Here is a 57,671-nt window from a genome sequence, read left to right on the forward strand (position 1 = left end):
AACCTGTACTAATTACCCGTGAGGCTTAACCATACAACGCCAAACGCGTTTTATGACAGCGTAACGAACAGAAGTTAAGTTACTAAAGTAGATTTTACTTGATATCAGAATTCCGAATTTTAGTTAATTGCCAAGGCGATTAACAAACCAAATTTGCTTGGTGACAATAGCGTTTTGGACCCACCTGACCCCATGCCGAACTCAGTAGTGAAACGAAACAGCGCTGATGATAGTGTAGCAGCTGCTATGTGAAAGTAGGTCATCGCCAGGCTCCAAATAAGAGAAAGCCCGATTCGAAAGAGTCGGGCTTTTTTGCGTCTGGAGCTTTCAGCTTTCAGCCATCAGACGTCAGTTGAAACACAGAGATATCAGAGGTTAGATATTAGATGTCAGAGTTAGCGAGTTGCTAGTTAGCAAGAGTAAAGTTGAACTGTGCGGTTGTTTAGTACAGTGTCATAATAAGCTCACCCTGCTCATCCTCCAGGTAGGTTGGGTAGAGCGGAGCGAAACCCAACATGAGTTAGCGAGTTACAAGTTAGCAAGGGTAAAGTTGAACTGTGTGGTTGTTTAGTACAGAGTCACCCTCAGCAACAAAAGCCCGTAGGAGGCACTTCAGTGCCGAATTCAGATCTTAACAAACACATTCACGGCTAAAGCCATTCCTACGTGATAAGAATCTCAAACGTCAGATATTAGATGTCAGTTGAACTGCGGGGTTGCTTAGTTCAGAGACTCCCTCAGCAACAAACCCCTGTAGGAGGCACTTCAGTCCCGAATCTAGACCATAACAAACAAATTCATGGCTAAAGCCATCCCTACGTAATACGTATCTCAAACGTCAGATATTAGATGTCAGTTGAAGTGCGGGGTTGTTTAGTTCAGAGACTCCCTCAGCAACAACCCCCTGTAGGAGGCACTTCAGTGCCGAATCTAGACCATAACAAACACATTCACGGCTAAAGCCATTCCTACAAGGACACTTTGCCTAGAGCCTAGAGCCTAGAGCCTAATTGCATAGGAAGACGCAGCACCAAAAACCCACACCGCGCGGCTGATCGCTGACGGCTGAAAGCTGATAGCTCTGTGTTGGGTTTCGCTGCGCTCTACCCAACCTACGCCAGGCCTTTCGACTTTCCCCTCACTAACTTTACTCTTTCTAACTCGCTAACTAGCGACTAAAAAAGCCCATACTCTTCGGTTTCTTCTGCTTCGTGGCGCATGAGGTGCTCTGGGCGGAAGATGGCACTTGGGTCTAATAATAAGCTGTGTTTATGCTTCATTTTGATTAGTCCGCGCATCATGTTTTTAGTTTGCGGATCAACATCAAAACCAACCGAGGTAAGTTGGTCTAACGGTTTGATGTCTTCTTTTTTTACGTTGATGTTGTCTTCTACTTTGTCGACTAGAAGGCCTATATGAGGTGTTACACCGTCTTTTGTGGTGAAGATGATGATTGGCTTGTAATCAAGAATGATCTGCTCACGTGCCGATTCAAACAATCTAATAAGCTGGTTGAATGTTTGGCGCTTTTTCTCTGCAAATAGGCTAATCACCTTGTCGTGAGGTTGGCTTTTTTGCAATTCTAATAACTCACCGGCCATGGCATGTAATTCACGGTGAGGCTTATCAAACTTAGCTAAGATACTTTGTAAATCTTCGTTATCGGTTTCGAAGTTGTTATACCAACGACCAAAGGCACATTTGTCTGGATCTGTGGCTTTTGTAAAAGGTGTACCTGTTACTAGGCTATTTTCGAGAGCATCTAGCCAATCTAAATGGTCTTTCTCTCTTTCGACTAAAAGATCGGATAATTCGGCATTGGTTTCTTTGGTTGAGTGGTTGTTTAATACAATTCCTAAATCAAAGATAGGCGTTGGAGTTTCCATATAATCTTTAACTCCAATGAAGCTTTTATTTTCATTTGGCAACGACGTTAAGTTTCCTTCGTAACGCTCAGTTAGAAGAATATCGAGAATTTTTAGTGAAATGGTCTTTTGGCCAACTCGAAAATTAATCAGATCCATATTTCCCTCAAAGCCTTGTTAAGTCTCTATAGCATAGAACATTATTGTAATTTAGTCGTAGTTTAACCTAATTACTTTTAAAATATGAGCGGTAGATTTTTTTGTTATTTCCAGAAGTGTGAGTGTTAAATAGATCAGCGAAATCTGATGTATCAGTAAAGAGGCGATTTAGCTCGGTCAGTAGGCATTGATTGTTTAATGGCGTTGGGCATTTTTGGGCAGCACTAACGAGTGCAACAGCATTCAAATAACCTTCAAATATAATTCTATTTGCACTAGTGTGATAAGGCTCTATATCTTCAATAAATTGCTTACACCAAGGGTTTTTACAGTTATTAGGGTCAGGTACCACTTCTGTGACCATAATGTTGGCGGGCTTTTTAACCCGTTGGTATAAATCATGACTCGATACAAAAGACACCGAAGTATAGTCTGGGTTGAAGTTTTGTTTGTTAGCTGCATTAACAAATTCAGCGAGAGGCTTGTAGGTGCCGACTAAACAAATTGCGGTTGCCTTACTTTCTTTTAGAAGCGCTAAAGCTTTTGAAATATCATCACTATTGCGCTTAAACCGTGCGACTTCTACAGGTTTAATACCATGTATTTTTAGGGCGTTAACGAGATTGCTCTCTACCATGTAACCAAACTCATCGGCTTGGATCATCAAGCCAATTTTTTCATGCTTACGCTCTTTAACTAGGTAGTTAATTTGCTCTATGGCTTCATCTTGGTAGCTCGCACGAAGATTAAATACATTCGGCATTGAGCTGTTATGTAAAAAATCAGCGCCTGTAAATGGCATTAGAAATGGAATACGGTGTCTATCTAGCAGGGGCTTAATTGCATGGGCTGTTGGTGTGCCCATAGAGCCAAAAATCGCATGGATCTTTTGGTCAAATAAAAACTCGCGGGTATTCACTACGGTATTTTTTGGCTCGTAGCCATCATCAGCTAATATCAGGTCGATACTTTGCCCGTTAACACCGTTTTCTTTGTTGATTTTATTAAAGTAAATATTACTGCCAAGCGCCAGTTGTTCGCCTATTTGCTTTGCAGGTCCTGTGAGCGCAGTGGACATCCCGAGTTTAATGGTAGGCTGTGCGTGTTCAGCTAAAGCTATCTGAGATAGCAGCAAGGTACAAATACTTAAACACTTAATAGCTGTTATTTTGAAGTGATTTATAGTGAGCATACCAACCTTGCACTGCGGTTTTGAACTGTGAGTCTAAGTCTTTTTTACCTGTAAAACCGGCTTCTTCGATCAAGCTATTTACAGAGGTTTGCTGTAATACTAGTCGAATAAGGATGAATTTTGTATGTTCATCTAATAAATTTAGACTAATTGGTGTGCTCCAAATCATTTTCCATAGCAAAGGCTGTACTTGGAAGAGGCTAATGTCACCGGTTAACAGTCGCTCAGCTCTTGTATTTAAGGCAGAAGGTAAGTCACTTTTTGGTAAGCCTTTGAATAGTTCTGCAATAAGCTGCCAAGGAAGTGAGCTAAAGTGACCAAGGAGTTGCAAAGACAGGTCTTGTTTAAATTCCTCTATTAAGAGTGCTGCGCTATCTGTGCTTTGCTTATCTAACGCTTTAATCACTAAAGCAGAATGTTCAGCCGTTGCTTTGTCATGACTAAATCCAAGCTTAACAATATTAAAGCCATTACTTTGCCAAAACTTAACTAACGCTGCATTTGCGCCAAAACTGGCACCAAAATAACTGCAATTATTTAATTGGCTTTCGCAGTAGTTTAACAGGGCTGAGCCAATACCTTGTTGATGACATTCAGGTGCAACAGCTATTCTCACAACTCTCGCTGAGCGTTTACACAAGTCTTCTGTATTTCGGCTCAATTGAGTCAGAGTTTGCGCCATTAAATGACCATGAGGCCTGCGCTTTCCTTTTATTACTTGCTCTGCGATTTCTGGTGCTAAGCCACCCTCAATAGCGATTAAGCAAACGGCTTTTAATGCATTTTCTTGTTTGCAGATCGATAGCTGTAACTCTGGGGCATCAAGCAATTGGCGTAAGTCGTTTACCGTGGTTTGGTAATGAGCCAGCGCCAGTAGCGCCATAATTTGGCTAAGTAGCTGCTCATCTTCAACGAGTTGATCCTTGCTTATGTTTTCAAATTGGTAAGACTTACCACTCTGCGTATCTAGGTACTTTGCATCGAGTAGTAATAGTTCGCGTAGGCTATTTTCGAGGGGGTCATGTTTAGCAAAACGAATTGGCTCATCCAAAGTAATAGTCTTTAGAGATTTATATTGGCTACGTAAGTAATGTAAAAAACGTAACGTGTAACCACGCCCATTCCCTTCGTAACCAACCATAGTGCTAGCAAATACGATTCGTGGATAACTTTTTAGTATCTCTAATAGCATAGGAACCGGAATCGCCGCTGCTTCGTCGACAAATAACAGATCGCAATCAGGTTTTTCGTTTAGCAGTGTATCTGGCGCAATATAGCTTAGGTTAGCTAGTTGCTTACAGTTTTGCTCTTTGCTAACACCAAGCTCAGCGGCTAAATGCTTAAAGCTTGTTTGTACGGCTTTGGTTTGCGTGGCACAAATAAGGATTCTTTTATCTTGAAGACTTGCTGCTGCAAGCCCTAAAGCAGCTGACTTACCGCGACCTCGGTCTGCACTGATCACAAAAGGACGATTAGCGCGCCCTGTTGCGGTTTTAATAATTTGCTCAACACATGCTTGTTGTTGTTGATAATTTATCTCTGCAGTTGCTGACGATACTGATTGGTAAATAGGAAGCGAGTGCTCAGAAAAATAATGTGGCTGCAATTTTAGCTTGGCGAAAAAACGCTGATTAAAAAAGCTGTGTTTAATCACTTTGCCATAAGAGGTAATACTTGTGAGTGCTGGGTCTTGCCACTTGCGGTCATCGGGCAGCAACAGTATCAGTACACCACCTGCTTTTACGGTACCTGCAAGCGCGGCTAGTTTATCGGCATATAAGCCGCTAAAACCATCAAAAATTGCGTGATGAAACTCTTGACCAAGAATTTGGTGAGCATGTTTTGGAAACTCACTATTTGCTAATAATGAGTTGCTACTGAAAACATAGGTATTTTTAAGCGCTAATTGGTTTGCAAACTGATAGCACCAAGTTTCGCTGCCTTGCACAATGACAAGCTGGCGATGCTTTGCGATCACCAGCTCATTACACAGTGCTGTTAAATACTCATTATAAGGCTTGAAGTCTTGCATACTGTGTTACAAGCCATTTGCTGCCTAGGTCATCAAAGTTCACTTGAATACGTGACTGTGCGCCGCTACCTTCGTAATTGAGTACGGTTCCTGCGCCGAATTTGGCGTGTAATACGCGTTGCCCTAAGTTAAAGCCGCTATCTTCAAATGCGGCATGTGTTACTGATGGACTAAAACGACCTGCCGCTGGCGGTCTTGAAACCTGTGTTTTAATACGAATTTCTTCGATACAGTCTTCAGGCATTTCACGTAAAAAGCGTGATGGGCTATGGTATTTTTCTTGTCCGTATAAACGGCGACTTTCTGCGTGGCTAATATATAGTTTTTCCATCGCGCGAGTCATACCAACATAGCAGAGGCGGCGTTCTTCTTCTAAACGACCAGACTCTTCATTACTTTGTTGTGATGGGAACATGCCCTCCTCAACACCAACCATAAATACCAGTGGGAATTCTAGGCCTTTTGCTGAGTGTAATGTCATCATTTGCACTGCGTCTTCGTGCTCATCAGCTTGGCCTTCGCCAGATTCTAGTGAGGTATAAGCCAAAAATCCCTGTAGTGGTGAGCTGAACTCTTCATCTTCAGGGAGTTCGTATTGACCACAAGCACTGATAAGCTCTTCTAAGTTTTCTACGCGGGCACGGCCTTTTTCACCTTTTTCAGCTTGATACATTGCCATTAACCCTGAGGTTTGAATGGCGTATTTCGCTTGCTCTTCTAAGGTGAGATCGCTGATTTTATCTTCGATATGCTCAACAAGTTCTAAGAATTTAGTGACGGCACTCGCTGCACGGCCAGATAGGTGTTGTTGCTCTACAATTGCTTTTGCGGCATACCAAAGTGGCAATGACTCATTGCGCGCACAATCACGAATGTGGCTTAGTGTTTTATCACCAATGCCGCGAGCAGGGGTGTTAATAACGCGCTCGAAAGCGGCATCATCTTGACGGTTACCCACTAAACGTAAATACGAAAGTGCATCTTTGATCTCTTGACGTTCGAAGAAGCGCATACCGCCGTAAATACGGTATTTTAAACCTTCTTGTAGCATCGCTTCCTCGAGTACACGAGATTGCGCATTGTTACGGTATAAAATGGCGGCATCTTGTAATGCATTACCTGCATTTAGCCAGCTACGTAGTTTGCTGCTAACAAAGCGCGCTTCATCTAATTCATTAAACGCAGCGTAAACAGAAATAGGCTCACCATCATTGCCGTCAGTCCACAGGCTTTTGCCCATGCGTTCAGCATTGTTTTTGATCAGCGCATTTGACGCTTTTAATATTGTTGCCGTTGAACGGTAGTTTTGTTCAAGGCGAATGGTTTCGGCTTCGAAGTCAGTTAAGAAGCGTTTGATATTCTCAATTTTTGCGCCACGCCAGCCATAGATACTTTGGTCATCATCACCTACGATCATAATACTGTTGGTGTTACCTGCGAGTAATTTTAACCAAGCGTACTGGATTGTATTGGTATCCTGGAACTCGTCTACCAGCATGTGGGCAAAACGCTGTTGATAGTGACGTAAAAGAGTAGGGTGATTCTTAAGTACTTCGTAGCAGCGCAGCAGTATTTCTGCAAAGTCGACTAAACCTGCACGGTCACAAGCCTCTTGATATGCAGCATAGACTTTCAGCATCATTTGCTCATTAATATCGTAGGCTTGAATGTCTTTAGGACGTAGACCTTCATCTTTTTTCGCGCTGATATACCAACCAAATTGTTTTGCTGGCCATTTTTTATCATCGATGTTCATCGCTTTGAGTAAGCGTTTGATCATACGTTGTTGATCGTCAGAATCTAAGATTTGAAAGCTTTCAGGTAAGTTCGCTTCACGGTGATGGGCGCGTAAAATCCGATGAGATAAGCCGTGGAAGGTACCAATCCACATACCACCAACCGGTGCTTTTAACGTTTCTTCTACACGGGTACGCATTTCTTTTGCGGCTTTGTTAGTGAAGGTTACCGCAAAGATGCTGTATGCAGAAGCTTGCTCAACTTGCATGAGCCATGCGATGCGATGAACAAGTACTCGAGTTTTACCAGAACCTGCACCTGCAAGTACCAGCATATTTTGCAATGGGGCTGCGACTGCATCCCGTTGTTTGTCATTTAAGCCATCGAGTAATTCTGAAACGTCCATCGTTACGCCTTTTCAATCTATAATGGGTGGAGTATAACAGGTGTTTATGCAAGGCTAAATAAAATACTGTTTTTATAAACAGCTATTTTGGCAAGTCATTAAAATTACGATATAAAAATTGTGAATTTGACCGATTTTTAGCAAAAAGAACTAAAATTAAAATAACGCTACTTTTTAACACTTTGATTTGTAAGTCATAATAAGTTGGCATAAAGTGTGATTATAAAAAGTATAATCATTAAAAACTACAGAGGTTAGTATGGCAGAGCAAGGTTCTGGCGGTAATGTAATCGCAGCAATATGTAATATCTTTTTTCCCGGTTTAGGGCAATTGGTACAAGGTCGTTTAATGGCGGCTATTGCATTCTTTTTAGCATGGGTTATTAGTGGTGCACTAATTTATGTGGCAGTTGGTTTTATTTTACTGCCAATCGTATACCTATGGGCGATTATTGATGCTGCACGCTTCAAGTCGCGACTTTAGCTATTTAATTAGCACAAACTCGAGCGCCACTTAGGCGCTCGAGTGTTTTAAGGCGACTAAACTCGCCACGTTTAGCTGCAAACGGTATAATTAGCAGATAACGTATTAAGAGTACCCTCCATGGAATATCAATTTATCCGCGACCCTATTAGCGGTTTACGCATTAAAATTTCCTCTGAACACGCCATCATAGGCCGTTGGCTAAACGAAGAAGTCGGAAAAGAAAAAATCGCGATGGTGCAAGCGTTGATCTCTGCTGTTAAGAGCAGTCATGAGTCTTTAACCTTACAAGGTCAAGAAATTGATTTGATCTTAAATAAAGACGAAGCGCTATTCGAAGCGCATGCATTACATCAAGACAACGAAGACTTAGTTGCCTACCAAGATGATGATTTAATGCTTGAAGAAGAAGGCTTATGCAGTGGCTGTGGCTTTGAAGATTTTGTTGATTTAATTGAATCTTGGCAAGAATTTACACAAGGCCGATAAGCAGAAGCATATCCTGCTTATCGGTAGCTAATTTATTGCTCGCTCACTGATTTAACAGCGGCTAGTAATAAATCTTCTGTTAAGCGTACTTTGTAATTTGGGTTGGCGTATTGAAAATGAACTAACCCATTTGTATCTATCACAAATACAGCGGGTACTGGCAGTGCTACTTTTGGCTCACCTTCTAACGAGACAAAGTTAACCCCAAGCTTATTACGGTAAATCTTTGCTGTTTTGTCATCTAAATAAAATGCTAAACCTAACGTTTGCGCCAAAGTAAGGCTGTCGTCAGAAAGCAATTGATAGCTAGGAGCTGTAATTTTTGTTTCAGCGAGTTTTTCAGGGCTATCTGGTGAAACGGCAATTAGTTGCGCGTCTAAGCTTGCTAATTCTTTCTCTATTTTTTGCACGCTGGCCAATTGTTTTGAACAATATGGGCACCAGCCACCACGATAAACAATCAGCACGGTAGTTTTTTCTTTAAAGCGCTCAGCTAGCGAGACGGTTTTACCGTATTGGTCTTTCAATTCAACATTTGGCACCGTTAAGCCAGGTAATAACGGACTAACTTGCTCTGCTGATTCGGCAATATTGGTTGCAGTTGCAGCGATAACGTGGCTTGATAGTACAAACAGTGCACTAATGAATAGAGATTTAAACATGGGCTTCCTCGGTTATTTTTATCAACTGCAAAGATGACCTGCTTGTTGCGGGATTTATTTCATCTTTACCTACATCAAACTCAAATTTAACTGTAGTATATAGGCAAATAAAAAATGCAAGTTGGGATAAAGAATGTCTGCTAATTTACAAAAACTCGTTGTTATGCTCGAGATGCAAAATGCGATGAATACCAAAGTTCATGAGCAATGGTTTAGCCAAGGTTTTGAATGGTATCGTGCAATTTGGGTTGAGTGTGCTGAAATGCTTGACCACTACGGTTGGAAGTGGTGGAAGAAACAAACCCCAGATACAGAACAAGTTATTTTAGAGTTAGTTGATATTTTCCATTTTGGTTTATCTTTACGCATTGATGGTGAAACCAGCTATGAGCAGTTAGCTGCGCAACTTGAAGCTGAGTTAAGTGCGCCAGTTCAAGCCGATGATTTTAAACAAACACTCGAATTATTAGCCGCGTCAGCAGTCGCTGAAAAGAGTTTTAATGCAGCTGCATTTGCAGGTTGTATGGCGCAAATCGGTATGGATATCGATGATTTATACCGTGGCTACGTTGGTAAAAACACCTTGAACTTCTTCCGCCAAGATCATGGCTACAAAGACGGTAGCTATATCAAGGTGTGGAATGGCCAAGAAGATAACGAGCACTTAGTTGAAGTGGTAAAAAGCCTCGATACAGAGCATGCAGATTTTGCAAAACTAGTATACCAAGGCTTAGAGCAGCGTTACCCGAAGTAATCATTCAACGGGTATAAGCTCGCGAAAATCGATGGTTGATAAAAAGCCATCGAACTGCTTATGCGGTTGCTGACTATCAGGGTTGGCAACCGCAAGTATATGACCAATACCAAACTCTTTTGCCGCATCTAGCACGGCAGGGCTGTCATCCACAAATAAAGTCCGTTCCTTATCAAACTGCCATTCTTGATGTACTTGTTGCCATAATGGTTGATGCTCTTTACTCACGCCATATTGATGAGTTGAGATCACACCATCTAAGTAATTATCGATAGCAGTGTGTTCAAACTTTAACATGGCACAATCTGGGTGTGCGTTAGTAAGCATGATCAATTGCTTGCCTGCTTTTCTAAGCTCAGTTAAAAAGGGCGGAACATCTTCACGAATTCTGATTAAATGTTGAATGTCGCGTTTTAACGCCATAATTGGTAAATCAAGTTGTTGTTGCCAATAATCTAAGCAGTACCAATTAATTTGTCCGTGAACTTGTTGATAACGATGTGAAATGTCAGCTTTTGCTTCGTCTAAGCTGATTTTATGTTTACGCGCATATTGCTCGGGAATAACGGTTAGCCAAAAGTAATTATCGTAATGCAAATCGAGTAGGGTGCCATCCATATCTAACAACACAGTATCGATTTTTGACCAATTTAACATAGGCAATTCACTTTAAAAGATTTATGATGAGCATAACTGCCATGATAGCAAATTAATGCCAATGACACAGAAAAAGCATCCTACACCACCGCAAATTTTGTCTAATGAAGTTGTCGCTAAAAGTCGACTATTTACTGTTGAATCTCTCGAATTGAAGTTCTCAAATGATGAGCAAAGGCAATACGAAAGAATTCGAGGCGGTGGCAGAGGGGCTGTTATGATTGTGCCAGTAACGGCCGATAACGAACTGTTATTAGTGCGAGAATATTGTGCAGGCACCAATGATTATCAGTTGGGTTTTCCAAAGGGCTTAATTGACCCAGGCGAAACCCCACAGCAAGCTGCAGACCGTGAGCTTAAAGAAGAAGTTGGTTTTGGTGCTAAACATTTCGCTGAACTTAAAAAAGTCAGCATGGCGCCGAGTTACTTTAATGCCACTATGCATATTTTATATGCTGAAGATCTCTACCCTGAAACCTTACCCGGTGATGAGCCTGAACCGCTTGTCGTTGTAAAATGGCCAATAAGTGATTGGCAATCATTATTGCAACAAGAAGACTTTACTGAAGCACGAAGTGTCGCAGCTTTGCTATTATTAACAAAGTACTTAGAGTCGGGAGCGGGCAATGAATGATTTTTTAGAACCGTGTATTCGGTTAGCTGAGCAAGCAGGCGATGCCATTATGGCCATTTATCAGCAGGATGATATTGGTGCTGAGCAAAAGTCAGATCATACTCCGGTCACCAAGGCTGACTTAGCATCAAATGACGTATTAATGGCAGGTTTGAAGACCCTAGCCCCTGATATTCCAATTATGTCAGAAGAAACACCCATTCCGGCGCTAGCAGACAGAAAAGATTGGCACCGTTATTGGCTGCTTGATCCTATGGATGGTACCGGGGAGTTTATTCTCGAAAGCGGTGATTTTGCCGTTAATATCGCGTTAGTTGAAAATAATCGCCCAGTACTGGGTGTTATCCATTGGCCAGCGAAACAAGTGACTTATTTTGCTAGTTATCAAAATGGCGCATTTAAACGTGAAAATGGCCAAGATCAGCAAATTTCGGTAGCAACACCTGATAATTTAACCTTAGCTGTAAGCCGCAGACAAAAAATTGAAGCGGTCAGCCAGTATTTAAATACTCAGTTTGCGACGGTGGCATTAGGCTCATGTTCATTAAAGGCTTGTATCATCGCAGAGGGTAAAGCTGATTGTTTTTTACGTATCGGGCCAACGGGTGAGTGGGATACTGGGGCGTCACAAGTGATTGTTGAAGAAGCGGGTGGCTGTATTACCGATGCCGAATTCAACCCGTTAACTTACAATCAACGAGAAAGCACAGAAAACCCTGACTTTATTGTGATGGGTCACCCTGATTGGGAGTGGCAAAAAATGATTAGTCCTCATCAGCGTGCTTTTTAGCTTTGTTTTGTGTGCTTTTTGTTCGTTTGAGTTAAATTTGTCACTATAACCCTTGATTTCTAATCTTATTGCTATATGATAGCGCTCTCTCTGAAACAGGGCAGCAATAACATGCTTATGTTACTTAGAGATTACAGGCGCGGGATGGAGCAGAATGATAAATCATTCGTCGGACTCGCTAATACCTGAAGTCGAAGGTCGTCGGTTTAAATCCGGCTTCTGGGACTCTAAACATACAGGCGCGGGATGGAGCAGCCTGGTAGCTCGTCGGGCTCATAACCCGAAGGTCGTCGGTTCAAATCCGGCTCCCGCAACCAACTTCTTAAATTAAGTGAGAAGTAAAATAAACTTAATAATTTCAGGCGCGGGATGGAGCAGCCTGGTAGCTCGTCGGGCTCATAACCCGAAGGTCGTCGGTTCAAATCCGGCTCCCGCAACCAATTTTTATAAAAATTGGTGCAATGTTGGAACTATAAAGGTCGTCGTCACGGCGTGAGGCATTCACTCTTCACCTTCACAGCTCCCGCAACCAATTCTCTGAATTGGCTGACTTCTTAAATTAAGCAAGAAGTAAAATAAACTTAATAATTTCAGGCGCGGGATGGAGCAGCCTGGTAGCTCGTCGGGCTCATAACCCGAAGGTCGTCGGTTCAAATCCGGCTCCCGCAACCAACTGAAATTATATAATAGGCACGCGAAAGCGTGTTTTTTTATGCCTGAAATTCAGGTTCAGAGCCCGAAGGTCGTCGGTTCGCCCTCAAAATTCACCCGTTAATTCTACGGGTAGGTTGGTTTGAGCGCAGCGAAACCCAACATAAACAGAGCTATCAGCTTTCAGCCGTCAGACGTCAGTTGATCAGAGCGATAGGCTTGACCTAGAACCTAGCACCTAGCACCTTTACCCCGCTAACTCGCTAACTCGCTAACTCGCTAACTCGCTAACTCGCTAACTCGCTAACTCGCATCTAAATCCAACCCCTTGATATCTATCTTGGTTATTCATCCCTAAATTGGGAAATGATTATGAATGTTAGCTGAACTGAACTACGCTTGATTAATAACTAATAATAAATGTGTAGATTTAGGGATGATCCGTTTTTTAATAGCGCTGTTAGCACTTCTGTTCTTACCTTCAGCTTTGTGTGCATTTCAAAACTACGATATTGATGATGGTCTATCACAAAGTGTTGTCTTTGATATTGTTCAAGACCAGCAAGGTTTTATCTGGATTTCAACACAGGCAGGTTTAAACCGTTTTGATGGTAATGAGTTTACTGTATTCACTGCCTCTGATGAGACGAATAGTCTAGCGAATAACTATATTTACCCATTGGCAATAGACAACGAGTCAACGCTGTTTATAGGCACTCGAAATAGTGGTGTAAACCAACTCGCATTACATAATTATCAATTTTCTGAGGCGCTTTTAAAAGAGCGCCGCATTACCAGTTTATTGGTGGCGCAACAGCAAGTTTATATTGGCACTTACGACGGCAGCCTGTTTCGTTACGATAAGCGAACAGAGCAACTTGAAACCTTAATAACAGGGTTAAAAAAGCCTATTTATGCGCTATCAAAAATCGCTGACATACTTTGGATAGGAACGCATGGAGCTGGGTTACTTCATTATGATCTTATTAATAAACAACAAATTAATACTGTTTTTTCTGGCTTTGCTGAGCCAGTAAACATTCATGCTAGTGTCTTTGCTATCAAACAGGCCGCTGATGGCAGTATTTGGTTGGCAAGTCAGGGCGGCGGTTTGTATAAGATTGAGCTAAGCACCAAAACAATAACGCAGTGGTTAACTTCTAATGATGATAATTCTGGGCTTAGTAGCAATGAAATTCGTGATATTGAGTTTGACAGCCAAGGCCGAGTTTGGCTAGCAACGCGAGGTGGCGGAATTAATGTTTACGACCCTATTGATAAAAGCTTCACCGTTTTAGCGCATGACCCGTTTGATAAATATAGTCTTGCTCATGACCGGGTATATAGTATCTACCGAGACAGTAGTGACATCATGTGGTTTGGGACTGCACATGGGATCAGTAAGCTCGACCCAGCATCATTGCAATTTAGTAAGTTAAAAAAGCCAACGCCACTTTCAAGTAACGATGCGTGGGCGTTATTTGAAGACTCAAAGCAACGTATTTGGTATGGCAGCTGGGGTGGCGGTATCGATATTCTTGATCAGCAATTAAATCGTTTAGATCGCATAACCACCGAAAGTTCACCGTATTCAATAAGTAGCAATGCAATTAAAGCCATCGCCGAAGATCGTAATGGCGATATATGGATTGGCAGTTGGCAGCAAGGAATTGATGTTTTGCATACCGATGGCAGCATCAGTCACTTTCGAGCAGGTGAAGGAGAACATGGCTTAACTGAAAACAGTATTTATGCCCTTTTAGTCGATGAGAAAAATAATGTTTGGGTCGGCACGAATGGAGGAGGACTGTTTTGTTTTGATAGGCAGCGCGGCAAATTTATTAGTTTTGCGCAGCCTGTAGCTAATACACAACTTGTAATTCCAACGGCGCGGGTGACGAAATTATATAAAACCTCGCTAGCAGATCTGTGGATAGGCACAGATGGTGATGGCGCTTATCATTACAACGCTGCAACCGATACCCTCACTAATTATCGCAAAGGCGACTTGGCTTTATCTGATAATACAGTGCGTGCGTTTTTAGAAATTGACCAGCAAATGTGGCTCGCAACGTCGAACGGCTTAAATATTATTGATTTGAGCAACCAGCAAGTTCATCAGCTTAATGTCGCTCAAGGCCTTCCTAATCAAGTCGTTTATGCGTTGTTAAAAGACAACGAAGATTGGGTCTGGCTAAGTACTAATAACGGTCTCGCTAAAATAGACCCTGCAACCATGAGCATAAAAAATTATAAAGCTCGACATGGCTTACAAGGTAATGAATTTAATGCCGGTGCTTATTTAAAAACCCGTGATGGCCGTTTGATGTTTGGTGGCACTCAAGGGGTTAGTGTCATTAATCCTGCTGACCTTGAAGTTAATACTATTGGCGGGCAATTAGCACTCACTAGTTTGCAGTTTGATGATGAGGATGTGGTAAATCAGGGAGTCAGCCGTTTAGGCAGTTTATACCAAATAGAAAAAAGCCGTTCAGTGACTATTCCTGCGGGAATTAAACGGGTTCATTTTCAGATTGGTTACCTACACTACTCTGAGCCACAGACTAACCAGTACTCCTATCAGTTAGCAGGCTTTGAACAGCAATGGCGAAAAGCTACAGGGTCGTTTTTATCTGTTGACTACACTAATCTTCCTGCTGGTAAATATCAGTTGAAAGTTAATGCTAGTAGTGAAAATGGGGCAAATGCGCTCACCCCATTACTGTTAAACATAACGGTTCTTGCGCCTTGGTGGCAAACAAGTGAGTTTTATTTGCTAGCAGCTATGCTGATTTTGGCTATGGTGTGGTTATTCACAGTGCTTTGGACTCGCCGTATACGCAAACAAAAATATTATCTGGAGCAACTTGTTAGCGAACGCACTGACGAAATCGCAGAGCAAAAAATGCTAATCGAACAGCAAGCTGACGCTCTGAGTGACTCACTCGAAAATAAAGTGCGTTTTTTCACACATGCATCCCATGAATTACGTACTCCTTTGAGTTTGTTAATTGCGCCGTTGCAAAAGCTCATAGCAGATGAGCGAAATACTGAAAAGCGTGAGCAACTGAATTTGGTATTGCGTAATAGCCGGCGTTTAGAAAACTTGGTCGATAAGCTACTAACCTTGACTCGCTATGATGAGCGTCATGAAGAGATTATTAAAGTTGTATCATTATCGGCAATAGCCAGAGAGGTCGCGGGGCAGTTTGCTGTATTAGGTGAAAAGCCTATCGACTTTAAGGTTGATATTGAAGAGGCTGTATTTATTGAAAGCACCCGAGAAGGGGTGATCACGATTCTTACTAATCTATTAAGCAATGCTTTTAAATATACTCAGCAAGGCCAAGTCAGCTTAATCGTAAGCGCATCAGGTGAGTTTGCCTACATAGAAGTAACAGACACAGGTAAAGGCATCGCAGACGCTGAAAAAGACAAGGTGTTTGATACTTTCTACAGAGTAAGTAGTCATGCAAATGTAGAAGGCAGTGGCGTAGGTTTAGCTATCGTTAAACGTCTGGTCGATAAATACAAAGGCAATATTGTGTTGGCAAGTCGTTTAGGAGAAGGAACTAACTTTAAACTCGCATTTAAAACAGCACAATTTGCAGAGCAAGTTCCTGTTGATAGTACAAGCCTAAAATCAAAAGTGAGTCATGACAAAGCGAGTGTATTAATTATTGAAGATAATGACGAGCTACGTCATTACCTAAAAACAGAGTTACAGCACCGCTATCAAGTATTATTAGCTGAAGATGGTCAGATCGGTTTGCAAATAGCGCTGAGCCAAGTACCAGATTTAATTATTACTGATCTAATGATGCCAAAAGTCGATGGCTTTACTGTTTTAGATTCATTACATAATTCGCCCGTTACTTGTCATATTCCGGTGATTATTTTGACCGCCAAGGGAGACTATGAAACCCGAGTAAGTAGTTTGCAACAGCATGCGCTAGATGTGATCACAAAACCATTTGATAGAGAAGAGCTTTTTTTAAAGGTTGAGAATTGGATACATTGGGTCAATTTATATTCTCAACAGCAAACTATGGATGCGCCTGATCATGTTGAGACAAAGCAACCGGTTGTGGTTGATCCTCGTGACAAACAGCTGCTTGAAAAGCTTGAGTTGTATGTTGCTGAGCATTACCAGCAACAAGGTTTCTCTATGGTGAATTGTGCGAAAGAATTAGCGCTTAGTGAGCGTCAATTACAACGTAAGTTAAAAGTTCTATTAAACATTACTCCTAGTGAGTATTTGCGTAATTATCGACTGAGTAAAGCTGCTGAATTACTAAGACAAGGGCGACAAATAAGCTTAGTAATAGACGATGTGGGCTTTTCGTCACGCTCGTATTTTTCTAAATTTTTCAAAGCAAAATATGGTATGACGGCGAAAGAATACCAATGCCATTATGTATAACTCGTTGTTTGTTATTGAAATGTCGTATTTGAGTACATTTTTGTCGGCATTCAGCATACTTATTTCTTGTAACTAATCTACCCTTGAACCTTAACGTAAAATGAACCGCTTTGATGGGATCTCGGGTGTTCATATTTGACGGGCAAACATGACTGAATTCAGATTATGGTTAAGGACGACACTGAGATCCCGCCTTTATTCATGTTCAAAATAGGTTTTGCTTCCCTTGAGTTATGGCAACTGTGCATGCAGTTGCCTCTTTTTAGGGGAATACAACACACAATGTAAGGATTAGCATGATGAGCCCCCCTAATTTTCATTCCATAAAGTATCTAAAGCAATTATTACTAGCGACAAGTCTTGTCGCTTTAACCGCTTGTGGTGGAGGCGGTGGAGGTGGTGATGACGATGATGATACCCCTCCCGTCGCTACAAACAAAAATCCCACGGTATCTATTAGTAGTGATAGCAGCGTAACAGAAGGTGGTGAATTAGTCCTACAAGCGACAGCAACAGACAGTGATGGCACAATTGCAAGTTACGCATGGCAGCAAACATCAGGTCCAGATCTAACACTTACCGGCAGCGATACAAGTACACTTACGATCACCGCGCCTGAGATCGAAGATGATGCAGATGTCGTTGTTTCACTGACAGTCACCGATGATGATGGTGCAACCGCCACAGCAACAGTAACGATTGAGCTTAAACGTAAAGTGCTCAGCGTAACGATCACTGGTATTGTAACCGATGAGCCGATTATCAACTCAAGTATTGTGGTGCAGATTGGTGATGAACAATTTGAGATTACCGCTGATGCACAAGGCCGCTATAGCGTAAACATTGAGGTTGATGACTCAGATGCTGATGAACTGGTTAAGCTGGTGGCGTTGGGTAATAACTCCATTGATCCGGGCGTTGAATTTGTATCCCAACTGAAGTCTATCGCAACGCTTGTTTCACAAGCAGGAGCCGATGGCACATTAAGCAAAGATGAAAACTTTGGCGTAAACATTACTAATGTCAGTACTGCAGAGTTTGCACTTTTAAGCCGCGACGGTACAAACATCGATTCTGAACAAGCATTAGATGAAGCTTTACTCGCTGTTGATGCTGACGAAAAACTGCTACTTGCAGCGTTAATCAAGATCATTGTAGATAATGATGACTACGAACTACCTGAGGGTGTCGATTCGACCCTTGATTTAATATCTAGCGCTGAACAAATTGATGACTTTATAAATACAGTTGAAAGCCAAGACCCAGGATTAATTGACTCTACAAAAGAAGAGATTAAAGATGATGATGAATTAGTTGATCAAACAATCAATAATCTGACCGGCAACTATTTATTAATGCAACCACAATATTATCGAACTTCAGTTGGGCAGTTTGAGTTTAATAATGATGGTACCGGGTATGTCAGTTTACTGGATGTTGATACTGACTTTAGTTGGTCGCAACAAGAGCAAGACATCACAATTACTTTGGCTGAGCCAGCATTAATGAGTTGCTTTGTGGTTACTGATGGAAACGATGAACAGCTAGATGTTTGTGAGTACTTAGTTGAGTTAGACCTAACTATTCTTCTTGAAAACGATGCAAACAGAACGGTTGAGTTTTTCCGTAAAAGCGAAACACGCATAACCAGTTCAGATGTTGTATATAGAACTACAGAATCGAACTATAACGCCACCCTTATTGAACAACAGCAAACACTTGCTGTGACAGCTGATGAACTTATTGGTAATTGGGTTATTGATAACCTAAGCGAGTTTGGTGGATATAGTAGTGCAGTAAGTGTTGAGTTACTTTCTGGTGGAACAGGAACGCTCATTGATAACGATAACGCGCCTGTTAGTGTGACTTGGCAAGTTGATGGGAACCGACTGCTTATAAGCAATAATGCAGAAACTATTAGTTACGACATCGCTATTTGGCTCGTTAAAAATGTACAAGTGGGCTATCAATTTGCGGCATCACTCGAAGCTAAAGCGGACGATAGCTCACGTACAGTCACAGGTTTAATGGTGAGAGATAATCAGCTTTCATTTACTAAGCCAGACCTATTGGGTAAATGGACTGTTTACCAAGGCTATAACTCACCTCAAACAGACCTCCACTATGATGTGTATGATGATGGTTTAATGAACTTTAACTTGAATCAAAACTTCCGTTCTTGGCAAGTAAGCAGTGAGGGAGTGTTCTTAAGATATAACTATTTTACGAGCAATGGTGTTCAGCCAATTTGTCCTGAAGGGGAAGTTTGCCAAGTATACAGTGAGTTCTCGCAGCGATTATTAGCCACTAACAATGGTCAAAACTTTACCTATCGTAAATATCGCTTTTTTAACTATGATGGTTCGGAGCGTGTCGAAGATTATTCATCTCATCTGCGTAACTTCTCTGTGTCAGATGAGTATGGGGTAACTAAATTCGCACCTTATTGGTTAGAAGAAAACGCAAGTTTTGATAATAATGGCTACCCAATTACAACTAACTACATTGAACTTTATTCACCAAGAGAGTTAGGTGTAGAAACCATTAAAATAGCGACTATTTATGATGAGATGACGGCTGAGTATAGCCATCAAATCACCTTCACTTACCTTGGAGTGGTCAATCAATACGACTACAGTTTAGCGTCAGGGAAATTACTATTTGATAGCATGAAGGCTGAAGTGAGTGACTTTGATCGAAACTTCTTAACTATTTGCGTGTATGAGCAAGCAGGTAGTTGTACTGAAGATGCTAAACAAGCGTGGTACTTTGATAAGGCAATGGCTGAAGAGCAAGTTGTTGTAGAGCGTCCAGCAACGGATCATCCATTAGATGGGGCTTGGCAGCTTGCTGATGAGCCTGATGTCGCGGTAATTATTCGTGATGGAAAATGGTTACAAATTCAAGGAATGGACGACCCTGATGATGATACCGCATTCCCTGGTTTTGAAATTGGTGACTTTACTTGGGATGAAACAACAGGCGCTTTTGATGTCACTATTACGGAAGATACCAATGGTAGTTTCGGTATAGATGATGCTGGCAGTATTGTTGCCAGTGTTGATGGAGATACGCTGACATTCGATATCGAAGGTGAGGGTATTATTACGCTAAGTAGAATCTACAGCGAATCAAACCCGCTAATAGGGGGTTATACATATGGCTCTTACGATGGAGATTTCTTCATTGCTGTATTTAAAGAGGATGGCACTTTCTTAGAGCTTGCTCATGATACTGAGTTTGATGAGTTAGGTATATCAGGTGGTTACTACACCTATGATGCAGAAACTCAAAAGGTAGTGGTTGATTTCTATGTAAAAACCTATGGTGACCCAATTGAATTTGCTGACCCTTACTTTATTGTGAAGCCACAAGGTAACTTTATACAGTTTAAAGACGGCGATGATTTTGGCCTCTTCGAACGCGTTACACGAGTTATTGATCAAGCAGCTTTCACTGAAGCAGATCTTATTGGCTCACATGTATTTACCTTTATGGCTGATGATGGCAGTGGTTTAGAAACCTCTAATGTCGTTATAAGTAATGATGGTACTGCAACATTTGAGTTAGATGGTGAAGTACGCTCAGCAGAGTGGGCATTAGATCTTGGGTCGTTGATGATGTATAGCGAACCAACAGCTACGCAAAATTATGGCTATGGTGTGACTATGACACCCGTAATAACCATTGAAGGTGGTTTTAGTGTAGCAACGCTAGGTTTCGAAGTACCTGAAACCTACGATGATAATGATGATCCCGAGTTACACACTTTTGTATCGGGCAGTTTAATTAAGCAGTAATTTTCTGAGCCCAGTAGCAGCAATGCTACTGGGCTTTTTTGAGGAGTTAGTTTATGAAAGCGTTATATTTCTCAGTATTACTTCTTACCCTTAGTGGGTGCCAAACGATGGATGCAATGCAAGAAGACATTAGTGATTTAAGTAATAGCTTGTTTTCAAGTGAAGATATGAGCGAAGAATCACAAGATGCATTCTTAAAAGCACAAGAGGCATTTTATGAAGCCGACAATGTTCGTAAGAAACATGCGCAATTAAATGCTCAAGAACGAAGCTTATGGGTTGAGTTAGAAGATGATTACAACATCTTATTAGCTGCGCCAAGTAAAGCCACTGAGAAGGAATCTTACTTTTCAGACTCCACACTTGCAGACAGCGTTATGATGCAGAGTTTAAAATTTATTGAGCTGGTCGAAAAAGGCGAGTAATCGAAACTTCGCTTAAAAGATTGAAAAGTTTATGTTACAACGGCACTAACATTACTTTTTAGTTACAAACATGACTGAACTTTACCATTGGTTTGATTTATTCGGCGTAGCCGTGTTTGCAGTTTCTGGAACGCTACTGGCGTACAACAAAAAAATGGATGGCTTTGGGGTTGTTGTGTTAGCCACAGTCACTGCTATTGGCGGTGGGACTGTACGCGACGTTATTTTAGATGTTCCTGTATTTTGGCTACATGATCAAAGCTACTTTTGGGCTATTTTATTGTCTGTATTTGTCACCACTCGATTAATCAATAAACAGCGATCGATTTCACTTAATGCGCTGCAAGTTGCTGATGCTTTCGGTTTGGCATTTTTTGCGGTGATGGGCACACAAAAAGCCATGCTAGCAGGTATGCCAGATACCACCGCGATTATCATGGGTGTAATAACAGCCTGTTTTGGCGGTGTTATCCGCGATGTGCTGGCTGGAAATATGCCGATGCTATTAAAGGGCGAGCTCTATGCCATTGCTTGTATCGCTGGTGGCATTGTTTATACATTAAGTATCTCGTTGGGTTTAGTGACTGAAGTAGCTATGATATTAGCCATGCTTATGACCTTATCACTGCGTTTAGCTGCAATGAAATGGCAACTGACATTACACGTTTTTAAATATCCCGACTAAACTTAACTTAAGGATGAATGATAGGGACATCATGGATCGTGTCTTTAGCTAGAATATTTTCTCGTGCACAAGTGGGTGTGCAAGCTCCTGAAGTGATTGTTGAAGTACACTTAGGAAATGGCTTGCCCGCTTTTCATATCGTTGGCTTACCTGAAGCGTCAGTCAAAGAGTCAAAAGATAGAGTGCGTAGCGCACTCGAAAACTCTCAGTTTGGTTTTCCAGATCAACGAATAACCGTCAACCTTGCGCCTGCAGATTTACCTAAAGAAGGTGGTCGTTTTGATCTGGCTATTGCTGTGGGGATTTTAGTTGCCTCTGGGCAAATAAACTGCCCTGATATTCATCGTTATGAGTTTTACGGAGAGTTGGCTTTAAATGGTGAGGTAAGAGGGGTTAATGCTATCTTGCCTTCGGTGTTAGGAGCGAAAGAGCAGGGTCGCTGTTGTTTCTTACCCGCTGAAAACGACAATCTCGCAAGTCTTGTGTCGGGCGTTTCTCGAAAAGCCGTTTACTCCTTACAAGATGTTTGGAATGACTTATTAAATCAGCAACCTCTGCCACTTAATATTAGCTATCCTGAGCAGCAGTCGCAGCGTGACTCGCTACTCGATTTAAATGATGTGAAAGGCCAACCTGGTGCCAAACGAGTACTCGAAATAGCAGCCGCTGGTGGCCATAATTTACTGTTTCTTGGCCCTCCAGGTACTGGCAAGTCAATGCTTGCCCAACGTATGCCTACGATTATGCCAACCATGTCGGATGATGAAGCAATTAGCACTGCCGCGTTATATTCGATAATTGGTCAATCGGTTGATTTATCGAATTGGCGTGAGCGACCCTTCAGAAATCCACATCATACTTGCTCTGCTGTGGCTCTTGTTGGTGGCTCTTCGAATCCTAAACCGGGGGAAATTTCTCTTGCTCATAATGGCGTCTTGTTTTTAGACGAGTTGCCCGAATTTGAGAGAAAAGTGCTCGATTCACTGCGTGAACCAATGGAAACGGGCGTGGTGACTATATCGCGAGCGGCACGACAAATGGAATTTCCATCGCAATTCCAGCTGATCGCCGCATTAAACCCTAGCCCCACAGGAAGCCATACAGATAAGCGTGCAACGCCTGATCAAGTATTGCGGTATTTATCTCGAGTATCTGGACCATTTATCGATAGGATTGATTTACAAATTGAGCTGCCGAGACTCACCAGTAGCCAATTACAGAGCACGCAAGTAGAAGAAAGCAGTGAACAAGTAAGAGCTAGAGTCGAAAGAGCTTATGCAATTCAACTTAACCGGCAAGGCAAAGTGAATGCGCGCTTGAATAATAAAGAAATGAGCATTCATTGTGAGTTGGCAGCTGCTGAGCTGCAGTTTTTAGCAAAAGCCAGCGAAAAACTGGCTTTGTCACCACGCTCGTATCATCGTGTTATTAAAGTTGCACGCACAATTAGCGACTTGAAAGCACAGCCAGCAATTACCTTAAATGAATTAAAAGAGGCGTTGAATTATCGCGCCTTTGAACGGTTAATTAGCCAATTAACGCAGTATTAGTAAGCTTGCTAAATAGACAGCATGTAGCCTTTGCCGCGAACGGTAACGATACGTTTTTGGTCTTTTTCATCGCTTAATTTTTTACGTAAGCGGCCAATAAGCACATCAACGGTTCGATCGCTTGGGCTCCAGTCTGGTTGACCTATTTCTTCGGAAATTTTTTCACGCGATGTCGCTTTACCCGCATTTGCAATAAGGCAAATAAGTACCTTGTGCTCTGCTTCGGTAAGACGAGACTCTTCACCATTAGGGGTCACTAATGTGCGGTTATCTGGGTGCAGTTTAAAGTCAGCATATTCAATAAACTCTTCACTCTCATCATCTTGCTGAGAGCCTTTTATGCGCTTAAAAAGAGCGCGCATTCGAAGTTCAAGTTCAAGTAAGTCAACCGGCTTGCAAATATAGTCATCGGCACCTTGTGCAAGACCAGCAATACGGTCAGCTTGCGAGTCACGACTAGACAGCACAATAACGCCAATATCAGTCAGTGCATTAAGTTCTTTGGCAAGCAAAAGCCCATCGCGTTTTGGTAACACAATGTCGATAACGGCTAGAGAAACTGCTTCTTTAGTTGAAGCACGCGATTGCACAATGCTTAATGCATCGGCCCCCGTTGAATCTACCTCAATATTAAACTCAGTTTCTTTAAAATGATTTAGAATGCGTTTAACGAGTAGTTCGTCGTCTTCAACCAATAAAACTTGAATAGTCATTCGCTTTAATTTCACACTTGATTTGTTGTTATGTTAGCACTGTATGGCAAAGGCTGAGAAGTGTATTGGCGAGGTTTGTAACTATTTCTTACAATTTAATGGCTTAGCTATAGTTGAAAAGGGTGAAAGCTGAGCACTCGCACAGTACTCAGCCAAGTGATTAAACTACTTTTCAGGATAAAGGTATTGCCACCATTGTGGCTGATCTTTTAAGTTTTTATCGAAATAAGCCAACATGGTATTCCACCAGTCGAAGCGTTTATCACGAGCAAAAATTTGGTGATCTGCACCTTTGTACTCAATCAGGTCAACATCTTTACCTAATAACTTTAATGCGGTGTACATATTGTGGCTTTCACCAACCGGTACGTTGGTATCCGAATCACCATGAAGGAGTAATAACGGCGTTGTTACTTTGTCAGCATGAAACACCGGGCTGTGTTGGCTATAAAGTGTAGGATTGTTCCACGGGTAGCTATTTTTAGATGCCTCAGCTGAGTATAAGTAACCCCACCAACCTTGGCCCCAGTACGAGGTGATATTTGAAATCCCTGCATGGGCAATCGATGCACTGAACATATCTGTTTTAGTTGCGAGTAGCATGGTCATAAAGCCACCGTAAGAGGCCCCTAAATTACCTACACGCTTACTATCTACAAAGCTATATTTATCTAAAAAGGCTTTTGTGCCGTCGATGATATCGTTGGCGGTGTATTCACCCCATGCGTTGACGTGTTTAGCCGAGAACTCTTGGCCAAAGCCGGTTGCGCCAGTAGGTTGTAAAACGTAAACAACATAGCCATGCTCAGCCCATAGGTTAAATGGGTAGCGACCGGTAAAACCACGAGTTACTGGCGATGTACCGCCATAATAATAAACCAGCGCAGGATATTGTTTATTGCTATCTAAATCATGCGGTAAATAAACGCGACCCTTAATTTCAATGCCATCTTTATTAGTAAAGTTAAACTCTTCCAATGAGGCTACATGCGTATTTTCATAGCCAATTGGCTTAGAGTCCCACATTACTTTAGCGCGGCTCTTACCTAAGCTTAGTTGTTTTAACTGCTGAGGTGTTGACGCTGTGGTGCCGGTAACCAAAATGCGCGGGGTGCGTTCGTGTGAATAGCTAACTTGCTCAACAACATCAAAGCCCGTATTCACTTTATTAAAACGCTTTTTGCTTAAGTCGAATTGATAAAGTTGTACAGTATCTTGCTCGGTAACTTTAATCAGTGCATCACCGTTTTTAAGCACGTTTAACTGGCCGATAGCCGGGTTAAACTCTTTACTTAAAGGGGTTACTTTTTTACCGTCACGGCTGAGTAAATAAAGTTGACCATCATAGTTATTAGCAAGCATCCCCTCAGGAAGGTTACGACCTAAGCCATTATTAAAATCTGGTCCGGCAGTGACATAAATTCCGTCGTCAGTATATTTAGCCTGATTAAATGTATTGTATTGACCAAGTACCGTAAGAGCCGATGTAGCTAGGTTTAGCTCAACAAGTTCTGTTGCTGGCTGTGGTGATAGCTGCATTGCTTGTGCTGAGCGGCTCATTAAGACGCGACCGCTTTTAGCGTCAAAATCTTCAAGTGAATGGCTAAGTGGGCCTTGGCTTAAGATTTTGCTAAGACCTGTTGGTATATCGAGTAAATATACTTGCGATGTAGTGCGAGCATAAGACCAACGGTCTTGCAGGCCTTGGTAATGCTTAGTGAGCTTGCCATTGTCTGTTGGAGACTTTGACCAACTAAAAATTAAGCTGTTGTTATCAAAAAACTGAAAGCTATTCGCACCAGAGAGGTTTTTAGCAATGACGCTAAGTTGCATGGTTTTTAGGTTTAAACGCTTAAGCTCGCCATTTAATAAATACACTAAACTTTTGCTATCTGGGCTCCAAGTAATGTTACTTGGTTGGGCTGACTCAAAGCGATAAAGTGTATTGTTTTTTTCGTCTTTAAGTTCAGTAACATATTGCGCTTGATTAGCGGTTGCATCTTCGTAATGACGTTGGCTAGTAATGAAGTAATCACCATTTGGTGCCATTGAAATATAACTGACTGTTGGCGCATCAAATAATTGCTTAGCAGACAAACCGTGTTGTTGTTTAGCGCTAAATTGCACAGTATCTAGTTCTGACTTAGCCGTAAAATCAAGCTCAACCTCATTCCAGTTGGCTACTTGCTCAGTGATGATAACAAACTGATGATCGCCTTGGCTTAAAGCTAGCTCATAGCTTTTATTTTTTTCTGTTTGCTTTTCACCATCAATAAATAGCTGTGCGTTTTCAATGCCTTTAAGTGTTAATGAGCCTTGGCTAAAACGTTCAGTTGAGGCGGTAAATTTGAGTGCCTGTAAACCACCAAGTGTTAGCGCACTCACTTTGTCGAATGATTGCCAGTCAAGCTCATTACCAAAAACGCGTATGCTATCGGTGCTTTTTTGCAAGCTAGGTAATAGGTTAGCAATAATGGCATCACGATGATCCGTTTGATATGGCTTAAGTTGCATATCTGCGCTAAGAGGACCAATAAATTGCACCGCTGATTTATCAATGGCAGCGGCCATCGCTGTATTACTTAACGCACATAACGCTAATGCACTGAATGTTGTTTTTAGCTTGGCTGATTGGCTTAGCCAAGTAGTTGAAAGTGTCATAGTTTCGCCTGTTGAAGGTAATTTAAACCAATATAGCACGCTGCAAATTACCCAAAAAGTGCTCTGCGTTAGATTGCAGTCGGGTTTGAGCTTGTGGTTTTCAATTGCTATGGTGAGCAGGTTAACTTTTTAAGAGGGCTTACAGTGACATTGTTACTTGTTTATATGTTTGTTGCCATTGCGGTTTCGTTTTTGTGCTCAGTGATGGAGGCGGTACTGTTAAGTATTACACCAAGTTATGTTGCCATGCTCAGAAAGCAACAACCACAATTGGCAAAACGTGTTGGTAAGCTTAAAGACAATATAGACCAACCTTTAGCTGCAATACTTACGTTAAATACCATAGCGCACACAGCAGGTGCCGCTGGCGTTGGCGCACAAGCTGCAGTGGTGTTTTCAGATGCTGCGGTTGGCGTTGCCTCTGCAATTATGACGCTATTGGTACTAGTGCTTTCTGAAATTATCCCTAAAACATTAGGGGCTAATTATTGGCGAGGGTTAACACCCATTGTTAGTGTGAGCCTAATTTGGTTGGTGTTTATTCTAAAACCTTTCGTATGGTTTGCTGATATTCTAACGCGCTTTTTAGGGCGTAATTATGATGAAGCCTATTATATTCGCCAAGAAATTGAAGCCATGGCTGATATTGGTACTGAGTCTGGAGCGCTTGGGCAAGATGAATCTGAAATCATTCGTAGCCTGCTGCACTTTCGCCATGCCAAACTCGATACCTTAATGACACCACGTACGGTACTTTTTAAAGTGCATAAAGACTTAACCGTAAACCAATACTTGGCGGAGCATGGTTCTTCTTCGTTCTCTCGGGTATTGGTTTATGACAAAAATGGTGATGATATTATTGGTTTTGCACATAAAAATGACATTATGCTGGCATATCATCGTTTAGGTGAAGACTATAAAATTAGCAAGCTCGTTAAGCCTATTTACACCGTACCAGAAACCTTGCATGTGCCAACCTTGCTCGAAACCTTACTGTCTGAGCGCACACATATTTGTTTAGTCGTGGATGAATACGGTGATGTGCAAGGTATTGTCACTCTTGAAGATTTAATTGAAGCATTAATGGGACTTGAAATTGTTGATGAACATGATCAATCAGCCAATATGCAAAAAGTCGCCAAACAGCGTTGGCGACAACGTTTAGCATCGAGTAATACCATCGTCAGTGACGATAAGCGTAAACCTTAGCGGCGATGTCCTGCTGCAGTTTTTACCATTTGCCGCCATGAAAGTGACCAATTTAAAAAGTCTTCTTTGGCTTTCGGGCGGCACAGCAAAAAGCCCTGCATTAAAATAAACTCTTTGTAGCGGTCGAGGTATTCAAGTTCTTCAACTCGTTCAATGCCCTCGGCCACAATAGCGAGATCTTCTTGTATCGCTATATTCACCAAGCTACTAACAATCACTTGGGAAAACTGATCGGTTTCAATATTGCTAATTAAGGTGCGATCGATCTTAATTTCGGTAAACGGCAACGTTTTTAGCTGCTGAACATTAGTAAAGCCAGTGCCAAAGTCATCAAGTGAAATACCAAAACCGCGCATTCGTAAACGGTTGAGTGTTTCGAGTTGTGCAGTGCTGCGTAGAGCATACTGTTCGGTAATTTCTAAAATAACTTCACTGGGGGTTAGGTTGTTAAGGTGCAGTATTAAAGCCAGTTTATCAGGGCAGCTTAAGTCCTCGAGCTGCGAAGGGGATAAGTTAAACGCCAGTTTTAAATTAGGATCAAACTGCTCTTTGATTTCTGAAAAATCGTTAGTGGCTTTTTCAAATAATTGAAAAGTAATAAGGTTTATTAAATCCAGGTCTTCAGCGATACAAATGAAGCGCTCTGGTAAGATAATTTCATCTGCTTGGCTTGTGTTGATACGGGCAAGCACCTCAATACTTTCAACCCGATTATCGTGGCGATTTATCTTAGGTTGATAAAACGGAATAATCTCATTATGACTGATGGCATGTAGTAGCAGTGACTCAGAAATAGGGGTTTTTGTGCGCTCAACATGAATGGCAAAGTGCTCAAGCTTTTGCAGTAGTAAATACACTTGATTAAGTTGCACGGGTTTAGTGACGTTACCAATTAAGTGAGCGTTATGCTTACGAGCAAGGTCTGCGGCAAGGTCTATAACTTTAGGATCCATCTCAGAAATAATGGCAATTGCACCTTGATACTTCATAGCTCCTAAGTGGCGAATAAGCTCCATACCATCCATATCTGGCATATTGAGATCGGTAAAAATGGCATCAAAGAATCGAGGTGCTTTTTTAATTTTTTCTAAAGCTTCTTCTGCACTTAGGCAGGTTGTGATGTGCGGAACCTCAAGCTCATTCAAAATGGCATGCATAACAATCAGGATGGCTTTTGAGTCATCCACTACGAGAATGTGTCTATTTGACTTCACCATATTCACTCCATGAACAAGAACGCTATAGTTAAAAGTAGTAGATAAACGGTATTTCGTCATGTTTTTTGCTTGTTTTGTGGTGCGAAAAATATACCTCCTTGTACCTAAAGGAAATTCGTAATTTTGTAAGGCCTCAGTATAATAGCCGCACTTTTTATTCGTATTTATAAGAACTATGGTCAGACTTCAGCTGAGCCTCGCAGACGAAACCTTTATTTTGCATTTAAACGGCTCACAGTTAATTCAGCTTTTTCATCAACAGCAAGCAATTGCCTTTGATAGTCCAGAGTCAGATCTTTATGAGTTTGATTTTCAGGGGCAGCGTATTGGTCTTGATACTAGTAAAGTGCACGAAAAAAGCTTAGCAATCTTTGTTAACCAGCAGCAGGTGAGCCAACTTGCTTTACCTGAGTTACAAGAAGCTGAACCAAAACGCGGCATTATTGGTTTGTTGGCACTGGGCTTTAAATTATTCAAAAGTGCAAAAGTTGTGAAAGCAGCTTTAGCGGGTGCTTCGGTGGCAGGCTATGCGTGGTTGTTTTCTATTGAATTTGCCTTGATGCTAATTGCTTGCTTGGTGGTGCATGAATATGGTCATGTGCGCGCTATGAAATATTTTGGCATTAAAACTAAGGGTATTTACCTCATCCCATTTGTGGGTGGTTTGGCTGTTTCTGATGATAAGATTACCACCAGATGGCAAGACGTGGTGATCTCACTCATGGGGCCCGCTTTTGGCTTAATTACCTCAGTGCTAGGAGTGGTGCTTTACTACGCCACTGAAATGGAAATATTCGCCGGGGTGGCGGTACTCAGTGCACTGTTAAACCTATTTAACTTGTTACCTATTTTGCCCTTAGATGGCGGCCATGTACTTAAAAGCATTAGTTTTTCGATGCGTTCATGGATAGGCCTTAGTGTGTGTTTATTAGGTGTGTTATTTGGCTTGTGGTTAAGCTATAACTTCGGCTTGATGCTGCTGGTGTTTTTCTTATTTGTAGGGGCTCTTGAGATTATCTTTGAGTGGCGCGGACGTCACTACTCACACCTCATCCCTCTTGATACTTACGGGCAAGGTTTTTCAGCGGTAATGTACGCACTGGTTGTTGCAGGTCACGTTGCAGTGATGATGCACTTTGCTGACTCAGAAAGCCCAATTCTCAGCTTACCAATGAAGATTTTAGCAAGTTAATTAATATTTAAGCACTAAGTTATATTCAGCTTGGTGCTTAAAATTAATTAATGTATTTTAATTAATTTTCCACTTTATTTTAGTAATTAAACCTTTAATTTGTGCTTTGTTTTATTTTTAGGAAAATTCTGATTTACAAAAATTAGAATGTCCCGCTAATTTTAAATTCAAGAGATATAGCAAAAGGATTTTGTTATGAGCTTGTTTAGAAAGGAAGCGATTGCACAGCAAAGTGAACGTTTAACTGGCGTAATCACTTTAGCGCAACCATTATCGATTAAATTAACTGTTGTAACCCTAAGCTCTGTTGCAGTTGCGGTTATAGTATTTCTTTTTACAGCAGAATATTCCCGCAAAGAAACTGTACGTGGTTTTCTCATGCCTAGTAAAGGCGTCATTCAAAGTTTTGCTAATCAAGGCGGAACAATTGAAAAACTTCATGTAAAAGAAGGTGACTCTGTCATTAAAGGACAAGCACTTGCTTCAATTGTTGTTCAGCAAAATGATAGTCAAGGTTTAGATCTCAGTTCACAGTTAGTTGAACAATTAACAGAGCAAATTAAACTTTTGAATCATGAGGTTATGCAAACGAAAGTGTTGCAAAAACAAGAAATACTAAACCTTGAAGCACAGCAAACGCTTTTAAATGAAGAAAAGCTTGCACTACAAAGTCAATTAACACTCGCAGATGAAAAGCTTGACCTATTGCAAAGTCAACAAGCTAATTTCAACCAGCTTAATAAGAGTGGCTTTTTATCGAATATAGAGCGTGAGCAGCAACAACAAGCTTTACTCGATGTTAAGCAAGAAAAGCAAAACTTAGCTCGAATACTGATGCAGCAAAATAATCAACTGAGTCAATTACGCTTTAATCTTGCTAACGTTCCACAACAATATGCACTTCGCATCAGTAACTTAAAACGAGAAATTTCAGATACACAAAACCAACTATCGCAGTTAAAAAGCAACTATAGCTACACAATTACGGCTAGCAATAATGGTGTTGTTACAGGCATCCAAGTAGTCGAAGGAGAGGTGCTAAGCCAAGCAAAGCTTTTACTGCATATTATACCTGAGGGTTCTGAGTTAGTTGCTGAATTACTATTACCAACGCGCTCCGCAGGGTTTATAGAAATAGGCAACGAAACTCGATTACGTTTTGATGCCTTTCCATATCAACGCTTTGGTTTTATCAATAGCACAATTAGCCGTATTGATAAGGCACTTATTACACCAAACGAAGTGAGGTTACCTGTTACATTGCAAGAGCCTGTATATCGACTTAGGGCTACCTTAAGTCAGCAGCAAATGTCTGCGTATGGAAAGGCCTTTGAGTTAAAAAGCGGCATGTTGTTTGAGGCAGACATAATGTTAGAGCAGCGCACATTAATTGAGTGGTTACTAGAGCCACTGTACAGTCTCAAAGGGCGTGTGAGTTAAGTCAATTAAATTTGAAAGTTTTGGTGGTTTGCTAAATGCAAATTACTAAAAAAGCGGCCAGCTTTAGTTAACTTTAGTGAGCAGCTAAAGCTAGCCTATTAACAACCTATTTTGCCTATATTTTTATATTGCAAAATAAATAATCAACATTTGCTGAGTATAGATATAAATAATCAGCTATACAAATTTGGAGCATAGATATGCGCGAATTAAATGTAAATGAAATTAAAGAAGTTAGTGGGGGACCATTACCTCTATTTGTTGCTATAGCGGTATACGGGGAAGTAGCGTGTTTTGCTGCAATTATAAGTGGTATAGGAACCTATAATGCGCTTAGAAAGTAAGGAAAATAAAAATGAGAGAATTAACCAATAATGAAATACAAGAAGTAAATGGTGGTCCCTTACCAGTGATCATTGCTGGCTTATATGCTAGCTCGTCTATCACTGCTGGTGGTTTAGCTACTGCTCTTGGAATTGGGGCTGGCTTTGGTGCAATAGTGGGCGGTATAGCAGCCATTTACCATAATGCTTCTGAGAAATAAAACGAAAGGGATAGAAGGGAAGTAATTCCCTTCTTTTTTGAAAATGAAATTGTCTGCAATAGTATCAATTTTTGCAATGTGTTTTCTAATAGTTTTGGGGTCTACATATGTAATTATAAGAGACGTTAATTTATTGCTTCGTGATGCTGTAATTTCTTACGGTGAATTAGCTTTCTTTACTGTAGTTCTCGGTTTTTCTTTAGCTATTCTAACGGGGATATACAAAAATAAAAAATGGGCATTATATGTTTTTATCTCATTAGTTTTTTTCATGGGAGGGAATTTTATTATGTTAAGAATAAATCTTAATGGAAGTTTGGAATTAATTGATTTTTGGATTGTTATTTGTACTTTAGGTGTGTCTGGGATAGTAATGCGAGTTGTGCAGGGGTTAGACTCAGAGGTTATCTTCTCAAAAAATGAGCTTGATTAATAAACAGTATTTTGACTGAGGTTACTATGAACTCTGTAAATGGATTTATAACATTTTCTCTCTCAAAAAGAGTACCTGTAATTATCCAATCCGAAATAGCTGAATGTGGTCTCGCCTCTATGGCCATGGTGGCATGCTATCACGGTCACAAGCTTGATATGCCTGCAATGAGAAAGCGCTTTTCGGCTAACCTAAAGGGGATGAATTTACAGCAGCTAATTGAGCTGGGGGATAGCTTAGGATTAGCGAGTCGTGCGTTACAGTGTCCATTTGAAGAGGTACATAAACTTCAGACTCCTTGTATATTGCATTGGGATATGAATCACTTTGTAGTTTTGACTAAAGTTTCTGGGAAGGGGAAATCAGCTAAATTAGCGATTAATGATCCAGCCCTTGGGAAGCGGAATCTAAATAGCGAGGAATTTAGTAAGCACTTTACCGGTATTTGTTTGGAGCTCACGCCAACCAGTAAGTTTGAAGCTAAACAAGAACAGGCACGAATGAGGTTTAGTCAGCTTTGGAGTGCTGTTACTGGTCTAAAAACTGGCTTAATTAAATTAATTGCGCTGTCGCTGGTTTTACAGCTATTTGCTCTGATGACACCCTATTATATGCAGTGGGTCGTGGATGAAGTATTGGTGAGCTTTGATGAGTCTTTGCTCACGGTTCTTGCGCTAGGCTTTGCATTAATTGCGATCATTTCAGTTATTACTAATGCAGTGCGGAGCTGGTTGATTTTAAGGCTTTCGAGTCTGCTAAACATGCAAATGGGGGTTAATCTATTACGTCATTTACTGCGCCTTCCTATGAACTACTTTGAATCCCGCCACATTGGCGATATTGTTTCCCGTTTTGGCTCACTAGCACAAATACGTGAGCGTATTACCACAGGGTTTGTAGAAACATTTGTTGATGGCGTTATGGCTATCACCGTATTGATTATGATGTTGATTTATTCACTTAAGTTGACAGCTGTTGTTGTAGGCGCAATTACCCTTTATACGCTTGTACGCTTAGTGCTGTATCGACCACTGCATCAAGCCACAGAAGAAATGATTCAAAACTCCGCTAAAGAGCAATCAAACTTTTTAGAAAACATTCGTGGTATGCAAACAATTAAATTGTTTGGTAATGAAGCGCAGCGCCAAGGTATTTGGCAAAACCGTTATGCTGAGGTAATAAATAGTGAAATACGTTTAGGGCGATTAAATATTAGTTTTGAGTCTTTTAATAAACTACTGTTTGGTCTTGAGAATGTAGTGGTTATTTACCTTGCTGCACTTTTGGTTATGAGTAATAGCTTATCTGTCGGTATGGTGTTGGCATTTATAGCCTATAAAAATCAGCTAACAAGTCGCTTTGCAAATTTCATCGAGCAAATTATTCAATTTAAAATGATGCGCTTACACCTTGACCGTATCGCTGATATTGCGCTTACTAAGCAAGAAGCGAATCGCGATGGTGACTTGACCTACAGAGGGAGTAGCGACAATAAAGTGAAAGGTAAGCTTAGCCTTGAAAATATCAGTTTTAGTTATAGCGATGATCAAGCACCTATTTTAAAAGATATAAATTTAACGCTAAATTCAGGCGAGTCTATTGCTATTACTGGCCCATCTGGAGCAGGTAAAACGACGTTAATGAAAATCATGTTGGGTTTATTACAACCCACATCAGGCAAAGTGTTACTTGATGGCATGGATATTACCCAACTAGGCCTTAAAAATTACCGCAAACAAATAGCCGCAGTAATGCAAGATGACACGCTATTAGCTGGCTCAATCGCCGATAATATTAGCTTCTTTGACCCACAACCTAATTACTTAAAAATAGAACAGTGCGCTCGCCATGCAGCAATTCATAGTGATATTACTAAAATGACTATGGGTTATAACTCATTAGTGGGCGATATGGGTTCTAATTTATCCGGCGGACAACTTCAACGGTTATTACTTGCCAGAGCGCTGTACCAATCTCCCTGCGTCTTATTTTTGGATGAAGCAACGAGTCATTTAGATCAAGAGAACGAAGCAAAAATCAGTGAGCAAATTAAGCACCTAGAGATGACGCGAATAATGATTGCTCACAGGCAAGAGACTATCAATATGGCGGATAAAGTGTTTGAGTTACAAGGTGGAGCTTTAACAAGTACAGTAGCTCAAAATGAAACTGCGTAATCGAATGTGATTTTAGTAGCTTGTATTTTAAAAGCTACTAAAGCAAAGGCTAGGCACGTTAAATTTTGTAGGAAAACGGCCTAACCTATTAACAATCCGGCAAAAAATGCGAATACATGGAGAGTATATTATGCGTGAATTAACCACAATTGAAATTGAACTGGTTATTGGTGGAGTGCTATCGAATACAACAGTTAATGAAGGAGATTTTGAAAGGAAAGATAGGCCTGGGTTTGGCATGCCACACTTGCCTGTACCAACAGAAACTGATGATTGAGTTATTTTTTAGATAAGGAGTAATGTTCTCCTTATCTAAATATCATTTAAAGAATAGTAACCTGGTTAGTAATTATCACATGCTTAAGTGAGTAGCTTTTATTACGCGCTTATTTTTATGCTGAAATGATTAGATGAGTTTGCTCTACTATTAGCTATTGAAAGTTCTGTTTATGAAAAAATTTTTATTAATTTTCTTTATCACTTACATCATAACCAGAGTTGCTTTTTTTTACTTTTGATTTTTCTATTTCAAAAAGTAGTAGCTTGGTAGATTATTTTATCGATATATCTGCGTTCATTTTAGTGTACTTCGTTGTTTCTAAGATCGTTTGTTTTGTATTAAAAAGAGATAAAAGAAGCGAGAGCAGTGATTCTAACTTTAAGTGATAGACTGTTGTTTTGGTAGAATGAAGTACTGATTCAGCGGTGATTTAAGACCGAATGAGAGTTTTGGTTACCTTTGGTAAACAAACCGTTTTGAAGAGGGACTCTCGCTATGAGCTTTTGCCCCTCTCTAATAGGTGATGTTTATAAAGCTTTTAAGGGTAAAAACTCAGCATTAACGATATAAACACGCCAGTGATAATCAGCTGCACAAGGCAAAAGCCCATGATGTCTTTTGCTTTTAAGCCGGCAATAGCAAGTACGGGGAGTGCCCAGAACGGCTGAATAAGGTTAGTCCAAGCATCGCCCCATGCGACAGCCATAGCAACCCGTGGCATATCCGCGCCAAGTGTTTGTGCTGCAGGAATGACAATCGGCGCTTGCACTGCCCATTGTCCGCCGCCTGACGGCACAAATATATTCACAAACCCTGCGCTTAAAAAGCTCCAAAAAGGCAGCGTTTCGGCTGTTGCAATGGCAATAAACCCTTCAGAGATTTGTTGAGCAAGTCCCGTTTTTACCATAATGGCCATGATCCCCGCATAAAAGGGAAATTGAATCACAATACCTGCGCCACTAGGGATTGCTTGCTGTAAGCTGCTAAGTAAATTATGCGGCGTTTGATGCAGTAAAATTGCGCTAAATAAGAAAATAGCGATCACGCTATTTAAGTTTAAGCCGCCTCCGTTTAGCACAAAATAATAGAATAAATAGGCAAGACCAAAGGCACCTATACCCATACCTAGCAAACGGCTATGTTCAATTACTTCGGCGGGGCGGGTAGGTGTATCTGCTTGCTTTGATTTATCTTCAAGCTTTGCAGGGTCAACATAAACACTGTCTTTTTCGCTTGGCAACATATAGCGATTTACCAGCGGCATGATAATAAACAAGCCCACAACAATAGCGATATTAAATGCCGAAAAAATCGTGTTTTCGGTGCCTATTACCCCAATACTTTGCTCTGCAAAGTGGCCATCGGTTGCGATTGTCAGCGGCACTGAACCGGCTAGGCCGCCATGCCAAACAATAAAGCCTGAATAGGCACTGGCCACTAATAAACGGTAATCAACGCGGGTATGTTTCGCAATTGCTTTGGCGAACAAAGCGCCAATCACTAAACCAAAGCCCCAATTTAGCCAGCTTGCCAATAAAGACACGAGCGTAACGAGTATAATCGCTTTGGCAGGGCTGTTGGCAAGAGTTGCCAATTTGTTGAGTATACTGCGCATCACCGGGGTACTCGCTAGCATGTAGCCTGTTAGCAGTACTAGCAGCATTTGCATGGCAAATTGTAATAGGTTCCAAAATCCACCACCCCAAGCCGCGAGCACTTGCGTGGGCGTTGACGGCGTAAAGAGGCTCGCAACGATAAAGCTCAGCAAGGTGAGTAATATAACAAATACAAACGGGTCGGGTAGATAACGCTCTACTAGTTTAGTGAATGGTTTAGCAACGCGATTTAGCATAGTTTTTATTGTTGTCGTCGAATCGATAATGCCAATAAATCATGAATAACGATGATTGGCAAATTGCGACGTCGTTGCTTTAGCTTATGCCTTTAAAAACTGATGCTAAATGCGCTTACTGTGAATCTTGCTCTAGCACGGCTTTTAAGCGGGCTTGAACTTCTTCTACTAATAGTATTGGCTGGAACTTTGATAAGAACGCATTACAGCCAACCTTCTCAACTAAAGCTTGGTTAAAGCTACCACTCAAAGAGGTATTAAGCACAATATGTAGGTTCTTCATGCGGCTGTCGTTACGAATTTCGTGTGTTAAACGGTAGCCATCCATTGCTGGCATTTCAGCATCGGTGATCACCATGAGCAATTCTTTCTCTACATCTTTACCTTGATCAGCCCAGCCTTTTAGCATTTCGAGTGCTTCAAGTCCGTTACGAGCAGGTATGATTTCGATGCCAAGTTGCGACAAGGTATCGCTTACTTGCTTACGAGCAGTTGGCGAATCATCGGCGTGAAGAATTTTGCGGCCTGCAAACTCGTTCACGATGCTTTTATCAAGAATGTCTTCAGATATTTGGACTTCGTACTCAACGATTTCGGCGAGCACCTTTTCTACGTCGATAATTTCAACCAGCTGCTCTTGGCCATCGCGTTTTACTTTCGTTAAGGCTGTTAGATAGTGATTTTTACCAATTGCCGTTGGCGGCGGCATGATATCTGACCATGTCATATTAATGATTTGATCAACTTTCCCAATTAAAAAGCCTTGCACGGTACGATTGTACTCGGTGATAACGAGGTTTGTATCTTCGATGTGTTTAGCTTCAGGCATGTTTATCGCTCTGCGCAAATCAATCACCGGAATTGATTCACCACGAATATTTACAACCCCAGAAACTTTAGGGTGGGCGTGGGGAATTTTGCTAATTTGCGGTAACTTCACCACTTCTTTAACTTTAAACACATTGAGAGCGAATAAGTGGCGACTGTGTAGGTAAAATAGTAAAAGCTCTAAGCGGTTTTCACCGACCAGTTGCGTACGCTTATCGACGGAAGCAAGAACACCTGACATATTTCACCCTAAACACCTAATACAGAGATAGTATAGTCTACTATCATTTTTCATCGACATGCATTAGTAATTTTCCATCAGTTGCCAAAATGCAAGCATTACAGTACCGTATCGATAATTTCCTCCACTATAAATCGCAAGGATCATGCATCATATATTTAATCGTTTAGTGGTACTTATTCGCAGACACATTGATCAAGTAAGTTGGCAGGCTGTGGTATTTACTACGCTTTTGCATATGCTACTTATTTGGTGGCTGCTTATGCTTGCAGGAGAGCAAGCGCTCACACCACTTAGTACTTATTTTTATTATTATGTAGTAACTACATCTACAGTTGGCTATGGCGATTTTAGTGCAAGCACCGAGCTTGGCCGTTGGATTGTCGCATTATTGCAAATACCTTTTGGTTTAGCATTATTTGGCGTTCTGTTAGGAAAGACAGGGCAAACAGTAACTTATTTAATTAGGCGCGCTATGACGGGTGATAAAAGCTTCGCACATATAAACAATCACATTATTATCTTTGGTTGGCACGATACACGTACTAAAAAGATGGTTGACTATATATTGGCCGATCATAAACGCTTAGATCGTCGTATTTTATTGGCGGTTACTGAACAAATGGAACATCCGTTTTTAGCAAATCCTATGGTTGATTTTGCTCGTCTAAGTAGCTTTACTGACTTAGATGAGTTGAAAAGAATTGCCATTGATCGCGCCGACAAAATTATTATTGATGGCCAAGACGATGACCAAACGTTTACAACAGCCCTGCGCATTAGCAAGTTGGTCAATGAACAGTGCCACATTAGTGCACACTTTACTGATGAAACTAAAATCGAAATGCTACATGAGCATTGCCACAATGTAGAATGTAGCAGTGCTAAGTCAGCCGAGATCTTAGTGCGTTCAATGCAAGACCCAGGTTCAAGCCGCGTGCAGGAAGAGCTGTTATCGACACTACATGGGGATACTCAATTTAGTTTACCTATTCCAAAAGGCGTGCAAGCAATGGAATTTGGCAAGCTGTTTCATCACTTTAAATATAGTCATGATGCTATACTGCTGGGTGTCGCACATAATTTGAGTGCAAAAAATATGGACTTAAACCCGCCACTTGATTATGTAGTAAGTGAGGGAGATATTTTGCATTATATTGCTGCGGAGCGTGTTTTGAGTGACGAAGTTGATTGGTCTGCGTTGGTATAGTACCAATCCGCAATAATACTTTTAATTAAGCGAATTGGTATTTATGAACGAAGTTGTGTTTTTAATTATTGTACTCAGTGCCTACATTTTACCTGTGGTCATTGTGCTCAATAGTAAACGCACTCAAGGCCACGAAAAGAATGCTTGGTTAATAGGTATCATCTTCTTTTCGTGGTTAGCTTTGGTAATGTACTTAACAATCATCCCTAAACACGGGCGGGTCAAAAAGCACCGTAAAGTAAAACCTAAGGGTTAACTCTCCTCAAATTGACAGCTGCTGTGTCACTTCAACTGTTTTAGTTTATGATCTATCACAGGATCATCGGGTGAGAGTTGCTGCGCTACTTCTAAGACCTTAATAGCATCGTTTGGGTGCTCATCTTGATGCTTGATTGCAACATCAATCAGCGGTTGCACATCAATCGCATCTTTTTGCTCTTGCATATGCTCAGCTTTTTCTTCAGCTAAAATTGTATGGGCGGTGCTTAGTAAGGCTAAACGATGTGGCGAACTCTTGTTTGCCTTATTTAGACGACGATAATAATCTTCTTTAAAGCGCAGCGTTTTGGTTTGCTGGCGGAATTGGGCTATATCAACTTGCTGGTGGCTAATAAAATCAACAGCAACATCTTTATAAAAGCCAAACTTATTTAAATATGTTGCATGAACACTATGGCCCATACCAAACACGCGTAAGTGGGTTAGTTGTGGGTAACGTTTAGCATGAGCTCGGTCGATGCGATTCGTTGGGTCGTAAATAATATAACCCTTTGCATGGCCTAAATCTAAATCGTGGTAGTCACCGTTCCAATCAAATTTTTGCGCGATGTCGGTACTTGAACGGTCATCCCATGGCGCTTTTTCTTTATTTTTTGTGCTAACAGGGTGAAAGAGCAAGACTTTATCAAGCTTTAATAGATTGGCAAAGGCACCAACGGCAAAGCCTCCTCGACTCAAACCATAACCTAATCGCTCTTTGAACCCGCCAATCAGTGGTGCTAGCTGCTCAATGAAAAACAACAGATTACGGTGCCTAAACCAGTTGCTAATGCCTAAATGTTGAAAAGCGATAATATTCACATCCTGCTTTTTCGCGAGCTTATAAGCCCAAGGCGAAAAATCATCAGTAATATCATGTTCTTGATAATTTGTTCCAGCAGGAGAGAAGGTAATTAGCAGGGGCTTATTGGCATCAATGATATGATATTTCACATAAACGTCGCCGAGCAAATCACCGTCAGTCATAGGAACACGGCTTTGTTGCTCATCGCGTGGGAGATTGGTCCATTCCTCTAACCAATACAATAATTTCATACATCCCCCCTTAGTACCTCTAAAATAAAGGGGCGAAATTATAGCAAAAATAGCAGCTCATTAAAAATGGCCGCTACTTTATATGCTTAGCCCTCGCTCATTGCGATGATCTGTTGCCAGTCATGTTCAGTTACAGGCATTACTGATAATCGGCCGCCTTTTTTAAGGGCAATTTCGGTGATTGCATCATTGGCTTTAATCGCTTGCAGGCTAACAAGCTTTTTAAGGTGTGCTTGATATTGCACATCGACCACAAACCAGCGCGGGTTATCAGCAGTTGCTTTGGCATCGTAGTAATCGCTATTTAAATCAAACTGTGTTGGGTCGGCATAAGCTTCGCGAGTCACCGTAGCGATACCTGCAACACCCACTTGCTTACAACTTGAATGATAAATCATTACCAAGTCACCATGCTTGATACCATCGCGAAGAAAGTTGCGGGCTTGATAATTACGCACGCCATCCCACATAGAGGTTTGCTCAGGTGCGTTTTTTAGATCATCAATTGAAAATGCATCGGGTTCGGTTTTAAAAAGCCAATAAGCCATAATGAGGTGCTCTTACAAAGATTTACTTCCAATTAGTCTATAGTATCATTAAACGCTTGTCGGGATTGAGGATAAATAAATGAGCCAAGTATTAGATGACCTACTGTCATTAATGTCGTTAGAAGAGATTGAGCAAGGCTTGTATCGCGGGCAAAGCCAAGATTTAGGATTTAGAGCTGTATTCGGTGGCCAAGTAATGGGCCAAGCTCTATCTGCCGCAAAAGAAACATTACCACAAGGGCGTATTGTTCACTCTTTACACTCTTACTTTTTGCGCCCAGGTGATGCTGCAAAGCCGATTGTCTATGATGTAGAGAATATCCGTGATGGTAAAAGTTTTAGTACTCGCCGTGTAAAAGCAATTCAATATGGTAAGCCGATTTTTTACATGACCGCTTCTTTCCAAGGTGAAGAAGAGGGCTTATCACATCAAGCGCAGATGCCTGATGTACCACAGCCTGAAGAATTAAAGTCATCGCTTGAATTTTACCAAGCAAATGCAGAGCTTATTCCTGAACCAATTCGAAATAAGTTCATCCGAGAAGTACCAATTGAAATGCGCCCTGTGACTTTTCATAATCCATTCAAACCACAAGTGATGGAGCCCGTTAAGCATATTTGGTTTAAAGCTAATGGCGAGATGCCTGACGATCAGCGTATTCATAATTACTTACTTGCGTACGCATCTGACTTTGAATTTTTACCAACTGCATTACAGCCGCACGGGGTATCGTTTATGCAGCCGAATATGCAGGTTGCAACGATTGACCATGCAATGTGGTTTCACCGCCCGTTTAGACTAGACGATTGGATTTTATATTCGATTGATAGCCCAAGTGCGAGCTCTGGTCGTGGTTTGGTGCGAGGTCAGTTCTTTGACCGTCAAGGCAATTTGGTTGCCTCAACGATCCAAGAAGGGGTTATGCGTCAGCGTTAATCTTTTACGTGCTGAGCTTGGCTTTGCACTATATCGTCAATTGACTGCCAGACCCGTGCTGGCAGCAATGCTTTAAGATATAAATACACTTCGCACAGCTCATTGCTACCCGTTAAGCCTTGCTCTGTTTCGGTAATTAGCTTTTGCTCTCGCAAGCTTGAAATAAAACCAATAAGTACTTTTTTGTCGAAGAACTCTGGGGTTTTAATGCCGTGCAAGGTGCCTAAGCGCTCTGCTAACACTTGGCTTTCATGTTCAAGTTCTTCACGCTCAATACCACTGCTAGTTTGAATAAAGCCAACCACGATAGCGTAGCGTTGCAGTGTTAAGCTTAGGGCGCGACCGAGCATTTCGAGTTTCGCTAAGCAATCGTTGCTGTTAGTGATCTTGATATTATCGCCATCAATTTCAATCAGGTCTTGATCAACGAAACTAGCGAGAACACGCGTAATGTAGTTTTCATCTAACTCATGCAAGAACCACTCTTTGGCAAACAGTGGGTAAAAACGTGCAATCAAGGCTTGGCAATCAGCCATGGTAGTTTGATGTGCTTTGAATAAATGCAGCGCCAATAAGCTAGGTACAGCAAATAAGTGCAACACGTTATTACGGTAGTAGTTGAATAGTGTTTTTTCTTTATCGTTAATCGCGATAATTTCGCCAAACTCATCACTGATCACATCAAACTTATTAAGTTTAAGTGCATGCTCTAGCAGCTGCTCGGCGCTTTCGTCTGGTGTGGTCACCTTTTCGCTGTAGCTTGCGCTTCGCTGTAAATGTAAATAAAACTCAAGCTGAGCAATCAGCTTAGGTTTACTTAACGCGTGTTTATCATTTACCAGTAATATCATCGCAAGTAGATTCACTGCATTGAGTGCAGCGGCGCTATTAATATTAACCATTACCTTATCAGCGAGGTTAGCGACTTGTGGCCCAAGCCATTGTGGTTTCTGAACATCAGTTGGGTGAATCGACTCTCGCCAATCAGGTTGTTGATCATTGAGATATTGGTTTATCGATATAGGGTCGCCAAAGTTTAAATAACCACGACCATAGTTTTTAAGGTTTTTAATTGCCTTAAAGATACCTAATACCGACTCACCTTTTTTATCGTTACCGGCAAGCTCTTTTAAGTAAGTATTAATTTCCATTACGTGCTCATAACCAATGTATACAGGCACAATCGAAATAGGGCGGTCTATGCCACGTAACATGGCTTGTAATGTCATGGCGAGCATACCTGTTTTTGGCGGTAACAAGCGACCAGTACGGCTACGACCACCTTCAGTGTAAAACTTTACTGAATAGCCTTTGATAAATAACTGGCTCAGGTACTCTTTAAATACTGACGAATACAATTTATTGCCCGCGAATGAGCGGCGAATAAAGAAAGCACCACTGCGACGGAAAATCCCCCCTGCCGGGAAGAAGTTTAAGTTGATACCGGCAGCGATATGTGGCGGAACTAAGCCTAAATGGTAAATAGAATAGGTCAGCAATAAGTAATCCATATGCGATCGGTGACATGGCATATAAATAATCTCGTGGCCTTTATCTGTAAGCTCATGCACCTGCTCAGAAAACTTAATATCAATCCCGTTATAAAGCTTATTCCACAGCCAAGTTAAAATACGGTCTGCAACACGAATGGTGGCATCGCTATAATTGGCGGCAATCTCATCAAGTAGCTTCAGCGCATTTTGGCGAGCTTGCTCTTGGCTGATGTTTTTTTCTTTCGCTTCTATTTGAATTGCTTTTTTTATTGTTGGTGAGGCAAGTAGCGAATTAAATAGCTGCTCACGTGATGGCATTTTCGGGCCTGTCGCTGCCAATTTTTGACGACGAAAGTGCACGCGGGCTACACGTAATAGTTTATGCGGTAGCTCATCAACCTCAGCTTTTTCATTGACCAATAAAGATAAATCGAGTGGCTGACTAAAGCGAATAAAGTTATCGCGCCCAGAAAATAGCAACACAAAGAATTTACGAAACCAGCTAGGTGTTAATGAATGAGACACCAAAGTACCTAAACCTGGCTTTTCTTTGCCTGGGTTTCGGCCCCATAAAATAGTCACCGGGATCACTTGGACGTTTTTCTCACCTGATTGCATCAGGTGGTCAATAATTTGTTTGCCTTGCTGCAGGGCATTGCTTGGTTTGCTTTTATTACCAAATAGCGGTGGTGGGTTTTGAATACCGATAAAGCGATCAAGTTCTGCATTACCTAATAACTGCTCTTCGGTCGGGTTAGGTAAGCCGTATTTTTTACATACCCTTGCCAGCGCCGCTAAATCAGAGCGTGCATTTAGCCTAACAATATAAAAAGTAGGGTTGGCTGGGTTTAGGTTGTATTGTTCAATCGGATTTTCTGGCAGCACCTTACTTTTTACAAACAAGCGGTTCATACCGGCAGAAATGAAATTTAAACAACGATTAATGATACGCATCAACTCACCAAAGTTATTAGTAGATATTAAATAGACCGAGTCTGGTCAAAAATAAGCGGCATAGAATAACAATTATTAACTGGACTGACCATTTAAAAGCGATTTTCTAGCCTCTTTACTCGCACAAGTATAATTTAAAGACGCTAATGTTATTGATAAAGTTCGAAAATTAAACAAAATTTAATTTAGACCTTTGAGATTTTCAAAATAGTTGTTGCATTTATCACCAATCTATCTATAATACGCAGGCTTTCAAAATTCCCTCGGGAACTTGGAAGGAAAGATTAAGCTTGGATTTCAAGCTAATAAACAGGAATTCCGATTTGGAATTCATCGTAGATATAAGAAAGCAGCCGACATCTTAGTTATTAAGATTGTTTCGGTCGTTTTTTTATGCTCTTTTTAAATGCTCTTTATATTGAGGTTTAAGAATGTCAAATCAACGCATTCGTATTCGCCTAAAAGCTTTTGACCACCGTTTGATTGACCAATCAACGGCGGAAATCGTGGAAACTGCGAAACGCACTGGCGCACAAGTACGTGGTCCAATCCCACTACCTACACGCTTTGAACGTTTTACTGTACTAACTTCACCGCACGTTAACAAAGACGCGCGTGATCAGTACGAAATCCGCACCCATAAACGTCTGATCGACATCGTAGAACCAACTGACAAGACTGTTGACGCTCTAATGCGTTTAGATCTTGCTGCTGGTGTTGATGTTCAAATCAGCCTGGGTTAATCGGAAGATTAGAGAGGTTTTAGGAAAATGGCATTAGGTCTAGTCGGTCGTAAAGTGGGTATGACACGTATCTTCACTGAAGATGGTGTATCTATCCCTGTGACAGTTATCGAAGCGACACCTAACCGCATTGCTCAGATCAAATCTGAAGCAACTGACGGTTATAACGCGCTTCAAGTAACCGCAGGCACTAAAAAAGCAAGCCGTGTAAACAAAGCAGCAGCGGGTCACTTCGCTAAAGCTGGTGTTGAAGCGGGTCGCGGTCTGTGGGAATTCCGCCTAAATGGTGGTGAAGGCGATTTTGAAGTAGGCGCTGAGCTTACTGTTGAATTATTCAACGAAATCAACAAAGTTGACGTAACCGGTACTTCTAAAGGTAAAGGTTTCCAAGGTGGTGTTAAGCGCTGGAACTTCAGCATGCAAGACGCTACTCACGGTAACTCTCTATCTCACCGTGCTCCTGGTTCAATCGGTCAAAACCAATCACCTGGTAAGGTGTTTAAAGGTAAGAAAATGGCCGGTCACATGGGTGCTGAGCGTGTAACGACTCAAAACTTAGAACTAGTTCGCGTTGACGCTGAGCGTAACTTGCTTTTAGTTAAAGGTGCAGTACCTGGCGCTATCGGCGGTGACGTTATCGTTAAACCAGCTGTTAAAGCATAAGTCCTGGAGATTTAGTGATGGAATTAGCAATTAAAGACGCTTCTGGCGCTCTTGAAGTTTCTGAAGCTACTTTTGGACGTGAGTTTAACGAAGCATTAGTACACCAAGTAGTTGTTGCTTACGCAGCAGGTGCTCGTCAAGGTACTCGTGCTCAGAAGACACGTTCTGAAGTAAGCGGTGGTGGTAAAAAACCATGGTCTCAAAAAGGTACTGGCCGTGCACGTGCTGGTACAATTCGTAGCCCAATTTGGCGTTCAGGTGGCGTTAGCTTCGCAGCTAAACCACAAGATCACAGCCAAAAAGTAAACCGTAAAATGTACCGCGGTGCGATCAAAAGCATCTTATCTGAATTAGTTCGTCAAGAGCGTTTAATCGTTGTTGAGCAGTTTGGTCTTGAAGCACCAAAAACTAAAGAACTAGTTGCTAAGCTTAAAGAACTTGAGCTTAAAGATGTTCTAATCGTGACTGAAGAAGTAGATGAGAATCTTTTCTTATCGGCACGTAACCTATACAAGGTTGACACGCGTGATGTAGCTGGTATCGATCCTGTAAGCCTAATCGCTTTCGATAAGGTACTTATTACAGCTGCTGCTGTTAAGCAACTTGAGGAGGCGCTAGCATGATCCGTGAAGAACGTCTTTTAAAAGTGATCCTTGCTCCACACATCTCTGAGAAAAGCACTATCGCTGCTGAAGAGAACAACACGATTGTTTTCAAAGTAGCTTCTGATGCAACTAAAGCTGAAATCAAAGCTGCAGCAGAAAAGCTTTTTGAAGTAGAAGTAACTGGTGTTCGCACACTAAACGTTAAGGGTAAAACAAAACGTACTGGCATGCGTTTCGGTCGTCGTTCAGACTGGAAGAAAGCTTACGTTACTCTTAAAGAAGGTAGCGAGCTAGACTTTGTCGGCGGCGCCGAGTAATAAGGGGAGTTAGAATTATGGCACTTCAAAAGTGTAAACCAACTTCTGCGGGTCGTCGTCACCTGGTTAAAGTGGTTAACCCAGATCTACATAAGGGTAAACCTTACGCACCACTACTAGAGAAAAACTCTAAGTCTGGTGGTCGTAATAACAAAGGTCGTATCACGGTTCGTCACATCGGTGGTGGTCATAAGCATCATTACCGTGTAATCGACTTTAAACGCACTAAAGATGGCATTCCAGCTGTTGTTGAGCGTCTAGAGTATGATCCAAACCGTAGCGCAAACATCGCTCTTGTATTATATGCAGACGGTGAGCGTCGTTACATTATTGCACCTAAAGGCTTAAAAGCTGGTGATTCAATCCAATCTGGTATTGATGCACCAATCAAAGCTGGTAACACGTTACCAATGCGTAACATGCCTGTAGGTTCGACTGTTCACAACGTAGAATTAAAACCAGGTAAAGGCGCGCAAATCGCACGTTCTGCTGGTGCATACGTTCAAATCCTTGCTCGTGAAGGTCAATACGTAACTCTACGTCTTCGTTCTGGCGAAGTTCGTAAAGTTCCAGCTGACTGTCGCGCAACACTTGGTGAAGTAGGCAATGCTGAGCATATGCTTCGTTCACTAGGTAAAGCTGGTGCAAATCGCTGGCGTGGTATCCGTCCGACAGTTCGTGGTGTTGCCATGAACCCGGTAGATCACCCGCACGGTGGTGGTGAAGGTCGTACATCTGGTGGTCGTCATCCTGTGTCTCCATGGGGTAAGCCGACTAAAGGTGCTAAGACACGTAAGAACAAGCGTACAGATAAATTTATCGTACGTCGTCGTACTAAATAATAGTTGAGGAATAGCCATGCCACGTTCTCTCAAGAAAGGTCCTTTTATTGACCTACACTTGCTGAAGAAGGTAGAGAAAGCGTTGGAAAGCGGTGACAAGAAGCCAATTAAAACTTGGAGCCGTCGTTCAATGATCATACCTAACATGATCGGATTGACCATCGCTGTCCATAATGGTCGTCAGCACGTTCCTGTGTTCATCACAGACGAAATGATCGGTCACAAACTAGGTGAATTTGCACCAACTCGTACTTACCGCGGTCACGCTGCGGATAAGAAAGCGAAGAAACGTTAAGAGGGGAATGATAAATGCAAGCATTAGCTAAACATAAATTCGCCTCTGGTTCGGCGCAAAAAGCACGTCTAGTTGCAGATCAGATCCGCGGACTTCCGGTTGATCGCGCTCTAGAAATCCTGGCGTACAGCCCTAAAAAAGCGGCTGTATTAGTTAAAAAAGTACTTGAGTCTGCTATTGCTAACGCAGAGCATAACGAAGGTGCTGACATTGATGAGCTTCGTGTAACTACGATCTTTGTGGACGATGGTCCAACAATGAAGCGTATTATGCCACGTGCTAAAGGACGCGCAGACCGCATCCTTAAGCGTACAAGCCACATCACTGTTGTGGTTTCAGATAGCTAGGAGTATAAGTAATGGGACAAAAAGTTCATCCTACTGGTATTCGCCTAGGTATCTCTAAACCTTGGGTTTCTACCTGGTACGCGAATTCAAAAGATTTCTCTGATCAGCTTTTTGGCGATCACAAAGTACGTACTTTCCTTACTAAGGAATTAAAAGCGGCTTCTGTGTCTAAAATCGTTATCGAGCGTCCAGCTAAATCTATCCGTGTAACAATTCACACAGCTCGTCCTGGTGTTGTTATCGGTAAAAAAGGCGAAGACGTTGAAAAACTACGTCAAGCAGTAACTAAGATTGCAGGTGTTCCGGCTCAGATTAATATCGCTGAAGTTCGTAAGCCTGAACTTGATGCACAACTAGTAGCTGACGGTATTGCGTCACAGCTAGAGCGTCGTGTTATGTTCCGTCGCGCTATGAAGCGTTCGGTACAAAATGCAATGCGCATTGGTGCAAAGGGTATCAAAGTTGAAGTTAGCGGTCGTCTTGGCGGTGCTGAGATCGCACGTTCAGAATGGTATCGTGAAGGTCGTGTACCTCTACATACTCTTCGTGCTGATATCGACTACGCAACTTCTGAAGCCTTAACCACTTATGGTATCATTGGTGTTAAAGTTTGGATCTTCAAAGGCGAAGTTATTGGTGGTTTACCACTAGTACAAGAGCAAGAGAAGCCAGCTAAACGCGCGCCAAAGAAAGCCAAAAAAAGTGCTAAGTAGAGGTAGCGAGTAATGTTACAGCCAAAACGTACAAAATTCCGTAAAATGCACAAAGGCCGCAACCGCGGTTTAGCGCAAAACGGTAACAAAGTAAGCTTCGGTACTTTCGGTTTGAAAGCTACTGGCCGTGGCCGTATGACTGCTCGTCAAATCGAAGCAGCTCGTCGTGCTATGACACGTCACGTAAAGCGTCAAGGTAAAATCTGGATTCGTGTATTCCCAGATAAGCCAATTACGAACAAACCATTAGAAGTTCGTATGGGTAAAGGTAAAGGTTCTGTTGAATATTGGGTTGCTGAAATTCAACCTGGTAAAGTACTTTACGAAATGGAAGGTGTTTCTGAAGAGCTTGCTCGTGAAGCATTTAACCTTGCAGCGCGTAAATTACCATTCACAACAACTTTCGTAACTCGGACGGTGATGTAATGAAAGCTAGCGAACTAAAAGACAAAAGCGTAGAAGAGCTAAATGCTGAACTTCTAGGACTTCTTCGTGAGCAGTTCAACCTGCGCATGCAAGCAAGCACTGGTCAGTTAGCTCAGACACACACGCTAAGAACAGTACGTCGCGATATCGCGCGTGTAAAAACAGTTATTAACCAGAAGGCAGGTCAATAATGAGCGATAAAATCCGTACTCTTCAAGGCCGTGTAATCAGTGACAAGATGGATAAATCTTTCACTGTTGCTATCGCACGTTACGTGAAGCATCCAGTATATGGAAAATTCATCAAACGTACGACTAAACTACACGTACATGACGAAAACAACACAGCTCAAACTGGTGACGTAGTTACTATTTCTGAGTGTGCTCCTATTTCTAAGACTAAGTCTTGGACTTTAGTAGACGTTGTTGAGCGTCCAAAGAAAGCTTAATTTTTAATTAAGTTTCCTTACTAAAAAGCCCCGGCATCTGCTGGGGCTTTTTGTTTTTAAAAACAGTTGGAAGCTTTAAGCTTTAAGCTATAAGTTTTAAGTAGATTGAGCGGGTTGTTTTCTTTCGGTTTACAAAAACTAATAGTTGCTTGAGAGTAAACAGGATTTAGTTTGTCCTAGCACCTAGCACCTAGCACCTAGCACCTAGCACCTAGCACCTAGCACCTAGCACCTAGCACCTTCAATCATTTCCCCAACGCTTTATCTAGCTCTTCTCTTAACCGAGGGCCTTTTAGGTTTTCAGCCATTATTTCGGCAACCTTTGCATTACTGCTATTTTCAAGAGTGGTAATTCGTTCTGCTAAATCACTGGCATAACTATTGTTGCCGTCTCTTGTGGCACGAAAAAATTGGCCGATGAGGGCTGTGGCAGAAATATTGCGAACATAATCATTATCGTCAGATTGTAAAAGCTTTTGAAAATGCTCAGCGAGCTTAGGCGATACGTTATTTTGGCGAGATAAATTCTCTAATGTGCTGATACGAATCTTAGGGTCATTGGTGTATTCGCTAATGCTTATCATGGCATCGATTACTGCATTTGCTTGGTTGTCGTCCAAGTCGCGTCTGAGCATGCTTAGGGTCATTTTTAGTTGCCCGTAGGCAGCTAAGCGCTCATTTTCGGACTTACTCAAATTGAGTAAGGTGGCAAGAGCTTCATTTATTGAGCTGTCGGCATATTGTGGGTCTGCTTTGATGCGTTCGCGGTAGTCATCAGGTAAATTACTTAGCCAGCCAAGTGCCGGATTTCTTTTTTCGATTTCGACTCGTCGCTCTTTTTCTTGCTGTTCCATTGCTTGTTTAACTAATGAGGCAAGTCGCTCAGGATCAATTGTTGGCGCTTGATTTTCAAGCTCGTGAATGCGTGTTTCGAGATCTAAAATATAGCCATGTAAGGCAACTAGATTTTCTCTGTCTTGCTCTGGAATGGTTAACTTTTTTAAGTTAGGTTTTGCTTGCTGAATAACTACAGGCTTGTCAGTCGAGTTTACTTTTGTATAGCTATAAATTGATAAGCCAAGTGCAATGCTTGCAAATGCCAGCGCAGTATTCCCTTGCCAAGTTGACATATCACATCATCCAAGTTGCTTTGTAATATCAGCAGATTAAAACAAGCTATTTGTATTATCAATTACTTATAATGATAAAAACAAAAAGCGCAGCTAGTTAGCTGCGCTTTGAAATAGAGTTTATATCGATTAATGGGCTTTTGCGTATGCTTCAGCTTGTTGCCATACACGTAGCATATTGCCACTTAAAATCTTTTTGATGTCTTTATCACTATAACCACGGTCCATTAGACCTTGCACAAGGTTAGGATAGCTAGATACATCTTTTAAGCCAGTAGGTAGAGAGTCGCCTACACCATCGTAATCTGAGCCAATACCCACATAATCGATGCCAATTAGCTCAACTACATGGTCAATGTGATCAAGTACTTGTTCTAAGCTTGCAAATGGAAACGGGTTTTTAGCGCGATAAGCAGCATCAAAATCTTTGCTTAGCTTAGTACCGTCTTTTTTCTTTTCAGCCTTTGCTGATTTAAGTTGATCGTACCAAGAGCCTGCTTTTGCAGTAACAAAGCTTGAACCGAAGTTAATTTGAATAACACCACCATTCTTTTTAAGAGCTAACAGCATGTCGTCATTCATATTACGCTCAAAGCCAGGGGTGTATTTACGCAGTGATGAGTGTGAAGCAATCACGGGTACCTTTGAAATTTCCATCACTTGGTAAAACGCATCATCAGAAATATGCGAAACGTCAACCAGCATACCAATGTTGTTCATTTCTTTTACTAGCTCTTTACCGAACGGGCTAAGGCCTTTCCACTTACGACGGATGTCATAAGATGAATCAGAAATGTGGTTGCTCTGTGAGTGAGCTAGCGTGATGTAACGTACGCCACGCTCATAAAAATGCTTAAGGTTTTTAATGTCGCCTTCGATAGGTGAGCCGTTTTCCATGCCCATAGCAATCGACATTTTGCCTTGTTTAAATTGCTCTTTAATATCGGCAGTTGAGTCTGCAATAGCGAATTTACTTGGTGCGCGTTGCACAATCGCTTCCATAGAGTCGATTAGCTGATTTGCTAATTGATAGCTTTTACCTTTGCCTTCAAATTCTAGGTTTGCAGGAATGTAAATTGACATGAAAGGAGCGTTCAAACCACCTTGCACAGCACGCGGATAATCAAAATCACCGTCGCTTGTAGCTTTGGTTACGTCAGCCCACTTGTTATGAATACGGTAAGGCACATCGATATGGGTATCGATTAAAATAGTGTCTTTTGCTAGTTTAATGGCTTTATCTGATGCAGTAACCTGATCTGCATTTGCTTGACCAATTAAGGCCAAAGAAACTGCGGCAACCAGTGAGCTTAGTTTTTTCATTTTTTAATGGCTCTTTAAGTTAAAAAGCCATTGTGAAGGGTTACAGTGTAACTTACAAGTTTAGTCGTTAAACGACGCTTGGTACTCCGGGTCAGCTTGTAGAGCAATGAATTCAGCTTTAGATATAATCGTAACTGACTCATGTAACTCAGAAAAAAACACCATGGCTTCACCATTTTTAAGCTGTTGATGAACCTGCGCTACTTTGCTTTCAATGCTAAATTCTTGTTCGCCGTAATCAGTGCCTTCACGTAAAACATAACTTTCGATTAAATTATACAGAGTCTCTTTATCGAGGCGTTCGTGGGGAATGATCATAACTGCTCTTTTTTAACTAATTGTTGAAAATACTCAGGAACAATTCGTTCAAGCCAATATTCGGGCTTAAAAGGGTTTTTACCGCTAATAAATCCGACATGGCCCCCTTGTTCTGAGATGCGCAGCGTAACATGTTCACTCACATCTAAGCTATCTGGCACGGCTTTTATTGATAACATCGGGTCATCTTTGGCGTGCACAATCAGCGTAGGTGTTGCAATGCTTTTTAAAAATGGTTTTGCACTCGCTTGCTGATAGTAATCTTCAGCACCGGCAAAGCCATGCAATGGTGCCGTGAGCATATTATCGAATTGCCATAAGTCATCAATCGCCATGAGCTTTTCTGGCGTTAGGCTAATTTGCTGTTCGATTTGTGGTAGCTTTCTTTGCATCGACTTTTTCATACGGTCGAGCAAATACTTTTGATAAATCTTACCTAAGCTTTTACGAATAACTTCGCAAGATGAAGATAAATCAAACGGTGCAGACACAACGGCTGCGCCAGTTAAGTTTGATTTAGTACCTTGCTCACCTAAATACTTTGCCAGTACATTACCACCTAACGAAAAGCCCACGGCAAATAACGGGCGTTTTGGAAACTTGCTCTTCAGGTGGTTGATGAAAAAGCGCAGGTCTTCTGTTTCACCGCTGTGATAAGCACGTGCTAAACGGTTAACTTCGCGCGAGCAGTTTCGAAAATGCATCAATACAACAGCAAAGCCTTGTTGTTTAAGTTTTTTCATCATGCCTTTAGCATAAAAGCTATTTATGTTGCCTTCTAAACCGTGCAATACAATAGCGAGGGGTGCTTGCTCGTTATGAGGTGTTGCCCAAGCTAGTTCTAAAAAGTCGCCATCTGGAGTATCGATTGTCGATAAGTCGTAACGGGTATTATGAAAAGGGCGAAAAAAGCGCGGCATTATGGTTTGTAAATGGCGATTGCGCATCCACCACGCAGGCTTAAACTCAGGTAACATAGCTGACACTTTCGAAACAAAATAAGCGCCTATTGTAGCAAGTTTTTGCTTTTTGAGAACCGCTACAAGATTTTAGCTAGCTGCAAATAAAAAGCCCCTAAACAATAAATTGGATAGGGGCTTTGTGCGTCGTGCTTAATTCTTACTTAGGAACTTCTGCGTCGTGTATTTTCTTAATAAAGAAACCAACATAGAAAAGGCATAAAACGATAACAACTGCCAAAATGCCGAATGACATAAATAAAACTGGGTCGCTAAAAAAATCTCTGAAGAATACGTTCATGGTTGTGCCTCCTAATGTCTATGAGTTAATCATAGGCTGGCTTGAGGGCGGCTGATATGATCCAGATCAAGCTATTTTCCTGATGCTAAATAAGGCGATTTAATAGTTGATTTGGATCAAGTTTATTAGGGGAGTTCGGAGCTTTCAGACATGCGAGAGAGGGGAATTTCTACGCATATGACAAATGTCGCTTGCTTGAGGATAATTAGGGATTAGTCTCGCTAGGAGCTAGGAGCTCCTATGCTAACTCACTTCTAACATGCTTTAAGTAGGCTTGTAGGCTTTCTTGCCATAGGACTAATGCGTCGGTTAGTGATTCCTTTAAAGGCTTGTTGTCGAGCAGTTTACGCTCGATTTTCTTAAGCTCTAAACCATAGCGGTTAAAGCCTAGTTGTAAAGCCGTGCTGGCTTGGCGGTGCAGTAGCTTGATGCACTGCTCTTTATCGTCCTCGACGAGCTGTTGGCAGCGGATCAGTTTGTTTCTGGCTGACAATACAAACTCGTTGTAAATCGATGACACTTCATCTTCACTGAATGAGCTGACAAGAGTCGCTGCGGCTGTTTCATCATAGAGTGTATCGCGCAGCTCAACAGCAATGCTTGCTGCTTGATTACTTTGTGAATCACTAAGTGCTTGGCGTAGTTTTTGTTGCTTAATTGGTTTGCCAACAATGTCTTTGATGCCAAGTGCTAAGTATTCTTTTATTTCATCAGGGCTAAGGCTCGCGGTGAACGCTAACACCGGGGTTCGCTGGTTTAAATGGTCGATATTTTTTAGCTTTTTCAGCACTTCTTGGCCTGTTAAATCAGGCAAATTCATATCGAGTAATACCACATCAAAGTGATGTTTTTGCATTAGTTCAATGGCACTAGTACCATCTTTTGCAAGCTTAATCTTGTGCTCGTCATCGGCCATAAATTCAATGGCAATTTTTTGGTTTAAGTCGAGGTCTTCAACTAATAACACGTCTAGACCAGTAACATAATCTTTTGATTGGTGACGCTGCTCAACAAGACTAAGCTCACCAATGGCAAGCGGAATATCAAAGCTGAAAGTACTACCTTTATTAAGTTCACTCTCGATATTGAGCTTGCTGCCTAGCTTTTCCAATAAGCGGCTGGTGATTGCTAAGCCAAGGCCTGTACCTCCTTTTTCTTTACCTGCGCTGCTTTGAACATAAGGTTCTGTTAGGTATGCAATTTCTTCATCTTCAATACCAGGGCCTGAGTCAATAACACTAATGCGAACAAGGTGATCTAATTGCCCTTCATTGAGCAGTTTTACTTGGATTTTTACTGCACCTTGGTCGGTAAATTTAATCGCATTACCTACTAAGTTAATAATAACTTGTCTGAGTTTTTGTTGGTCGCAGTAATAACATGCTTGATCGGGCAAGTTGTATATAAGTTCAAACTTTAAATGTTTTTGCTCTGCTAAAGGGCTGAGTAAAAGGCACAGGTTATTGAGCCAGGTTTTAAACTCGACGTCTTCTTCGTAGAGCGCTTCATCACGCTGATCAAGGCTGGCGTAATCGAGTACTTTATCGACCAGTAAGTTTAGCGACTCAGCTGAGTTAATTATTGCTTCGCAATAAGGTTTGTCACGTGGGTCACTCGACTGGTTCATGATTAGCTGTGCACTACCCAAAATGCCATTTAACGGCGTACGTATTTCATGGCTGATAGTTGATAGGAATAAACCACGAATTTCTAAGTCTTTATGAGCTTTTTCAGCTAACTGATTGAGGTTTTGTTCGCGGCGTTCATTACATAATAATGCCATACCAGTTGCATAAAACATCGGCGCAATAACACCATTAATAAATAAAGTGATACTAAACCAATCCGCTGACAATAAGCTTGCTGTTGTGACATCTCCCATCATTAAGGTTCGGCCTGTAAATATAGCCAGAATAATGCTGAGAATTAAAATGTAGACAATACTGCCATTAGGGTAACTTTTACGGCCATTTCGAATAAATAATGCCAGTAAAAACAAGGCTTCAACTATATGCTGAAGATCAGAAACCAAAATCCGACTACGTAACTCTGCGCTATCAGTGGCAAGGTAAATCATGGTAATCGCGAGCGCCACCGTTATCGCAACAAAGGTTTTAAAGCCAACGCATTTGGCATTTAAAAATTGGCAAATCGCAAGTACATGAATAATGGAAGCACTAAAGAGTAGGGTGTTTGCGATAGCAACACTGGCAATATTATTGATATGACCATGCAATGCAAAACTCATTACCGATGCAAACATCACTAGAGGGTAGAAAATATAGAGTAAGGTGCCCGGAGTATTATTATTGGTTCGCCATGTAAGGTAATTAAGAAGAGTCATCACTGCCATCATGGCAGCACTGGCGTAATATAAAGTGGCTGAGTCGAGCATTGTATTTCCGGTGTTTTGCAATCAGTTTGAGCATAAAGTCAATTACAGTGTTTAGCAACCAGAAACAAAAACAGACGCGGCTGCGTCTGTTTTAACTTGTAGGATGTTTAGTTTAGCGAATTTCGTCTGGAATATTCTGCTGTGCCCAAGACAATAGCTCGATACGGTTACGACATTTAGTTTTTCTAAATGCACTATATAAGTGAGTTTTAACTGTATGTGGGCTGATGCTTAAGTCTTCAGCAATTTCTTTATTTTTCGAACCTTTACTCATTAGTGAGATAATTGCTTTTTCACGTTTAGTAAGTTTAACCGGTTCGATGTCACCATCTGTCAATTTGTGGAGTGCGTCTTTATTGAACTGCAACATACGATTTAGTGCATTACACATGATGTCGCGGCGATACCATAGTTGATCTTCAAGTAATAAACGAATGCCTTTCATTAACACATCAGCATTATCTGTTGTGTAAAACACACCACGAATACCACTTAATAGAGCACGGTTTGCAAGTTCAGGGTTTTCATCTAGGTTAAACAGCACGATATCGCATTTTAATCGTAAATTAACTAGCTGCTCTTTTAACTTGCCCCACGGATCTGTGCTTGACGTTTCAATAAATAACAAGCGTGTTCCTTCTGGTACTTCAGAGATATCAGTACCAGATGTCACTGCTAGTCCTTGTGTTTTTAACAATGGCTCTAATACGTTAATGCCAATAGTGTTAATTGGCTCTGGATCTAATAATAAAAAGGCTGAACTACTCATATATATACACTCTTGAATAAAGTTGACAGTTAAATCCTATCACGCAATCCACCCCTTTCGTATTAGAAATTTCTGAGAGTTGTGCAGGAAAAGTACAGTTTGTGTCTGTTTTGTGTCAAAAATTACAGTTAGTTAACTAATCGCAATATGTTAACTAACTGATATATATTTATTATAGCCAAAAATAATATGTTTGTGCTACTTTTTACATTTGTTTACATGTTAAAGTATTAGATTGCTGTTTTTTTCTTGTCCTGATATGGAGGCCAGCCCATTTCTTTACCTGCTAACATGTGTAGGTGTATATGGTACACAGTTTGTCCGCCGTGGTCATTACAGTTCATTACGACGCGAAATCCGTCTTCACTAAAGCCAAATTGTTTAGCGAGTTTTGCAGCAACTACATATAAGTGACCGACTAAAGCGGCGTTTTCTTCCG

General features: G+C 41.4%; 54 protein-coding genes, 3 tRNA genes and 1 rRNA gene (1 of these 58 running past the window's edge). 36 read left to right on the top strand and 22 right to left on the bottom strand.

Features of this window, described 5'->3' with window-relative positions; translation table 11 throughout:
• The first annotated feature begins 156 nt into the window (after positions 1-156).
• A 5S ribosomal RNA gene (rrf, locus tag WA256_RS17915) occupies positions 157-271 on the top strand.
• A 904-nt stretch (positions 272-1,175) separates the two neighbouring features.
• Here the strand turns inward: rrf and WA256_RS17920 are convergent.
• The 4 genes from WA256_RS17920 to uvrD form a co-directional block, all read right to left on the bottom strand.
• Entirely contained in the window at positions 1,176-2,024 is an 849-nt protein-coding gene (locus WA256_RS17920; RefSeq protein WP_055021760.1) for a CZB domain-containing protein, read from the bottom strand.
• Between the two features lie 67 nt (positions 2,025-2,091).
• On the bottom strand, positions 2,092-3,216 hold the full coding sequence (locus tag WA256_RS17925) for an ABC transporter substrate-binding protein (RefSeq protein ID WP_269408911.1): 1,125 nt from the start codon (positions 3,214-3,216) through the stop codon (positions 2,092-2,094).
• Positions 3,179-5,248, bottom strand: a complete 2,070-nt coding sequence (locus WA256_RS17930; RefSeq protein ID WP_335992772.1) for a GNAT family N-acetyltransferase — start codon at positions 5,246-5,248, stop codon at positions 3,179-3,181. The genes WA256_RS17925 and WA256_RS17930 overlap by 38 nt, the downstream gene beginning before the upstream one ends.
• On the bottom strand, positions 5,226-7,391 hold the full coding sequence (gene uvrD, locus WA256_RS17935; protein ID WP_054563945.1) for a DNA helicase II: 2,166 nt from the start codon (positions 7,389-7,391) through the stop codon (positions 5,226-5,228). The genes WA256_RS17930 and uvrD overlap by 23 nt, the downstream gene beginning before the upstream one ends.
• 259 nt (positions 7,392-7,650) lie before the next feature.
• On the opposite strand from uvrD, the gene WA256_RS17940 reads away from it, so the two are divergent.
• Together WA256_RS17940 and WA256_RS17945 are read left to right on the top strand one after the other, a co-directional pair.
• A complete protein-coding gene (locus WA256_RS17940; RefSeq protein WP_054554878.1) occupies positions 7,651-7,875 on the top strand; it encodes a hypothetical protein in 225 nt (74 codons plus the stop codon).
• Positions 7,876-7,995: 120 nt separating this feature from the next.
• A complete protein-coding gene (locus tag WA256_RS17945; RefSeq protein ID WP_335992773.1) occupies positions 7,996-8,364 on the top strand; it encodes a YacL family protein in 369 nt (122 codons plus the stop codon).
• A 32-nt stretch (positions 8,365-8,396) separates the two neighbouring features.
• On the opposite strand, the gene WA256_RS17950 is transcribed toward WA256_RS17945, so the two are convergent.
• Complete coding sequence (locus WA256_RS17950) at positions 8,397-9,026, bottom strand: peroxiredoxin-like family protein (RefSeq protein WP_055021757.1); 630 nt, start codon at positions 9,024-9,026, stop codon at positions 8,397-8,399.
• A gap of 133 nt (positions 9,027-9,159) precedes the next feature.
• Here WA256_RS17950 and WA256_RS17955 point away from each other — a divergent pair, with 133 nt between their 5' ends.
• The gene (locus tag WA256_RS17955; protein WP_055199370.1) at positions 9,160-9,780 is read left to right on the top strand and encodes a dUTP diphosphatase; all 621 of its coding nucleotides are present in this window, start codon (positions 9,160-9,162) and stop codon (positions 9,778-9,780) included.
• Here the strand turns inward: WA256_RS17955 and yrfG are convergent, their stop codons facing one another.
• On the bottom strand, positions 9,781-10,437 hold the full coding sequence (yrfG, locus tag WA256_RS17960) for a GMP/IMP nucleotidase (RefSeq protein ID WP_335992774.1): 657 nt from the start codon (positions 10,435-10,437) through the stop codon (positions 9,781-9,783).
• Between the two features lie 61 nt (positions 10,438-10,498).
• Here yrfG and nudE point away from each other — a divergent pair, with 61 nt between their 5' ends.
• From nudE to WA256_RS18010, 10 genes are all read left to right on the top strand, one after another.
• On the top strand, positions 10,499-11,071 hold the full coding sequence (gene nudE, locus WA256_RS17965; RefSeq protein ID WP_171040476.1) for an ADP compounds hydrolase NudE: 573 nt from the start codon (positions 10,499-10,501) through the stop codon (positions 11,069-11,071).
• Positions 11,064-11,861, top strand: coding sequence for a 3'(2'),5'-bisphosphate nucleotidase CysQ (gene cysQ, locus WA256_RS17970; protein ID WP_054563939.1), 798 nt, complete (start codon positions 11,064-11,066; stop codon positions 11,859-11,861). The genes nudE and cysQ overlap by 8 nt, the downstream gene beginning before the upstream one ends.
• A gap of 240 nt (positions 11,862-12,101) precedes the next feature.
• Positions 12,102-12,178: transfer RNA gene (locus tag WA256_RS17975), tRNA-Met, on the top strand.
• A gap of 46 nt (positions 12,179-12,224) precedes the next feature.
• A tRNA-Met gene (locus WA256_RS17980) sits at positions 12,225-12,301 on the top strand.
• Positions 12,302-12,456: 155 nt separating this feature from the next.
• Positions 12,457-12,533, top strand: a tRNA-Met gene (locus WA256_RS17985).
• A 415-nt stretch (positions 12,534-12,948) separates the two neighbouring features.
• The gene (locus WA256_RS17990) at positions 12,949-16,935 is read left to right on the top strand and encodes a hybrid sensor histidine kinase/response regulator transcription factor (RefSeq protein WP_335992775.1); all 3,987 of its coding nucleotides are present in this window, start codon (positions 12,949-12,951) and stop codon (positions 16,933-16,935) included.
• Positions 16,936-17,231: 296 nt separating this feature from the next.
• Complete coding sequence (locus tag WA256_RS17995) at positions 17,232-20,735, top strand: COG1470 family protein (RefSeq protein ID WP_304638194.1); 3,504 nt, start codon at positions 17,232-17,234, stop codon at positions 20,733-20,735.
• A gap of 53 nt (positions 20,736-20,788) precedes the next feature.
• A complete protein-coding gene (locus tag WA256_RS18000; RefSeq protein ID WP_062564682.1) occupies positions 20,789-21,160 on the top strand; it encodes a hypothetical protein in 372 nt (123 codons plus the stop codon).
• A gap of 70 nt (positions 21,161-21,230) precedes the next feature.
• Complete coding sequence (locus WA256_RS18005) at positions 21,231-21,845, top strand: trimeric intracellular cation channel family protein (protein ID WP_054563935.1); 615 nt, start codon at positions 21,231-21,233, stop codon at positions 21,843-21,845.
• Between the two features lie 38 nt (positions 21,846-21,883).
• Positions 21,884-23,395, top strand: coding sequence for a YifB family Mg chelatase-like AAA ATPase (locus tag WA256_RS18010; protein ID WP_335992776.1), 1,512 nt, complete (start codon positions 21,884-21,886; stop codon positions 23,393-23,395).
• A gap of 8 nt (positions 23,396-23,403) precedes the next feature.
• On the opposite strand, the gene WA256_RS18015 is transcribed toward WA256_RS18010, so the two are convergent.
• Complete coding sequence (locus tag WA256_RS18015; RefSeq protein ID WP_062564684.1) at positions 23,404-24,108, bottom strand: response regulator transcription factor; 705 nt, start codon at positions 24,106-24,108, stop codon at positions 23,404-23,406.
• 165 nt (positions 24,109-24,273) lie between these two features.
• Positions 24,274-26,769 (bottom strand): alpha/beta hydrolase family protein, encoded by a 2,496-nt coding sequence (locus WA256_RS18020; protein WP_335992777.1) that lies wholly within the window; start codon positions 26,767-26,769, stop codon positions 24,274-24,276.
• A gap of 144 nt (positions 26,770-26,913) precedes the next feature.
• Here WA256_RS18020 and WA256_RS18025 point away from each other — a divergent pair, with 144 nt between their 5' ends.
• Complete coding sequence (locus tag WA256_RS18025; RefSeq protein WP_332393091.1) at positions 26,914-27,978, top strand: hemolysin family protein; 1,065 nt, start codon at positions 26,914-26,916, stop codon at positions 27,976-27,978.
• Here WA256_RS18025 and WA256_RS18030 read toward each other — a convergent pair.
• The gene (locus tag WA256_RS18030) at positions 27,975-29,195 is read right to left on the bottom strand and encodes an EAL domain-containing response regulator (RefSeq protein ID WP_063528821.1); all 1,221 of its coding nucleotides are present in this window, start codon (positions 29,193-29,195) and stop codon (positions 27,975-27,977) included. The two genes, WA256_RS18025 and WA256_RS18030, sit on opposite strands and share 4 nt — an antisense overlap.
• Positions 29,196-29,370: 175 nt before the next feature.
• Here WA256_RS18030 and WA256_RS18035 point away from each other — a divergent pair, with 175 nt between their 5' ends.
• The 7 genes from WA256_RS18035 to WA256_RS18065 all read left to right on the top strand — a co-directional run bounded on the left by WA256_RS18035 (position 29,371) and on the right by WA256_RS18065 (position 35,258).
• A complete protein-coding gene (locus WA256_RS18035; protein WP_335992778.1) occupies positions 29,371-30,387 on the top strand; it encodes a metalloprotease in 1,017 nt (338 codons plus the stop codon).
• A gap of 195 nt (positions 30,388-30,582) precedes the next feature.
• The gene (locus WA256_RS18040) at positions 30,583-31,827 is read left to right on the top strand and encodes an HlyD family efflux transporter periplasmic adaptor subunit (protein WP_335992779.1); all 1,245 of its coding nucleotides are present in this window, start codon (positions 30,583-30,585) and stop codon (positions 31,825-31,827) included.
• Positions 31,828-32,027: 200 nt separating this feature from the next.
• The gene (locus WA256_RS18045) at positions 32,028-32,171 is read left to right on the top strand and encodes a class IIb bacteriocin, lactobin A/cerein 7B family (RefSeq protein WP_082422993.1); all 144 of its coding nucleotides are present in this window, start codon (positions 32,028-32,030) and stop codon (positions 32,169-32,171) included.
• Between the two features lie 11 nt (positions 32,172-32,182).
• Complete coding sequence (locus WA256_RS18050) at positions 32,183-32,371, top strand: hypothetical protein (protein WP_152968932.1); 189 nt, start codon at positions 32,183-32,185, stop codon at positions 32,369-32,371.
• Between the two features lie 49 nt (positions 32,372-32,420).
• Positions 32,421-32,804 carry a hypothetical protein gene (locus WA256_RS18055; RefSeq protein WP_152968931.1) on the top strand — a complete coding sequence of 128 codons (384 nt, stop codon included), beginning with the start codon at positions 32,421-32,423 and terminating at the stop codon, positions 32,802-32,804.
• Positions 32,805-32,830: 26 nt separating this feature from the next.
• The gene (locus WA256_RS18060; RefSeq protein WP_335992780.1) at positions 32,831-34,981 is read left to right on the top strand and encodes a peptidase domain-containing ABC transporter; all 2,151 of its coding nucleotides are present in this window, start codon (positions 32,831-32,833) and stop codon (positions 34,979-34,981) included.
• Between the two features lie 130 nt (positions 34,982-35,111).
• Positions 35,112-35,258, top strand: coding sequence for a hypothetical protein (locus WA256_RS18065; RefSeq protein WP_161805755.1), 147 nt, complete (start codon positions 35,112-35,114; stop codon positions 35,256-35,258).
• A 541-nt stretch (positions 35,259-35,799) separates the two neighbouring features.
• Here the strand turns inward: WA256_RS18065 and WA256_RS18070 are convergent.
• Positions 35,800-37,113 carry a short-chain fatty acid transporter gene (locus tag WA256_RS18070; protein ID WP_335992781.1) on the bottom strand — a complete coding sequence of 438 codons (1,314 nt, stop codon included), beginning with the start codon at positions 37,111-37,113 and terminating at the stop codon, positions 35,800-35,802.
• Positions 37,114-37,228: 115 nt separating this feature from the next.
• On the bottom strand, positions 37,229-38,182 hold the full coding sequence (locus WA256_RS18075) for a chemotaxis protein CheV (protein WP_062564690.1): 954 nt from the start codon (positions 38,180-38,182) through the stop codon (positions 37,229-37,231).
• 145 nt (positions 38,183-38,327) lie between these two features.
• Between WA256_RS18075 and WA256_RS18080 the strand changes: the two genes are divergently transcribed.
• Together WA256_RS18080 and WA256_RS18085 are read left to right on the top strand one after the other, a co-directional pair.
• Positions 38,328-39,392 (top strand): ion channel, encoded by a 1,065-nt coding sequence (locus WA256_RS18080; RefSeq protein WP_335992782.1) that lies wholly within the window; start codon positions 38,328-38,330, stop codon positions 39,390-39,392.
• A gap of 43 nt (positions 39,393-39,435) precedes the next feature.
• Positions 39,436-39,648 carry a hypothetical protein gene (locus WA256_RS18085; RefSeq protein ID WP_054563926.1) on the top strand — a complete coding sequence of 71 codons (213 nt, stop codon included), beginning with the start codon at positions 39,436-39,438 and terminating at the stop codon, positions 39,646-39,648.
• Positions 39,649-39,674: 26 nt separating this feature from the next.
• On the opposite strand, the gene WA256_RS18090 is transcribed toward WA256_RS18085, so the two are convergent.
• Both WA256_RS18090 and WA256_RS18095 read right to left on the bottom strand, forming a co-directional pair.
• Positions 39,675-40,706 carry a cytosolic protein gene (locus WA256_RS18090; protein WP_130167779.1) on the bottom strand — a complete coding sequence of 344 codons (1,032 nt, stop codon included), beginning with the start codon at positions 40,704-40,706 and terminating at the stop codon, positions 39,675-39,677.
• Between the two features lie 86 nt (positions 40,707-40,792).
• Complete coding sequence (locus WA256_RS18095) at positions 40,793-41,254, bottom strand: EVE domain-containing protein (RefSeq protein ID WP_130167780.1); 462 nt, start codon at positions 41,252-41,254, stop codon at positions 40,793-40,795.
• A 79-nt stretch (positions 41,255-41,333) separates the two neighbouring features.
• On the opposite strand from WA256_RS18095, the gene tesB reads away from it, so the two are divergent.
• Positions 41,334-42,191 (top strand): acyl-CoA thioesterase II, encoded by an 858-nt coding sequence (gene tesB, locus WA256_RS18100; protein ID WP_054552365.1) that lies wholly within the window; start codon positions 41,334-41,336, stop codon positions 42,189-42,191.
• Here tesB and plsB read toward each other — a convergent pair.
• Complete coding sequence (plsB, locus tag WA256_RS18105; protein ID WP_062564692.1) at positions 42,188-44,638, bottom strand: glycerol-3-phosphate 1-O-acyltransferase PlsB; 2,451 nt, start codon at positions 44,636-44,638, stop codon at positions 42,188-42,190. The two genes, tesB and plsB, sit on opposite strands and share 4 nt — an antisense overlap.
• A gap of 431 nt (positions 44,639-45,069) precedes the next feature.
• Here plsB and rpsJ point away from each other — a divergent pair, with 431 nt between their 5' ends.
• The 11 genes from rpsJ to rpsQ are packed head-to-tail and all read left to right on the top strand — an operon-like array spanning position 45,070 to position 50,037.
• On the top strand, positions 45,070-45,381 hold the full coding sequence (gene rpsJ, locus WA256_RS18110) for a 30S ribosomal protein S10 (RefSeq protein ID WP_002957900.1): 312 nt from the start codon (positions 45,070-45,072) through the stop codon (positions 45,379-45,381).
• Between the two features lie 27 nt (positions 45,382-45,408).
• Positions 45,409-46,044 (top strand): 50S ribosomal protein L3, encoded by a 636-nt coding sequence (gene rplC, locus WA256_RS18115; protein WP_036974218.1) that lies wholly within the window; start codon positions 45,409-45,411, stop codon positions 46,042-46,044.
• Between the two features lie 17 nt (positions 46,045-46,061).
• The gene (gene rplD / locus WA256_RS18120) at positions 46,062-46,667 is read left to right on the top strand and encodes a 50S ribosomal protein L4 (protein WP_062568199.1); all 606 of its coding nucleotides are present in this window, start codon (positions 46,062-46,064) and stop codon (positions 46,665-46,667) included.
• Positions 46,664-46,966: a 50S ribosomal protein L23 gene (gene rplW, locus WA256_RS18125; protein ID WP_054552368.1), complete on the top strand. Its 303-nt coding sequence runs from the start codon at positions 46,664-46,666 to the stop codon at positions 46,964-46,966. The genes rplD and rplW overlap by 4 nt, the downstream gene beginning before the upstream one ends.
• Before the next feature lie 17 nt (positions 46,967-46,983).
• Positions 46,984-47,808: a 50S ribosomal protein L2 gene (gene rplB / locus WA256_RS18130; RefSeq protein WP_054552369.1), complete on the top strand. Its 825-nt coding sequence runs from the start codon at positions 46,984-46,986 to the stop codon at positions 47,806-47,808.
• Positions 47,809-47,824: 16 nt separating this feature from the next.
• Positions 47,825-48,103 carry a 30S ribosomal protein S19 gene (gene rpsS, locus WA256_RS18135; RefSeq protein WP_010376377.1) on the top strand — a complete coding sequence of 93 codons (279 nt, stop codon included), beginning with the start codon at positions 47,825-47,827 and terminating at the stop codon, positions 48,101-48,103.
• 14 nt (positions 48,104-48,117) lie between these two features.
• Entirely contained in the window at positions 48,118-48,450 is a 333-nt protein-coding gene (gene rplV / locus WA256_RS18140) for a 50S ribosomal protein L22 (RefSeq protein WP_004588690.1), read from the top strand.
• Positions 48,451-48,461: 11 nt separating this feature from the next.
• A complete protein-coding gene (gene rpsC, locus WA256_RS18145; RefSeq protein WP_054552370.1) occupies positions 48,462-49,163 on the top strand; it encodes a 30S ribosomal protein S3 in 702 nt (233 codons plus the stop codon).
• 12 nt (positions 49,164-49,175) lie between these two features.
• Positions 49,176-49,589 (top strand): 50S ribosomal protein L16, encoded by a 414-nt coding sequence (gene rplP, locus WA256_RS18150; protein WP_036974208.1) that lies wholly within the window; start codon positions 49,176-49,178, stop codon positions 49,587-49,589.
• Positions 49,589-49,780: a 50S ribosomal protein L29 gene (rpmC, locus tag WA256_RS18155; RefSeq protein ID WP_054552371.1), complete on the top strand. Its 192-nt coding sequence runs from the start codon at positions 49,589-49,591 to the stop codon at positions 49,778-49,780. The genes rplP and rpmC overlap by 1 nt, the downstream gene beginning before the upstream one ends.
• Complete coding sequence (gene rpsQ / locus WA256_RS18160) at positions 49,780-50,037, top strand: 30S ribosomal protein S17 (RefSeq protein ID WP_054552372.1); 258 nt, start codon at positions 49,780-49,782, stop codon at positions 50,035-50,037. The genes rpmC and rpsQ overlap by 1 nt, the downstream gene beginning before the upstream one ends.
• 245 nt (positions 50,038-50,282) lie before the next feature.
• On the opposite strand, the gene WA256_RS18165 is transcribed toward rpsQ, so the two are convergent.
• The 8 genes from WA256_RS18165 to WA256_RS18200 form a co-directional block, all read right to left on the bottom strand.
• Positions 50,283-51,167, bottom strand: coding sequence for a hypothetical protein (locus WA256_RS18165; protein WP_335992783.1), 885 nt, complete (start codon positions 51,165-51,167; stop codon positions 50,283-50,285).
• 129 nt (positions 51,168-51,296) lie between these two features.
• Positions 51,297-52,490 (bottom strand): dipeptidase, encoded by a 1,194-nt coding sequence (locus tag WA256_RS18170; protein ID WP_054563921.1) that lies wholly within the window; start codon positions 52,488-52,490, stop codon positions 51,297-51,299.
• 60 nt (positions 52,491-52,550) lie between these two features.
• Entirely contained in the window at positions 52,551-52,808 is a 258-nt protein-coding gene (locus tag WA256_RS18175; RefSeq protein WP_054554495.1) for a YheU family protein, read from the bottom strand.
• A complete protein-coding gene (locus tag WA256_RS18180; RefSeq protein WP_054563919.1) occupies positions 52,805-53,785 on the bottom strand; it encodes a hydrolase in 981 nt (326 codons plus the stop codon). The genes WA256_RS18175 and WA256_RS18180 overlap by 4 nt, the downstream gene beginning before the upstream one ends.
• Before the next feature lie 142 nt (positions 53,786-53,927).
• The gene (locus tag WA256_RS18185; protein WP_119852677.1) at positions 53,928-54,068 is read right to left on the bottom strand and encodes a DUF3149 domain-containing protein; all 141 of its coding nucleotides are present in this window, start codon (positions 54,066-54,068) and stop codon (positions 53,928-53,930) included.
• Positions 54,069-54,306: 238 nt separating this feature from the next.
• Entirely contained in the window at positions 54,307-56,463 is a 2,157-nt protein-coding gene (locus WA256_RS18190; protein ID WP_058583721.1) for an ATP-binding protein, read from the bottom strand.
• A 112-nt stretch (positions 56,464-56,575) separates the two neighbouring features.
• Complete coding sequence (locus WA256_RS18195) at positions 56,576-57,232, bottom strand: helix-turn-helix transcriptional regulator (protein WP_054563917.1); 657 nt, start codon at positions 57,230-57,232, stop codon at positions 56,576-56,578.
• 230 nt (positions 57,233-57,462) lie between these two features.
• On the bottom strand, positions 57,463-57,671 hold the 3' portion of the coding sequence (locus WA256_RS18200; RefSeq protein ID WP_062564697.1) for a histidine triad nucleotide-binding protein. It continues 163 nt past the right edge of the window; 209 of the gene's 372 nt are visible here — the last part of the coding sequence; its start codon lies beyond the right edge, outside the window — the gene reads right to left on this strand; the stop codon is at positions 57,463-57,465.

Origin of the sequence: Pseudoalteromonas sp. CH_XMU1449-3 (assembly GCF_037027245.1) — a bacterium.
Lineage (GTDB): Bacteria > Pseudomonadota > Gammaproteobacteria > Enterobacterales > Alteromonadaceae > Pseudoalteromonas > Pseudoalteromonas shioyasakiensis.

What these genes read in the sequence shown, in the direction of transcription:
- WA256_RS18185 (WP_119852677.1), bottom strand. Translation starts at nt 54,068, where the DNA reads ATGAACGTATTCTTCAGAGATTTTTTTAGCGACCCAGTTTTATTTATG.
- WA256_RS18015 (WP_062564684.1), bottom strand. Translation starts at nt 24,108, where the DNA reads ATGACTATTCAAGTTTTATTGGTTGAAGACGACGAACTACTCGTTAAA.
- WA256_RS18095 (WP_130167780.1), bottom strand. Translation starts at nt 41,254, where the DNA reads ATGGCTTATTGGCTTTTTAAAACCGAACCCGATGCATTTTCAATTGAT.
- WA256_RS17955 (WP_055199370.1), top strand. Translation starts at nt 9,160, where the DNA reads ATGTCTGCTAATTTACAAAAACTCGTTGTTATGCTCGAGATGCAAAAT.
- WA256_RS17930 (WP_335992772.1), bottom strand. Translation starts at nt 5,248, where the DNA reads ATGCAAGACTTCAAGCCTTATAATGAGTATTTAACAGCACTGTGTAAT.
- rplC (WP_036974218.1), top strand. Translation starts at nt 45,409, where the DNA reads ATGGCATTAGGTCTAGTCGGTCGTAAAGTGGGTATGACACGTATCTTC.
- rpsJ (WP_002957900.1), top strand. Translation starts at nt 45,070, where the DNA reads ATGTCAAATCAACGCATTCGTATTCGCCTAAAAGCTTTTGACCACCGT.
- yrfG (WP_335992774.1), bottom strand. Translation starts at nt 10,437, where the DNA reads ATGTTAAATTGGTCAAAAATCGATACTGTGTTGTTAGATATGGATGGC.
- WA256_RS18195 (WP_054563917.1), bottom strand. Translation starts at nt 57,232, where the DNA reads ATGAGTAGTTCAGCCTTTTTATTATTAGATCCAGAGCCAATTAACACT.
- rplB (WP_054552369.1), top strand. Translation starts at nt 46,984, where the DNA reads ATGGCACTTCAAAAGTGTAAACCAACTTCTGCGGGTCGTCGTCACCTG.
- WA256_RS18090 (WP_130167779.1), bottom strand. Translation starts at nt 40,706, where the DNA reads ATGAAATTATTGTATTGGTTAGAGGAATGGACCAATCTCCCACGCGAT.
- WA256_RS18165 (WP_335992783.1), bottom strand. Translation starts at nt 51,167, where the DNA reads ATGTCAACTTGGCAAGGGAATACTGCGCTGGCATTTGCAAGCATTGCA.
- WA256_RS18080 (WP_335992782.1), top strand. Translation starts at nt 38,328, where the DNA reads ATGCATCATATATTTAATCGTTTAGTGGTACTTATTCGCAGACACATT.
- WA256_RS18045 (WP_082422993.1), top strand. Translation starts at nt 32,028, where the DNA reads ATGCGCGAATTAAATGTAAATGAAATTAAAGAAGTTAGTGGGGGACCA.
- WA256_RS18005 (WP_054563935.1), top strand. Translation starts at nt 21,231, where the DNA reads ATGACTGAACTTTACCATTGGTTTGATTTATTCGGCGTAGCCGTGTTT.
- nudE (WP_171040476.1), top strand. Translation starts at nt 10,499, where the DNA reads ATGACACAGAAAAAGCATCCTACACCACCGCAAATTTTGTCTAATGAA.
- WA256_RS17990 (WP_335992775.1), top strand. Translation starts at nt 12,949, where the DNA reads ATGATCCGTTTTTTAATAGCGCTGTTAGCACTTCTGTTCTTACCTTCA.
- rpsS (WP_010376377.1), top strand. Translation starts at nt 47,825, where the DNA reads ATGCCACGTTCTCTCAAGAAAGGTCCTTTTATTGACCTACACTTGCTG.
- rplV (WP_004588690.1), top strand. Translation starts at nt 48,118, where the DNA reads ATGCAAGCATTAGCTAAACATAAATTCGCCTCTGGTTCGGCGCAAAAA.
- cysQ (WP_054563939.1), top strand. Translation starts at nt 11,064, where the DNA reads ATGAATGATTTTTTAGAACCGTGTATTCGGTTAGCTGAGCAAGCAGGC.
- WA256_RS18190 (WP_058583721.1), bottom strand. Translation starts at nt 56,463, where the DNA reads ATGCTCGACTCAGCCACTTTATATTACGCCAGTGCTGCCATGATGGCA.
- WA256_RS17925 (WP_269408911.1), bottom strand. Translation starts at nt 3,216, where the DNA reads ATGCTCACTATAAATCACTTCAAAATAACAGCTATTAAGTGTTTAAGT.
- rpsC (WP_054552370.1), top strand. Translation starts at nt 48,462, where the DNA reads ATGGGACAAAAAGTTCATCCTACTGGTATTCGCCTAGGTATCTCTAAA.
- WA256_RS17940 (WP_054554878.1), top strand. Translation starts at nt 7,651, where the DNA reads ATGGCAGAGCAAGGTTCTGGCGGTAATGTAATCGCAGCAATATGTAAT.
- tesB (WP_054552365.1), top strand. Translation starts at nt 41,334, where the DNA reads ATGAGCCAAGTATTAGATGACCTACTGTCATTAATGTCGTTAGAAGAG.
- WA256_RS17995 (WP_304638194.1), top strand. Translation starts at nt 17,232, where the DNA reads ATGATGAGCCCCCCTAATTTTCATTCCATAAAGTATCTAAAGCAATTA.
- WA256_RS17945 (WP_335992773.1), top strand. Translation starts at nt 7,996, where the DNA reads ATGGAATATCAATTTATCCGCGACCCTATTAGCGGTTTACGCATTAAA.
- rplP (WP_036974208.1), top strand. Translation starts at nt 49,176, where the DNA reads ATGTTACAGCCAAAACGTACAAAATTCCGTAAAATGCACAAAGGCCGC.
- WA256_RS18060 (WP_335992780.1), top strand. Translation starts at nt 32,831, where the DNA reads ATGAACTCTGTAAATGGATTTATAACATTTTCTCTCTCAAAAAGAGTA.
- WA256_RS18040 (WP_335992779.1), top strand. Translation starts at nt 30,583, where the DNA reads ATGAGCTTGTTTAGAAAGGAAGCGATTGCACAGCAAAGTGAACGTTTA.
- WA256_RS18020 (WP_335992777.1), bottom strand. Translation starts at nt 26,769, where the DNA reads ATGACACTTTCAACTACTTGGCTAAGCCAATCAGCCAAGCTAAAAACA.
- rpsQ (WP_054552372.1), top strand. Translation starts at nt 49,780, where the DNA reads ATGAGCGATAAAATCCGTACTCTTCAAGGCCGTGTAATCAGTGACAAG.
- WA256_RS18075 (WP_062564690.1), bottom strand. Translation starts at nt 38,182, where the DNA reads ATGTCAGGTGTTCTTGCTTCCGTCGATAAGCGTACGCAACTGGTCGGT.
- rpmC (WP_054552371.1), top strand. Translation starts at nt 49,589, where the DNA reads ATGAAAGCTAGCGAACTAAAAGACAAAAGCGTAGAAGAGCTAAATGCT.
- WA256_RS18175 (WP_054554495.1), bottom strand. Translation starts at nt 52,808, where the DNA reads ATGATCATTCCCCACGAACGCCTCGATAAAGAGACTCTGTATAATTTA.
- WA256_RS18180 (WP_054563919.1), bottom strand. Translation starts at nt 53,785, where the DNA reads ATGTTACCTGAGTTTAAGCCTGCGTGGTGGATGCGCAATCGCCATTTA.
- WA256_RS18030 (WP_063528821.1), bottom strand. Translation starts at nt 29,195, where the DNA reads ATGGTGAAGTCAAATAGACACATTCTCGTAGTGGATGACTCAAAAGCC.
- WA256_RS17920 (WP_055021760.1), bottom strand. Translation starts at nt 2,024, where the DNA reads ATGGATCTGATTAATTTTCGAGTTGGCCAAAAGACCATTTCACTAAAA.
- WA256_RS18085 (WP_054563926.1), top strand. Translation starts at nt 39,436, where the DNA reads ATGAACGAAGTTGTGTTTTTAATTATTGTACTCAGTGCCTACATTTTA.
- uvrD (WP_054563945.1), bottom strand. Translation starts at nt 7,391, where the DNA reads ATGGACGTTTCAGAATTACTCGATGGCTTAAATGACAAACAACGGGAT.
- WA256_RS18065 (WP_161805755.1), top strand. Translation starts at nt 35,112, where the DNA reads ATGCGTGAATTAACCACAATTGAAATTGAACTGGTTATTGGTGGAGTG.
- rplD (WP_062568199.1), top strand. Translation starts at nt 46,062, where the DNA reads ATGGAATTAGCAATTAAAGACGCTTCTGGCGCTCTTGAAGTTTCTGAA.
- WA256_RS18000 (WP_062564682.1), top strand. Translation starts at nt 20,789, where the DNA reads ATGAAAGCGTTATATTTCTCAGTATTACTTCTTACCCTTAGTGGGTGC.
- WA256_RS18035 (WP_335992778.1), top strand. Translation starts at nt 29,371, where the DNA reads ATGGTCAGACTTCAGCTGAGCCTCGCAGACGAAACCTTTATTTTGCAT.
- WA256_RS18050 (WP_152968932.1), top strand. Translation starts at nt 32,183, where the DNA reads ATGAGAGAATTAACCAATAATGAAATACAAGAAGTAAATGGTGGTCCC.
- WA256_RS18170 (WP_054563921.1), bottom strand. Translation starts at nt 52,490, where the DNA reads ATGAAAAAACTAAGCTCACTGGTTGCCGCAGTTTCTTTGGCCTTAATT.
- rplW (WP_054552368.1), top strand. Translation starts at nt 46,664, where the DNA reads ATGATCCGTGAAGAACGTCTTTTAAAAGTGATCCTTGCTCCACACATC.
- WA256_RS18070 (WP_335992781.1), bottom strand. Translation starts at nt 37,113, where the DNA reads ATGCTAAATCGCGTTGCTAAACCATTCACTAAACTAGTAGAGCGTTAT.
- plsB (WP_062564692.1), bottom strand. Translation starts at nt 44,638, where the DNA reads ATGCGTATCATTAATCGTTGTTTAAATTTCATTTCTGCCGGTATGAAC.
- WA256_RS17950 (WP_055021757.1), bottom strand. Translation starts at nt 9,026, where the DNA reads ATGTTTAAATCTCTATTCATTAGTGCACTGTTTGTACTATCAAGCCAC.